The organism is Erythrobacter sp. JB2-19, from assembly GCF_057365005.1.
Window position 1 is genome coordinate 1930553 of sequence record NZ_CP200290.1, and the last position, 54297, is coordinate 1984849.

The following is a 54297-nucleotide window of genomic DNA, read 5'->3' on the forward strand; positions in this document are numbered from 1 at the left end:
CACACAAAAATTCCTGCCCACGTCTCAGGATGAATTGATCGCGATGTTTTCCGATCTACCGCTTGAATTCGAACCCGGCTCTCAGTGGAGTTACTCCAACTCCAATTTCGTAATGCTCACACGGATCGTCGAGGTGGTGAGCGAAACGAGCTATCAAGAGTTCGTCAAGGCAAACCTTTTTGTTCCACTCGGCATGGACTCGACAGGGATTGATCGCAGCGCCGAGATCCTCCCAAAGCGCGCGGCAGGGTACTCGCCTTCGGCAAACGGGGTTGTGAACGCTGAATATGTGAACATGGCGATCCCAACCGGTGCCGGAGCGCTCTATTCAACCACAGGCGATTTGCTCAAATGGCAGCGCGGCCTGTTTGGCGGCGCAGTGTTGTCCGAGGCCAGTCTTACTCAACTGACGACCCCCAGCGAGTTTGAAGCGGTCGCAGGCGCAAAATATGCGATGGGTCTTTTGATCACGGACACGCCGGAAGGCCGCTCAATCTGGCATGGTGGAGGGATTGAAGGCTTCAACGCATTCCTTGGCTATAACCCGGACACCAAAACGACTGTCGTAGTCCTTGCGAACTTGAACGGCGGGTCAGCGGCCAAGCTGGGAATGGGATTGCTTCAAAAAGCACGCGGCAACTGAGCATCCTGGCCAATCGCCGCGCTAGATTGCGCTCCCGCAAATACGACAATTGATCCTGTCCCCTCTCGCCCCTAGAACCGGCCGTGAGGGGATGATCTTTTGGCCTATCCAACACTGACCGACAAACCCGGCGCGCTCGAAACGGCTGCTGCCATCCGCGCAGGGGAAATGAGCCCAGCGGAGGCCGTCGACGCCGCGATCATCCGAATTGAGCACTTTGATGGTCATGTAAATGCGCTGGCCGTGCCGGATTTTGAGCGGGCTAGCGAAGCAGCCCGTGCGCTTGACGGGGTGACGCCGCGCGATGATCAGCCGCTGTTTGGCGTGCCGATGACGATCAAGGAAAGCTTCGACATTGCTGGCTTGCCCACATCCTGGGGGCACACGCAGTTTGCAGGCAATATTGCGACACGCGATGCAAAACTCGTCGCAAAGCTCAAGGCCGCTGGCGTCATCTTCATTGGCAAAAGCAATGTCCCACCCGATCTAACCGATTGGCAATCAAACAACCCCGTTTACGGCCGCACGAACAATCCGCACAATCATGATCGCTCACCCGGTGGATCCTCCGGCGGGTCTGCCGCTGCCGTGGCCAGCGGAATGGTGCCTTGCGAGTTTGGCACAGACATTGGCGGCTCTGTCCGCGTGCCAGCGCATTTTTGCGGGGTGTGGGGGCATAAGAGCAGTTGGGGCCTCGTCTCCAAACATGGCCACGATCACCCGGCGATGAAGGGCAAAGACGCGCACGATGGCGCACTGTCGATTGCCGGGCCTTTGGCGCGCAATGCCGATGACCTTGCAGCCCTGATGCGGATCGGTTCCTCCATGCCGCTGCGCGAAGGCGGCAAGCCGCTAAAGCAATGCCGCTTGCTCGCCGTGCTCGATTACCCGGATAGCCCGATCGATGACAGCGTACGTACGCCGACCGAGGCTGCGTTGAAAGCCTTGGAGGCCGCGGGTGTGACCATCGACCGGAGCAGTGATCTGCTGCCCGACCTGGCTCAGCAGCAGGCGGATTACCTGCGGATGCTGAACACCGCGATGGCGCGCGGGGCGCCTGCGCCCAATGGCAAACGCGCAAGCGCGACCGATTGGTTTGACCTGCTGGATGTGCAGACCCGCAACGAAATCGCATGGGAACGCGTGTTTGAGGCCTATGACTTTGTCCTCTCTCCCCCTGCGCCGGTGCTGGCCGTGCCGCATAGGGACGGATCCATCTTTGATGCGACTTTGCTCGTCAACGGCGCAGAAATGGCTGCTGGCGCTGGTCTCACATGGGCAGGCCTTGCGACCTTCCCTAACCTCCCTGCAACATGTCTGCCCATCGGGTCTGGCACCGACAGAGGCGTCAGCCTGCCCTGCGGAATGCAGGTCATGGGACCGCGCTGGTCCGATCTCGATTGCATCCATGCAGCCAAAGCCATAGGCGAAATTCTACACGGTTAGATCTCGCCCACAAAGGAAATGGCATGACCCGCAAGACCTGGATGCAGCGGTTTGCCAAATGGCATGTATGGCTAGGTTGGCTCGTCGGCGTGCCGATTGTGATGTGGACCGCGACGGGCCTGTTCATGGTCGCCAAGCCGATTGAGGAAGTGCGCGGCAATCACCTGCGCATTGAAACACCGGAACAACCGCTGATCCTGCCAGACAGCGAGCTTGCCACGAGCGAGGCAGCCCTAAAGGAAATGCGCGCCGTGATGCAGGATGGCCGTGCGGTCGCGATCTTGACCGCGCTCGATGGCGCTGTGACCCGGGTCGATATGACCAGCGGAGAACGCATTGCCTCGCTCGACAGCGCTCAGGCTCGCGCGATCGTGGCGAAGCGTATTGTCGGCGGAGATAAAGTGCGCAGCGTCACCTTCTTTGAGGCGAATGAAGTCCCGTTTGATTTCCGCCGTCCAATGCCTGTGTGGCAGGTGGCGCTAGAGGACGGCGCGAATATCTACATTGGGCGCGACACGGGCGAGATTGAGGCGGTGCGCACCAGCTGGTGGCGTTGGTTCGATTTCATGTGGGGCCTACACATCATGGATTTGTCAGAGCGGGAAGATAGCAGCCACCCGACACTGATCCTGTTCGCGGCCTTGGGTCTCATCGGCTCCCTGCTTGGCTCCATCCTGATGTTCCGGCGGCGCAAGACCCGCCGCGGGGCGGAAACAGCGATCCAGTCATGAACGAGGAGATTCTCACCCCAGTCCTAGACATTCTCGACGTCGCCGGGATCACAATCTTTGCGCTGTCTGGTGCGGTTATCGCCGCCAAGGAACGCCAGACGTTTGTCACCATGGCGTTCTTTGCACTGGTCACTGGCGTCGGCGGAGGCACTGTGCGCGACCTGCTGATCGATGCGCCGGTATTCTGGATCACGGACCCCTGGGTCGCGGCGATCTGCCTCACCACTGCCCTGTTCGCCTGGTTCACCCCGACGCGGTTCTGGGAAGGGAAGTTGTTCGATATCGCCGATGGCGCAGGGCTCGCCGCCTATGCGGTGCTAGGCGCGGCAAAGGCCACCGCTTACGGTATTCCGCCAGTGCCCGCCGCGCTGATGGGGATCATCACCGGCTGTGTGGGCGGCATCATCCGCGATGTGGTGGCAGGCCGTCCGTCGGTCATTATGAGGCCAGAACTATACGTAACCGCGGCAGCGCTCAGCGCATCTCTAACCGTGGCCGGGATGCTGGCCGCACCGCATTGGGGGCTGCTCAACATTGCCGTGTGGGGCATCGCCTTTGCGGCGGGTTATGCGCTGCGCGTGGCGGCGGTCGTGTGGCAGATATCGCTGCCATCTTACCGAGAGGGTCTCACGAAAAAAGGGACGGGATAACCCGCCCCTTCTATCGAATTTCAGACTTAGGCCGTCTGGCTAAGGTTTAGCCGCCGATGTCGCCATCAACGCGGTCGTCAAAGCTTTCGCCCGGCAATGGTCCGCCCGGATAGGCAGGCTGCGCTGAGTTCTCAGGCGTAGCCCGAACCACGGTCGCTTGATAGCGGCTGTCTGGCTCAGACATGCCGCGCGTGCGGCGTGCCTCGGTGTATCGGTCATCGCTCAACTGGCGGTCATCCACATCGCCCGCAGACGCTCCGGAGAAACTGCCGCCAAAATCAACATTGCTGACCCTGCCATCATTGCCGATCTGACAAGTGAAACGATCGCCATTGTAGAGCGAGCCAGTTACCCGCCAGCCCTCGCCCGTGCGGTCGACGCTATCCACGCCTTCCACCCGCACATCGCGCTCAATCTGGTTCACACAGCGCGAGACCGCATTGTCGATGCCAGAGCCGCTCTCACTGCGCCTATCGCCTCGGCGACGTTCGCGATTGTCGTAATCCCGCTCACGGCGATCATAGTCGCGGTCGCGATAGCGGCGTTCATTCTTGCGGGATGTCGAGTTGGCGATTGCTGCGATCCCGCCGATAATCACCGCTCCTGCGATGAGATCGCCCACGCCGACACGGCGATGGCGACGGTAGCCCCGGCGATAGCCACGATAACGGCGATAGCGGTGATGCTCGACCGTCTCTGCCTCTGGAGTAAAAAGATCGAACGCAGGAGCGCTGGAAAACGTCCCGCTTGTTAGACTGCTTGATACTGGGCTGGTCGGCAGGTCAGCGGCGCTCGCCGGCGCTGCTGCCAGAGCGCTTGCGGCGGCCAAACCGGCCAGCACGCCAAGTGATTTCAAATGGGCCATTGGGTTCCCTCCTGTTGCGGATGAGCGTGCCACCAATCGCTCTGATCTGGATACATGCATAGGCGGCCCAGGCTTACACTTGCCTGAACCGCCCATACATTGGGTGGGTTCGTGTTATTCAATCGTTCTACGATCAACGCAGTCCGCGAATTTTACGGAAGTTGACCTGCGGACGGTTGCCACGCTCTACAAAGCAGGTGAACCTGCCCCGATCTGAGTAGCCCCGGCCATAGCCGCGTCCGCCTTCGACCACGATGCGGCCTTTAACCCGGAAGCCATAGCGGGTGCGCTCAACGTCCCGAATGTCGGTCACATCAGCGTAGCGGAAGCCTCCGAAACGGCGTGCCTGACGCTCTGCGGTGCGGACACAGCGCTCTACGGCGCGGCGCGGATTGCCCTGATTATAGCTGGCGCGGTGGTTGTAGCCATTGTTGTAGCCACGGTTGCGGTCCCCGCGATAGCGGCGGTCGCGATAATCGCGTTGTTTGTAGCGGTCCTTCTTGTCAAAGGCGCCTGCCACTGCGGCGATCCCGCCGATGATCAATGCACCGGCGATCACATCACCTGCATCAATTTTTTTGTCATAGTCGCGCGCTTGCGCCGGAGCTGCTGTTGCCAGGGCCATCGCACCTGCGGCGACGGTCCCGAGCGTGCCCTTGGCCAACATCTTGGTCAATTTCGTCATAGGGTATCATCCTCGGGTTGCGCCGAAACGGGGGTGTCCCGGCTACAAACCCCTTATGGATGATTCGCTATTGTCTAAGCCTGACTGACCTTTGCAGCGATTGTTCAGGTTTATAGCTATTTATCTGAACAACGCATTTTCTACACTCGGTGGATCAATCCAATTGAGCCAACACATCGCGGGTAAAAGCGGCAATATCGAAGCGCGTGCCGACCATATCCTCGCCCCGGCGCACGATCACGACATTGCGGCTTGGCACGACGACGACATATTGCCCGCGATTGCCTCGCGCGGCGAAGGCGTCGTCAGGAATGCCCTCAAATGCATTGCCCTCTGGCCGGCGGAAGGTCCACCAACCTGCGCCATAGCCCCAGTCTGTGCCCTCCGGCTGCGGACCGGATGGGTCAGAGACGTATTCGCGCCAGTTTTCTGGCAACAGGCGTTCGCCGTTCCACACACCATCGTTCAGATAGAGCTGGCCCAGCTTGGCCAGATCGCGCGCTGTCGTCCACGCTTGGCTAGAAAGGACGTAGTTGCCTTGCCAGTCGGTCTCGGCAACGGAGTGGCTCATGCCGAGTTTAGCGAAGAGTTCTGCTGGTGGATGCGCTTTAAACGTTCCTTCAATCGCCTTCACAGCGGCCAAAGTATCGTTGTTGGCGTAGCGATAAACGGTATTTGGCTTGGCAAGCAGCGGCCAGTTTTGCGCGCGCTCATCAACAGTTGTCCCACCCCAATAAAGCGGATCGGTGCGGTTCCCGGCCGTGTCCGAATACCGACCCGAAGCCATGCGGAGGGCGTGATCAATGGTAATCCCTCGGCGTGGATCATTACTGTTCACACCAAGCCCCGCAGAAGCGCTCACATCCGCTTGCCCGCGTTGTACCGCGGCGCCAATCAGGGTGGAAGCAATGCTCTTGGCAACTGACCACGTACGTTGAGGGGTCAAAGCATCAAAGCCCGCAACATATTGCTCAGCAACGGCATTGCCGCGCTTTACCAAAACAGCAGTGGTTCGTGACCTTGCTCCATAAGTTTGCTCAAACGCAGCGCCAAACGGGGCGGAAAGGTTTGCCGCGAGTTCAGCACTTGAGTTCGGTTCCCCCACTTTGGCCGCCAATCTAGGCCCTACAAATTTCGCCTGATCCCGTGACGAACGATCTGCATGGTCTTGCTCAACAACGATCTGTGTCGGAGCCGCGCTACCCAGCGGAAGACCTACACATCCCCTACCTTCCGTGAATTGCGCGTGACGTTCTTCCACGCCCTGCCCCCATGTCACAGACACGAAGTTGAATTGACCATTTTCATGACGCACGATTTCATAGTCCAACTCTTGCACAATCGTATCTAGAGGTGCTTGGATCCCGGCTAACTCCAGCTCATGAACGCTATCAACTGTCCGTTTGCTTCCATTGGCCTCTGCGTTCGCAATCGCGCTGCATAGCATCAGCGCCTTGTACCCCGCCGCAAGCGCGCGATCATAGCGCGCATCCAAGCGCTCCTGCGCCGATTGTGCGGCTGCCGGAGCCGAGGTGATAGCCGTGAGTGCGAGAGCCGCGCCTGCGGCGGCAACGAGTGTAGTATTCATGGCACTGACTCTAGTCGCAGCGCCTCAAAAGAAAAGCCATGCAACCGCCGCGCGTAACAAAAAGGGCCGGTGGATCTCTCCACCAGCCCATTCGTTTGTTTGCGTACCGGAGCCACCCGGCCCCTAGATCAAAGCTCGGCTTACGCCATTGCTTCTTCTTCATCATATTCATCCGACATAACCGGACCGCTGTCTTGGCCCTTGGCCTCTGGATCGCGCTCAACCAGTTCGATGATCGCGAGCTGCGCGCTGTCGCTGGCGCGGTAGCCAGCCTTGATCACGCGGGTGTAGCCACCATCGCGGTCGCTGTAACGCTCAGCCAAAACGTCAAACAGCTTCTTCAGCTGGGTCTCGTCCAGCAAACGCGATTGAGCCAAACGGCGGTTTGACAGGCCGCCACGCTTCGCCAGCGTGATCAGCTTCTCAACATACGGACGCAGTTCTTTCGCCTTTGGCAGAGTTGTCTGGATCTGCTCGTGCTTGATCAGAGCCGCTGCCATGTTGCGGAACAGAGCCTTACGGTGGCCCGACTTACGGCTCAGCTTACGCTGTGAAATTCCGTGACGCATAATTCATATCCTTCGTTTGTAAGGGGCCCGTATTAGGTAGCCCGGTACTGGCGGCGCTTAAGGTGCGCCGCCGGAACCTGATTAGCCCAGCAGCTCTTGTTCGAGCTTCTTGGCCATTTCTTCGATGTTCTCTGGTGGCCAGCCTGGAATGTCCATGCCGAGGCGCAGACCCATGCTGGAGAGAACTTCTTTGATCTCATTGAGCGACTTGCGGCCAAAGTTTGGCGTGCGCAGCATCTCGGCTTCGGTTTTTTGAACCAGATCACCGATGTAGATGATGTTGTCGTTCTTGAGGCAGTTGGCAGAGCGAACCGACAGTTCCAGCTCGTCGACCTTCTTGAGAAGGTAACGGTTGAGCTGGTTCGCATCGTCTTCTTGCGGCTGAGCGGCTTGGCCGATCATTGCGCTTTGCGGCTGCGGAATGCCATCTTCGAAGTGGACGAACAGGGTCAGCTGATCCTGAAGAATGCGAGCGGCATAGGCCACGGCATCTTCTGGGGTCACAGTGCCATCGGTCTCAACCGTGAGGCTGAGCTTGTCATAGTCAAGCTCTTGACCAACGCGGGCGTTTTCAACCTTGTAGCTGACCTGACGGACTGGCGAATACAGCGAGTCAATCGGGATCAGGCCAATCGGCGCATCAACCGGACGGTTCTGAACAGCAGGCGTGTAGCCTTTGCCCACGTCAGCGGTCAGCTCCATATTGAGCGTCGCGCCTTCGTCCAAGTGACACAGGACCAGGTCCTTGTTCATCACTTCGATATCGCCAGACACAGCGATGTCACCGGCGGTGACTTCAGCTGGACCAGTCGCAGAAAGCTGCAGACGTTTCGCGCCTTCGCCTTCCATCTTCAAAGAGATTTGCTTTGCATTCAGCACGATGTCGGTCACATCTTCACGCACACCGGCGAGCGACGAGAATTCGTGCAGTACGTTTTCAATCTTGATCGAGGTGATCGCTGCGCCCTGCAATGAGGACAACAGCACCCGGCGCAACGCATTGCCGAGTGTCAGACCAAAGCCGCGCTCAAGCGGCTCAGCAACGAATGTCGTCTTGCGAGACTTATCGCCGCCTTCCTTGATTTCGAGAGCGTTGGGTTTCTTAAGTTCCTGCCAGTTCTTCGTATTGACGGACATGGATTTCCCCTAATTCGCTATGCAGCGGTTCAAATTATCGGCGGGCCTTGGCGCTTTCGCGAACTGCGCTTTGGCCGCCGGATCGTTGCGATGGCCACCGGGACCACCGAACTGGGACGGTTTAGACGCGGCGCCGCTTAGACGGACGAACGCCGTTATGCGGGATAGGCGTCACATCGCGGATAGATGTGATGTTAAAGCCAACGGCTGCAAGACCGCGCAATGCGCTCTCACGGCCAGAGCCAGGGCCCTTCACTTCGACTTCCAAAGTGCGCACACCATGCTCTGCGGCTTTTTTGCCAGCATCATCGGCGGCAACCTGGGCTGCATAAGGCGTCGATTTACGGCTGCCTTTGAAGCCCATCATGCCTGCACTGGACCAGCTGATCGCATTGCCTTGTGCATCGGTGATGGTGATCATCGTGTTGTTAAAGCTGGCGTTGATGTGGGCAACACCGCTGCTGATATTCTTTTTGTCGCGTTTCTTAACCCGACCAGGTTCGCGTGCCATGTGGCTAAATCCTTTAACTCGTCAGAAGGTAAAAGCTTGCTTGGGAAGCCCCAAACAAGGCTTACTTCTTCTTGCCGGCGATCGGCTTGGCCTTACCCTTGCGGGTGCGGGCATTGGTGTGAGTGCGCTGACCGCGCACAGGCAATCCATTACGATGACGCAGGCCGCGATAAGACCGAAGGTCCATCAGGCGCTTAATGTTCATCGCGGTGTTGCGACGCAGATCGCCTTCGACGGTGTGATCAGCGTCAATCGTCTCACGAATGCGCAGAACTTCTTCATCAGAAAGGTCTTGCACACGTGCAGCGTGATCAATGCCAAGCTTGTCAGCGATTTTCACGGCGGTCGTGCGACCAATCCCGTGAATATAGGTAAGCGCGATAATAACACGCTTATTTGTAGGGATGTTCACCCCAGCAATACGAGCCACTTAATTCTCCATGCTCCACAGGGACATGAGCGCGACATGCAACCCACCCCTATCTCAACGCTTCACCAGAGATTTACGCCACCGCTTAACCGATCTGACAAATGCCAAAACCGATTAAACGGCAAAAAGCCCGGTTGGCATCCAATCAACAAGGCTACCTGCCGGACTCGGTTCGAAAATCTCGAATGAAGGGCGCGCTTAAGACGATTCTGCGCAGCACGTCAACCGCTAGCAAATCATAGCGCGACAATCGGACAAAATAGTTCGTCCGATGGAACAGTTTAGCGGCAAAATTACGCGAGATTGCTCGCTTTGCCCACTTGTGATGCTTCGCAATTTAGCGCGACGCGCGAGCAAGGTCAAAACTGGGCCAGAAAACCTGCGGGAAAACTAGTCTTCCCGCCCACCTCAATTGCCGCCTTCACCTTCGCTGGTGCCTTCGACACCGTCGAGAAAGTCATCACCAATCGCGCTGCCGCCCTCGCCTGCTTCGCCTTCTGGGCTTTCTGCCGCGCCCTCTTCCTCGTCCGCCTCATCGGCATCATCGCTGACAGAGGCCGGGCCAGAAACCATGCCAAGGCTTTGTGCCAGGCCCGACAATTGCTGGGTCATAACCCCGCCAACCGCAGCCGAGATCTCACCGACCTTATAGCGCATGGAGCCGCCAACATTATATTCCCAGACGATCTTAGTGCCTTCATCGACCTCGCTGATCGCGACGGTCAGAATGCCGGTAACCGGCTCGCTTTGCAGCGGGCCCAGTGCCCCTTGCATTCTCAACGCACGTTCTGGGTAGGCCTGGATCACGCGCATGTGCTCAACGCTGCCCTCGAGCGTGATCTTTTCCGGATCGGGATCTTCGGGAATGCGCTCGCAAAAGCATCCGCCCGCTTGCGGCGTGATGGTAAGGTTCGCAGAATCGCCAGACCAAGTGTGCGAGGAATTCCACCAGCGCCCAGGCGAGATCAGCGCCAGCCATACCGCTTTGGGATTGGCTTCCACCACCGCCTCGTCGCGAGTTACAAAGCCATTCTCGCTGGTCGAAACCACTTCAGCGGCAACCGGCTGAGCCACCATAAAAGCTGCCAAACCAGCCAAAACTACGCGCATCACAATCGTCCTCTTCGCATCTCTGTGCGAAGCGGTTTAGGCGATGCCGATACTGCACGAAAGAGCAGAGTTAGTCCCCTGCCCCGGCAATTGCTCGCTTAAACGAGCACCGCGTCAATCGCATTGGCGACATCGGTGATACCCGCCATGCCATCAACCCGTGTCACGATGCCGCGCGCTTCATAGCCCGGCAGGATTGGTGCGGTCTCACCGCGATACACCGCCATCCGGGTGCGTACGGTTTCTTCATTGTCGTCGGGACGGCGTTTGAATTCTGTGTGGCCACAGGTGTCGCACACCCCTTCTTTCGTGGGCGGGTTAGCGGTGTCGTGGTAAAGAGCACCACAATTGGCACACGAGAAACGGCCTGTAATCCGGTCCACCAGAGCATCAACATCTACGCCCAGTTCAATCACATGGTCGAGCGTGCGATTGTGTTTGCTCAGAATAGCGTCAAGCGTTTCAGCCTGCGATGCCGTGCGTGGGTAGCCATCGAAGATAGCGCCAGTGCCCGCATCCATCGCCGCCAGTTCAGCATCGATCAGTTCGGCCACAATCTCATCAGACACGAGCTCCCCCGCGTCCATGACAGCTTTCGCCTTTAGGCCAACAGGCGTCCCCGCCTTCACCGCCGCCCGCAACATGTCGCCAGTTGAAAGCTGCACCATTCCGTGACGCTCAACCAGGCCAGCGCTCTGGGTGCCTTTACCGGCACCCGGAGGGCCAAGAAGAATGATGTTCATCGCAAAATCCCCCAGATGCTCGCGCGCCGATTAGCGCTTACGGCCCTTAAGCTTCGCCTTTTTGATCAGGTCGCCATATTGGTGCGCCAGCAAATGCGACTGCACTTGGCTGATCGTATCGACTGTGACGTTCACCACAATCAGCAGGCTGGTACCGCCAAGGAACAGCGGCAGGCCAGTCTGGCGAATGACATATTCCGGCAGCACGCAAACGACCGCAAGATAGAGCGCGCCGACCACGGTGATGCGGGTCAGGACATATTCGAGATAGTCCGCCGTCCGCTTACCTGGGCGAATGCCAGGAATGAAGCCGCCGTTTTTCTTCAGATTGTCCGCTGTCTCTTCCGGGTTGAACACAACCGCGGTGTAGAAGAAGCAGAAGAAGATGATGCCCAGCGCATAAAGCGTGAGGTAAATCCACTCGCCTGGCTGGAGATAGAACAACAGGCTCTGTGCAAAGCCGCCCGCGCCTTCCTCGCCGCTTGGCGCGCCAGCGAACTGAGTGATCGTCAGCGGCAACAGCAACAGCGAGCTTGCGAAAATTGGCGGGATAACACCAGCGGTATTGAGTTTAAGCGGCAAGTGCGAGCGATCCGCCTGCATCACACCATTTTGCGTGGCGCGCTTAGGATATTGGATCAGCAAACGCCGCTGAGCCCGCTCCACAAAGGAGATCACCAGGATCAACAGCACGACCATAATCGCGAAACCAACGATCAGACCAAGCGAGATTGAACCAGTCCGTCCACCCTCAAACATGTTGGACACGAAGGTCGGGAACTGCGCGACAATGCCCGCCATAATGATCAGCGAGACACCGTTACCGATCCCGCGCGAGGTAATTTGCTCACCCAGCCACAGCAGGAACATAGTGCCACCCACGAGGCTGATGACGGCGCCGACGCGGAACATATATCCCGGGTTGACGACCGCTGTGATACCATTTGCCGATGCGAAGCTCTCAAGTCCTGCTGCCAAGAAATAACCTTGGATTACGCAAAGGAACACCGTGCCATAGCGAGTGTATTGGTTGAGTTTCTGACGCCCAGTGGCGCCTTCTTTCTTAAGCGCCGCAAGCGTTGGATGCAAGGCCGAGGCCATCTGCACCACAATGGAGGCCGTGATGTACGGCATAACACCAAGCGCGATGAGGCTCATCCGCTCAAGCGCTCCGCCTGAGAACGCATTGAAGAGGTCAACAACGCCGCCCTGAGTTAGGTTGGCCAAGTCTTGCAAGGCGCTAGTGTTCACGCCCGGAAGCGGAACAAAGCTCAAAAAGCGAAAGACAATAAGCGCACCGATGGTGAACCAGATACGCTGGCGCAACTCCGTCGCTTTGGAGAAATTGGCGAGGCTCATATTGCTCGCGATTGAATCGGCGCGTGATGCCATGTCTAAATATCGATCCTAGCGTCTGGCTAATAGCCCGTCCTTGGGTATCCTTGCCGTCCAGCAAGCCCGAAAAACAAACCAACCGGCCCTCGCCGGTCTATGCACGAAGGATTAGATAGGGAGCGAGGAGCCGAATGTCGAACCCCTCGCTCACCAATACCCGCATTATTTGCTTTTTGCCGCCCCTTTTTCAGGGTTCGGCTTGCCCGAAGGCTTCTTCACTACAACAACTTCGACGCTGCCGCCGGCCTTTTCAACCGCTTCTACTGCGCCCTTAGACGCACCAGCAACGACGAATTTGACCTTGGCTTTGAGTTCGCCCTTGCCGAGCAAACGAACACCGTCTTTGCCGCCGCGAACCAAGCCTGCTTCACGCAGAGCCGCTTCGTCGATGGCTTTTTTGCCGTCGAGCTTTTTTGCATCGATGAACTTTTGGACCATGCCAATGTTGATCTCTGCAAAATCTTTGCCGAATGGATTGTTGAAGCCGCGCTTTGGCAGGCGCATGTGAAGCGGCATTTGGCCGCCTTCAAAGCCCTTGATCGCTACGCCGGAACGGCTCTTTTGGCCCTTCTGACCGCGCGCAGCGGTTTTGCCTTTGCCAGAACCGATACCACGGCCCTTGCGCATGCGTCCTTTACGGGCGCCTTCATTGTCACGGATGTCATTGAGTTTCATGTGTGCACTCGCTTTCGCTTTTGTTCGCGCTGAAAGAGTGAGGCCCCGCACCGAGCGAGGCCTCAAATATTTTAGTCAACCACTTCAACCAGATGCGGGATCTTTGCGACCGCGCCGCGAACTTCAGGAGTATCCTGACGCTCGACAACTTTATGCATCTTGTTAAGGCCCAGGCCGATCAGGATCTTACGCTGACCTTCGGGGCGACGGATCGGCGAACCGATCTGTTTGATCTTGATAGTTTTCTTAGCAGCCATTGGTCTTACTCCACAATCGCCGCGGCTTCAGCTTCTGCTTCCACCTCGCTTGAACCACCACGGCCCAAAAGGTCAGCGACCTTCTTGCCCCGGCGCTGAGCGACAGACTTCGGTGAAGTCTGGTTGGTCAGCGCGTCAAAGGTGGCGCGGATCATGTTATAGGGGTTGGACGAACCGACCGATTTGGTCACAACGTCTGCAACGCCCAGGCTTTCAAAGACGGCACGCATTGGACCACCAGCAATGATGCCGGTACCCGGAGGTGCCGTACGCACGGTAACTTTGCCAGCGCCGAAACGGCCCTTGGCGTCATGGTGCAGAGTGCGGCCTTCTTTGAGCGGAACGCGGACCATCTTCTTACGAGCGGCTGCGGTTGCTTTGGTGATCGCCTCTGGAACTTCGCGAGCCTTACCGTGGCCAAAGCCAACGCGGCCCGCGCCATCACCCACAACGACGAGCGCAGCAAAGCCAAAACGCTTACCACCCTTCACCGTTTTAGAGACGCGATTGATGTGCACCAGCTTCTCGATGATGCCGTCATCTTCCTCTTCACGCTTGCCGCGACGATTGTCACGGCCACCGCGACCACGGCCACCGCCGCGATTGTCGCCGCCACGGCCACGACCGCGGCCTTCGCGTTGTTGAGGAGCATCGGTTTTCGCCGGAGCTTCTGCAGGTGCTTCAGCTGGAGCCGCCTCTGCCGGAGCAGCAGCAGCTTCTTCAGTTTTCGCTTCTTCAGCAGCCGGAGCCGCTTCCGCTGCAGGTGCTGCAGTTTCTTCGGTCTTGGCCTCTTCAGCAGGCGCTTCAGTTTTCTTGTCGTCAGCCATCATCAGAACTCCAGCCCGCCTTCGCGAGCGGCATCGGCCAGCGCTTTCACGCGGCCATGAAACAGGAACCCGCCGCGATCAAACACGACAGTGGTCACGCCAGCCTTCTTGGCGGCAGCGGCGATATCCTTGCCCACTTGAGCAGCGGCATCGACATTTGCGCCAGACTTCTTGCCGCCCAGAGTAGATGCAGCAGCCACAGTGCGACCATCAGCATCATTGATGATCTGAGCATAGATATGACGACCAGTGCGGTGCACCGACAAGCGAGGACGATCGCCAGCACGCGTCCGCAGTGCGGTGCGCACCCGGCGGCGGCGGCGTTCAAACAGGGAAAGCTTAGCCATCTTACTTCTTCTTCCCTTCCTTGCGGAAGACATACTCGCCGCGATACTTGATACCCTTGCCCTTATACGGCTCAGGCTTACGCCAACGGCGGATTTCAGCGGCAAGCTGGCCAACGGCCTGCTTGTCGATGCCGGAAATCTCGACCGTGGTCTGATCAGGCGTCTTCACTTCGATACCTTCAGGCACATCGATGTTTACATCGTGGCTGAAACCGAGTTCCAACTTCAGGGACTTGCCCTGAGCCTTCGCACGATAACCAACACCTGAAATCTCAAGCGTCTTGGAGAAACCCTCGGTCACACCCTCAACCAAGTTTGAAACCAGCGTACGCTGCATGCCCCAGAAAGAGCGTGCTTGCTTGCTGTCATTGGCTGGGTTCACCTGGATCTCGTCGCCCTCAACCTTATAGGAAATGAGGTCGGAGAGGCCCAGAGTGAGAGTGCCTTTAGGGCCCTTCACGCTCAGCGTGCCATTCTCGATGCTGGCGGTCACCCCGCTAGGGATGGCGACAGCTTTTTTGCCAATACGGCTCATCAGAACACCTCCGCCAGCACTTCGCCGCCGACGTTGCTATCACGTGCTTCATTATCCGAAAGCACACCGCGCGGTGTCGAGACGATGGTGATGCCAAGGCCGTTACGTACAGTCGGAAGCTCTTTCGAACCCGAATAGACGCGGCGGCCAGGCTTAGAGACGCGGCTTACGTGCTTGATAGCAGGCTCGCCTTCGAAATATTTCAGCTCAATCCGCAACGCCGGGTGCTTGCCCGAGGCGTCTTCGCTATAGCCACGGATGTAGCCTTCACGGGTCAGCACTTCGAGAACGTTTGCACGCAGCTTAGACGCTGGCGAAAGGACAGAATCCTTCTTTGCCTGCTGTCCGTTGCGGATGCGGGTGAGCATATCACCCAATGGATCGGTCATAGCCATCTATCAGCTCCTCACCAGCTCGACTTGGTAAGGCCAGGGATCAGACCCTTGTTACCAAGATTGCGCAATTCAATGCGGTTGATGCCGAACTTGCGGTAGTAGCCGCGTGGGCGGCCGGTGGTCGCACAGCGATTGCGAACCCGCGTTGGGTTCCCGTTGCGCGGGAGTTCCGCCATCTTCAAGCGCGCTACCAGACGTTCACTCTCGTCGAGTGAAGTGTCCTTCGAAATCGCCTTCAGCTTAGCGTACTTGTCTGCGTACTTCTTAACGAGCTTCTTACGACGCTCATTCTTATTGATCGAACTCAGTTTCGCCATTGGACTTAAGCTCTCTTCTCTAGTCGTTGCGACACGCAGCTCACGCTGCGGCCTTTTCTTCAGACGGATTGGCTTCACCCTGGAAAGGGAAGCCGAGCAGACGCAGCAATTCGCGTGCCTCTTCGTCAGTCTTTGCGGTGGTGGTGACAATGATATCCATGCCGCGCACCTTATCGATCTTGTCGTAGCTGATCTCAGGGAACACGATCTGCTCCTTGAGGCCCATTGCGTAGTTGCCACGGCCGTCGAACGACTTGGCGTTCAACCCGCGAAAATCGCGGATGCGTGGCATTGCAACGGTGACCAGACGGTCGAGGAATTCAAACATACGGTCACGGCGCAGGGTAACCTTGCAACCGATTGGCATGCCTTCGCGCAGTTTAAACTGAGCGATTGATTTCTTCGCCTTGGTGATCACTGGCTTTTGGCCGGCAATCAGGGTCATCTCTTCAGCTGCGATTTGAACTTTCTTTTTGTCCTGGCTCGCCTCGCCCACACCCATGTTGAGTGTGATCTTTGCGATCTTAGGAACTTCAAGACGGTTCTTATAACCGAACTTCTCGGTCATCGCCTTGACGATCTGGTCGTCATACTTCGCCTTCAGGCGCGGAGTGTATGCATCAGCCATCGATGGTCTCTCCACTCTTCACAGCAACGCGAACCTTCTTGCCGTCCTTTTCTTCGAAACGGACGCGGGTTGGCTTGCCATCCTTAGGATCTGCCAGTGCAACCTTGGAGATGTTCATCGGCGCTTCGAAGCGATCGATCCCACCTTGCGGGTTTTGCTGGCTTGGTTTGCGGTGGCGGGCAGCCACGTTGATGCCTTCGACAACGATCTTGCCATCTTTCGGCATGACCTTTTGGACAGTGCCGGTGCGGCCCTTGTCCTTACCCGAAAGCACGACGACGCTGTCGCCCTTCTTGATCTTAGCAGCGGCCATTAGAGCACCTCCGGCGCAAGGCTGATGATCTTCATGAAGCCGCGGCCGCGAAGTTCGCGGACCACTGGGCCAAAGATACGAGTACCGATTGGCTCTTCGCTCTTGTTGACCAGCACAGCGGCGTTGCTGTCGAAGCGGATCACGCTGCCATCTGGGCGGCGAACGTCCTTCTTCGTGCGCACGATGACAGCGCGATGGACATCGCCCTTCTTCACCTTAGCGCGTGGCTGAGCTTCCTTCACGGAAACCACGATCACGTCGCCCACGGAGGCAAACCGGCGCTTAGACCCGCCCAGCACTTTAATGCACTGGACGCGTTTTGCGCCGCTGTTGTCCGCGACGTCGAGATTGGATTGCATCTGGATCATTGATCCGTTTCCTTCTCATTGGCTTGCCGAAACCAGTCCGGCAGTTCCTACGCGTGTCCCCGCCAAAGCGAGGATCAATTCAATCAGTTACCGGCTGCCTCGACATCGAGATCAGCTTCGACCGCTTGGGTTCCGCCTGCGGTAACCCGGTCTTTTACGATCCAGGTCTTGGTCTTGGAGATAGGTTTCGTCTCCTCGATCCGCACAACATCACCAACGGCAAATTCGTTCTTTTCGTCGTGAGCGTGATACTTCTTCGAACGGCGGATGATCTTCCCGTACAATGGGTGCTTCACCTTGCGTTCGACCTTCACGGTCACGGTCTTGTCGGTCTTGTCGGAGGTGACAGAGCCGATCAGAATACGTTTTGGCATTGTCTACTCCTTAAGCCTTCGCAGCGGCTGCTGCGCGCTCGTTCTGCAGCGTCTTGATCTGAGCAATCGTGCGGCGCACTTGCTTGATCCGAGCTGGAGCTTCGAGCTGGTTAGTCGCAGCCTGGAACCGCAGATTGTACTGCTCACGCTTCAACTCGGTGAGCTCAGCGGAGAGTTGATCGTCGGTCTTGGTGCGAAGATCTTCGACAGCGATACTACCTTTAGCCATCATTTGCCTCCCAGGTGAGAGGTGTCGCCCAGACGAGCAACGACCTTGGTCTTGATTGGCAGCTTCATGGCCGCACGCTCAAACGCTTCAGCAGCGATCTTGCCTGGGACACCGTCGAGTTCGAACAGGATACGGCCCGGCTTTACGCGAGCAGCCCAGAATTCAACGGAGCCCTTGCCCTTACCCTGACGAACTTCGGCAGGCTTCTTGGACACTGGCACATCAGGGAACACACGGATCCAGAGGCGACCTTGACGGCGCATGTGACGCGTGATCGCACGGCGAGCCGCTTCGATCTGACGCGCGGTGATCCGCTCAGGCTCAAGGGCCTTCAGACCATAGGAGCCAAAATTCAAAGTCGTACCGCCTTTGGCGTCGCCCTTGATCTTGCCCTTAAAGGCCTTGCGAAATTTGGTTTTCTTCGGTTGCAGCATTGTCTCTACCTACCTCAGCGAGCCGGCCGGACGCCGGAAGTCTGAGCTTCCATCATCAGGCGATCCTGCGCGGTTGGATCATGAGCGAGGATCTCGCCTTTGAAGATCCAGCACTTGATGCCGATGATCCCGTAAGCGGTCAGCGCTTCGGTTTCGGCATAATCGATGTTGGCACGCAGCGTGTGCAGCGGCACACGGCCTTCACGGTACCATTCAACGCGCGCAATCTCTGCTCCGCCCAAACGGCCACCACATGTGATCTTGATGCCTTCTGCGCCGAGACGCAGAGCGGACTGAACGGCACGCTTCATCGCGCGGCGGAAGGCCACACGGCGAATGAGCTGATCAGCTACGCCTTGAGCAACGAGCTTCGCATCGATTTCCGGTTTGCGGATCTCAACGATGTTCAGCTTCACTTCGCTCGAAGTCATCGTCGCCAGCTTGGCGCGCAGCTTCTCGATGTCCGCACCCTTCTTACCGATGATAACACCGGGACGGGCAGCATAGATCGAGATGCGGCAAAGCTTTGCTGGACGCTCGATCACCACCTTGGAAATCGCAGCTTGCGGCAGCGATTTGATGATGAACTTGCGGATCTCAATATCTTCCTTGAGCAGACCGGCATAGTCACGCCCTTCGGCGTACCAACGGCTGTCCCAAGTACGGTTGATCTGCAGACGCAGACCGATCGGATTACTCTTCTGACCCATCTTACGCCTCTTCCTCTTCGCGAACTACGATGCGCAGCTTGCTGAATGGCTTCAGGATGCGGGTCGATTTACCACGGCCACGTGTGTGGAACCGCTTCATGGTAATCGCTTTACCGACCGAAGCCTCAGCAACGACGAGCGCGTCGACGTCGAGATTGTGGTTGTTTTCCGCGTTAGCGATTGCCGATGCGAGAACTTTCGTCGCATCCTTGGCCATAGCCTTCTTCGAGAAGGTGAGGATGTTGAGAGCCTCTTCGACCTTCTTGCCGCGAATTTGCTGCGCCACGAGGTTCAGCTTTTGCGCGGAACCACGAATGGACGTGCCGACAGCCAGAGCCTCGTTATCGCCAACACGGCGCGGTGATTTAGCCTTGCCCATTAGCGTTTACCCTTCTTGTCGGCAGCGTGGCCAGGGAATGTCCGCGTAGGCGAAAATTCACCAAGCTTGTGCCCGACCATTTCCTCGGAAACCGAGACCGGGATGAACTTGTGGCCATTGTAGACGTTGAACGTCAGACCAACGAATTGTGGCAAAATCGTAGAACGACGCGACCAGGTTTTGATCGGCTTCGTATTGTTTGCCTCTTGTGCGTCCTCCGCCTTCTTCAGAAGGCTGAGCTCGACGAAAGGACCTTTCCAGACGGAACGTGCCATCGTGTCTTACCTCTTCTTCTTGGCGTGGCGCGAACGGATAATCATCTTATCCGTCTGCTTGTTTTTACGAGTGCGGGCACCCTTGGTCGGCTTACCCCATGGGGTAACCGGGTGACGGCCACCAGACGTCCGGCCTTCACCACCACCGTGGGGGTGATCGACTGGGTTCTTAGCGACACCGCGCGTCAGCGGCTTGATGCCCATCCAGCGGCGGCGACCAGCCTTGCCCAGGTTTTGGTTTTGGTTGTCGGGGTTCGACACCGCACCAACTGTACCCATGCAATCGGCCCGCAGGTAACGCTGCTCACCAGAGTTGAGGCGCGCAATGACCATGCCGCGGTCACGACCGACCAGTTGGACATAAGCACCAGCAGAGCGAGCGATTTGACCGCCCTTGCCCGGCTTCATCTCAACATTGTGGCAGATCGTACCAACCGGCATCTGACCCAGAAGCATGGCGTTGCCAGGCTTCGTATCGGTCTTCTCGCCAGCCACAACCGTTGCACCAACATCAAGACGCTGAGGGCAGAGAATGTAAGCTTGCTCGCCATCTTCATATTTCAGAAGCGCGATGAAAGCCGTACGGTTCGGGTCATATTCGATCCGCTCGACGGTCGCAGGAACATCCCACTTCCGACGTTTGAAATCGATGAAGCGGTACTTTTGCTTGTGACCGCCGCCGATGCCACGCGAAGTGACATGACCTTTGTTGTTCCGGCCACCGGACTTACGCTTGCCTTCCGTGAGCGACTTGACCGGCTTGCCCTTCCAGAGGCTGGTCTTGTCGACGAGGATGAGGCCGCGGCGTGCGGGGCTCGTCGGTTTATAATTCTTGAGTGCCATGATCCGCCTCAGATACCGCTAGTGATATCGATCATTTCACCCTCAACGAGGGTAACGATCGCTTTTTTCACGTCGATGCGCTTGTAAGGTTTACCCTTCCAGCGCTTGGTCTTGCCCTTGGTCACGATGGTATTAACCGAAGTGACCTTCTTGTCGTAGATCGCTTCAACCGCTTCTTTGATCTGCGGCTTGGTCGCATCAAGTGCCACCTTGAAAACCACCGCGTTGTTCTCCGAAAGAAGCGTAGACTTCTCGGTGATGTGCGGGGCCAAGATCACGTCATAGTGACGGGCATCAACTTCTTGCTTTTTAGCCATTGAAGCGCGCCTCCAACTTTTCGACCGCATCCTTGGTGAGGACCAGCGTGTCGTGGTTCAAAATGTCATAAACATTCGCGCCAGCTGCCGGCATCACGTTGATACCTGGCAGGTTGCCAGCGGCCTTCTTGAAGCCGTCGTCAATGCTGTCACCGTCAATGACCAGCACCTTGCCAGCCCAACCAGCCTTCTCGAGATGCCCTTTGAGCACCTTCGTCTTGGCCTCTTTCATCGCAAGGCTGTCGAGAACGACCAAGCCGTCCTTCGCCTTGCTGGAAAGAGCCATCTTAAGGCCGAGTGCGCGAATTTTCTTGTTCAGCGACTGGCTGAAGTCACGCTTGCGTGCACCGTGCGCTTTACCACCACCGATGAAGATCGGAGCAGAACGAGCACCGTGACGAGCGCCGCCTGAACCCTTTTGCGCACCAAACTTCTTACCAGTGCGAGCCACATCCGAGCGCTCACGCGTTGGACGAGCAGTCGCACGGCGATTTTCCAGCTGCCAGGTCACAACCCGGTGCAGAATGTCGGCCCGCGGAGTTACACCGAACACATCATCATTGAGAGTGATGTCGCCCGAAGCCTTCCCGTCGATTTTCTGGACTTTGACTTTCATGGTCTCAGCCCTCCTTGTTTTCATCAGCCGCAGGCGTTTCGGCCTCAGCAGCAGGGGTGTCAGCAGCAGCTTCAACCGGCGCAGCTGCTTCAGCAGCTGGTGCGGCGGTTTCAATAACAGCGCCTGGGAATGGAAGATCGTCAGGCATTGCAAGCTTCACAGCGTCGCGAACCAGCAACCAGCCATTCTTCGAACCAGGGACCGAACCCTTGATGAAGAGCAAACCATGCTCAGCGTCCGTACGGACAACTTCGAGGTTTTGCTGGGTACGCTGACGGTCACCCATGTGACCAGCCATCTTCTTACCCTTAAACACGCGGCCCGGATCCTGACGGTTACCCGTCGAACCGTGCGAACGGTGAGAGATCGAAACACCGTGGGTGGCGCGCAAACCGCCAAAACCCCAACGCTTCATGGCGCCAGCAAAGCCTTTACCCTGAGTGTGACCGGTGATGTCGACCCTTTGGCCAGCCAGGAAGTGATCAGCGCTGATAGTAGCACCAACAGGGACAAGGCCCTCTTCGTTTTCGACCCGGAATTCAGCAACCTGCTTCTTCAGCGCGACTTCCGCTTTCGCGAAATGCTCACGCTGTGGCTTGGCTACATTCTTTTGTTTCGCAGTACCTGCGCCGAGCTGGACAGCGAAATAGCCATCACGCTCTGCGGTGCGGTGCGAGACAACCTGACAATCTTCCAGTGCGAGAACAGTCACGGGAACGTGACGCCCATCGTCCTGGAACAGGCGGGTCATCCCGACTTTCTTTGCGATCACGCCAGTGCGCATCGTCAAAACTCCTAAACAGAGGCACTCAGGGCCCATCCCAAAGTGCTTGCGAACCCGCCCAAAACAGACAGATCCATTCAACCCAGATTTTATGCATCGCCCCGTCCGGGCTGAATGCTCGCGCAGCCACATGGCCGGTTGAGCGAGACGGGGGACGCAGACCCGGCGTAGTCCAAAGACAATACCGGCGGTATCCCTATGTCTTGCCGGCATTTTCCGTTTCGGGAGAATGCTAGCGGGGCCATAAGTGCCCCGAAACTCTCGGTCAGTTTATGATGGTCCGTACCGAAGACCTCGCCCCACTAACGCAGGGCGGTAGATTAAGCGAGCTTAATCTCAACATTCACACCAGCAGCCAGGTCAAGCTTCATCAAAGCGTCGACGGTCTGAGCGTTAGGCTGCACGATATCGAGCAACCGCTTGAAGGTGCGCACCTCGAACTGCTCGCGTGACTTTTTGTCGATGTGCGGGCCGCGGTTCACGGTGAACTTCTCGATGCGCGTTGGCATAGGAATGGGGCCACGAATAAGAGCACCCGTACGACGTGCTGTCTCTGCAATCTCACCAGTTGCCTGGTCAAGAACGCGGTGATCGAACGCCTTAAGGCGAATACGGATATTCTGAGCTTCCATTACCTGTACCAATGCGAAAGAGCCAAAGAGGTTTTTACGCCTCTCAAAAAAGAAAAGGCCCGCCCCGCTTATCTCCGGTTTCCCGGAACGGGCGGCCTTATAAAATTGCGTTGCCGCGAACGAGATCCTCGGCCTGTGGAGGCGCGTATAAGGAGAGACCCGCCCTGTGGCAACCCCTGAATTGCGGTCATAAAAAACCGCCTTCCAAAAGCATGCATTTGAGCGCGCCTAACGTGCAACTCACCTCACATAAAAAGGACCCGGCTCTCGCTGAGAGAACCGGGCCACTCTTTATCGCTGCACCTTATAAGAAGCGCGAAACGCTTACTTGGTGATCTTAGCAACCACGCCCGAACCAACGGTACGGCCGCCTTCGCGGATCGCGAAGCGGAGACCTTGGTCCATAGCAATTGGAGCGATCAGCTTAACGTTGATCGTCACGTCATCACCCGGCATTACCATCTCGGTGCCCTCTGGGAGGATCACTTCGCCGGTCACGTCGGTGGTGCGGAAGTAGAACTGTGGACGGTAGTTCGCGAAGAATGGCGTGTGACGGCCACCCTCGTCCTTCGAAAGAACGTAAACGTTCGCTTCGAATTCAGTGTGCGGGCTAACCGAGCCAGGCTTACAAAGAACCTGACCACGCTCAACTTCTTCACGGCCAACGCCGCGGATCAGTGCGCCGATGTTATCGCCGGCTTCACCCGAGTCGAGCAGCTTGCGGAACATTTCAACGCCGGTCACGGTTGTCTTGGAAGTGTCCTTGATACCGACGATTTCAACTTCGTCACCGACATTGACCTTACCGGTTTCAACACGGCCAGTCACAACAGTACCGCGACCAGAGATCGAGAACACGTCCTCGATTGGCATCAGGAAGTCCTGATCCACTGGACGGTCTGGCTGTGGGATGTGCTCGTCAACAGACGCCATCAGAGCCTTGATCGACTCAGAACCGATTGCATCGTCACGACCTTCGAGAGCAGCAAGAGCAGAACCCTTAGTGATCGCGATGTTGTCACCGTCAAAGCCATACTCGCTGAGCAGCTCACGAACTTCCATTTCAACGAGTTCGAGGATTTCCTCGTCGTCGACCTGGTCAACCTTGTTCATGTAAACAACCAGAGCCGGAACACCAACCTGGCGCGCAAGCAGGATGTGCTCGCGAGTTTGTGGCATTGGGCCGTCGGCTGCGTTCACAACCAGGATCGCGCCGTCCATTTGCGCCGCACCAGTGATCATGTTCTTAACATAGTCAGCGTGACCTGGGCAGTCGACGTGTGCGTAGTGACGCGCATCGGTTTCGTATTCAACGTGAGCGGTAGAGATCGTGATCCCGCGCTCGCGCTCTTCCGGAGCCTTATCGATGTTTGCAAAGTCAACAGCTTCGCCGCCCGAAGCTTCAGCCATCACTTTGGTGATCGCAGCAGTCAGGGTGGTTTTACCATGGTCAACGTGACCAATGGTGCCGATGTTGCAGTGCGGCTTGTTCCGCTCGAATTTTTCCTTCGCCATGTCTCGTCTTAACCTTCTATCTAAAATGAATTCCTACGGGGAAAAGGCGCGCCCGCTGAATCAGGCGCAGCCCCTAGACCCTGCGATCAGCTTAAGCAAGCTTCTCTTTGACTTCCTGTGCAACACTTGCCGGCACTTCGTCATAGTGACTGAACTGCATGGAGTATTGCGCGCGGCCCTGGCTGAATGAGCGAAGCTCGTTCACGTAACCGAACATGTTTGCGAGCGGAACCATTGCTTCGACAGCTTGGGCATTGCCCCGGCTATCTGTGCCTTGGATCTGACCGCGGCGGCTGTTGAGATCACCGATGACGTCACCCAGATAATCTTCCGGAGTCACCACTTCAACCTTCATAACTGGCTCAAGTAGTTTGATGCCACCACGCTCTGCTGCTTCGCGCATTGCGCCCTTGCCGCAGATTTCAAACGCCACGGTGGACGAGTCGACATCGTGGAACGCACCATCTGTGAGATGGATGGTGAAATCGATGATCGGGAAGCCAATGAGATAACCACTGTCGGCTTGCTCACGGATGCCCTTCTCAAGCGACGGGATGTATTCCTTAGGAATATTACCGCCCTTGATGCTGTCCTCGAACACGATGCCTTGACCGCGCTCACCCGGAGTGAAGGTCGCCTTGGCACGGGCAAACTGCCCGGTGCCACCCGATTGCTTCTTATGGGTGTAATCAACAGCGATTTCGCGGCCCAGCGATTCACGATAAGCCACCTGCGGCGCACCAACATTCGCTTCGACCTTGAACTCACGCTTCATACGATCAACGAGAATGTCGAGGTGAAGCTCGCCCATGCCCTTGATGATCGTCTGACCGCTTTCGTGGTCAGTCGTAACGCGGAAGCTAGGATCCTCGGCAGCCAAGCGATTGAGCGCAACACCCATCTTCTCTTGGTCAGCCTTGGTCTTCGGCTCCACAGACAATTCGATAACCGGATCCGGGAATTCCATCCGCTCAAGAATGATCGGGTGGGCTGGATCGCAAAGCGTATCACCAGTGGTGGTCGCCTTCATGCCGGCCAATGCGACAATATCGCCCGCGAATGCTTCTTCGATGTCCTTACGATCATTGGAGTGCATTTCGAGGATACGGCCGATCTTTTCCTTCTTGCCCTTCACAGAGTTCAAGACGGTGCCCTTCGCAAGTTCACCGGAATAGATGCGGGTAAAGGTGAGCGAGCCAACGAATGGATCGTTCATGACCTTAAATGCCAGCGCCGCGAACGGCACGGCATCGTCGGATGCGCGCAGAATCTTCTTCGTCACTATCAGGCTTAACACCCTTAATCGCTTCCACGTCGAGCGGGCTCGGCATGTAGTCGACGACAGCGTCGAGCAGAGGCTGAACGCCCTTGTTCTTAAACGCGGAGCCGCAAAGCACAGGAACGAAGCTCTGGTTGAGCGTCCCCTTACGGATCAGCTTCTTCAGCGTAACCGCATCAGGCTCGGTGCCTTCAAGGTACGCTTCCATCACGTCATCGTCTTGCTCAACGGCAAGCTCGATCAGCTTCTCACGGTATTCAGCCGCTTCGTCGGCCATGTCCGCGGGAATATCATCATAGACGTATTCCGCACCGAGATCTTCATTCTTCCAAGTGATCGAACGCTGGTTCACCAGGTCGACCAAACCCGTCAAATCGGCTTCAATACCGATTGGCAGATACAGCACAGCCGGTGTCGCACCGAGACGCTCAATGATCGAGTTCACGCAGTACTTAAAGTCGGCGCCGGTGCGGTCCAACTTATTAATGAAGCACATCCGGGGAACTTTGTACTTGTCGGCCTGGCGCCAAACGGTTTCCGACTGAGGCTCCACCCCAGCAACACCGTCAAAGCATGCAACCGCGCCATCAAGCACGCGCAGCGAACGTTCAACTTCAATCGTGAAGTCAACGTGGCCAGGCGTATCAATGATGTTGATCCGGTGCTCAGGCGTCTTACGCAGCTCTTTCGGATCGCTCTTGGGATCCATCGTCGGATCTTCCGGGTTCCAGAAACAGGTCGTCGCAGCGGACGTAATCGTGATGCCGCGCTCTTGTTCTTGCTCCATCCAGTCCATGGTCGCAGCGCCATCATGCACTTCGCCAATCTTGTAGGACTTTCCGGTGTAATACAGGATGCGTTCGGTCGTAGTCGTCTTACCAGCATCGATGTGAGCCATGATGCCGATATTGCGATAGCGCTCCAGCGGATACTCGCGGGCCATATCAAATTCCTCGGATAGGTTTGTGGGGGTGAACCAATGTCACCCCCATATAGTGACGTTTATGACAGCGGTAAGTCCTACCGCCACCCATGTTACCAGCGGTAGTGCGAGAACGCGCGGTTGGCATCAGCCATCCGGTGCGTATCTTCACGCTTCTTCACCGCATTGCCGCGGTTGTTGGCCGCATCCATCAGCTCGCCGGAAAGGCGCGCGCTCATGGTGGTTTCCGGACGACCGCGAGCAGCCGAGATCATCCAACGCAGCGCCAATGCCTGAGCGCGCTCTGGGCGCACTTCGACAGGAACCTGGTACGTCGCACCACCAACACGGCGGCTGCGCACTTCGACCTGCGGCTTGATGTTGTTGATCGCATCATGGAAAACCTGAAGCGGATCGGTCTTGGCCTTCGCCTCAACCGTATCAAGCGCTGAATAAACAATACCTTCTGCGGTGGACTTCTTACCGTCCAGCATCAGGTTGTTCATGAACTTCGACAGAACCTGATCACCAAACTTGGGATCCGGCAAGATAACCCGCTTTTCGGGCCTACGACGACGTGACATATTTAAAAACTCCTCTGGAGTTTGGGGCGGTTCCGGCCCGTCTCCGCGTTATTTCCCTTTGGCCAACCACCCGAAAATTCGGACATCAGGTGGTTTGGGCCAAGAGATAAAATGCGAGATGGGCTGGCACCGAGGTCAACATGGATATGTTGACCGCACCCAAGAAAACTCAAAACCTACCCGCAAGCCCTCAGCCCGCGGACAGGCGCACCAATCATTTAGGCCGCTTCGCGCCGTACTTCGAACGGCTCTGCTTGCGGTCCTTGACCCCTTGTGTGTCGAGCACGCCGCGCAGGACGTGGTAACGCACACCGGGAAGATCGCGCACACGGCCGCCACGGATCAGCACAACGCTGTGTTCCTGGAGGTTGTGGCCTTCGCCCGGAATGTAGGAGATGACTTCGCGCTGGTTCGTCAGGCGCACCTTGGCAACCTTACGCAGAGCGGAGTTCGGCTTCTTTGGCGTCGTTGTATAAACGCGTGTGCAAACGCCGCGCTTCTGCGGGTTTGCTTCCATCGCAGGGACCTTGGACTTGGCCTTCTGCGGAACGCGGCCCTTGCGGACCAGCTGGTTAATCGTAGGCATTGAATACCTTCACCTTTTATTCTGATCCGGCGGGATTACCGGATCAGGATGCCCCTTCGCAGGCGCGAAACCGGCTGCCACTTCCGCATGAAGGGGCTCGGTCCCTGCCGCTGAGGCAGGCGCTTGGCTGGTCAGGTGAAGTGAAGTTCGTTCAAGCGGCCCGTTCGTGCTGAGCCTGTCGAAGTATGACGGGCCGCCCACGCGGTGCGCAGAAACAAACTGAAACACTCCACCCGGTAACAAAGCACCGGGTTACTTTGACGGCCGCCCCAACCCTTCCATCATTCCGTCATCCTGAACTCGTTTCAGGATAACAAACGACAGAAGAGCAAATAGAAAAGGCCTAGCTCAAGCGAGCGAGGCCTCCGGGACTTAACCGGCAATGTTCAGCTCTATTTAGCCGGGGGTGTGCACGCAGCACGCCTCGGATGAGCGCGCCTTTAGCGGGGGTGGCGCGGGGGTCAAGGGTTGTGATCTCAGCCTGAGGTTTGCCAAGTAGCGGCATTCCTCTATTACCACGGCTAAATTAAAGGGGACGAATATCCTTGTTTGATCAATACAACGTTGTTGAAGTCTTAGACAAAATTGACTCTGGGATGACCACACCATTCAGATGTCGCCTAGAAGATGATTTACTTTATGCTGTGAAAGGCAAAGGTGCCTTGATCAAAGGTCTTGTCAGCGAGGCCGTATGCGCAAAATTGGGTCAAACGCTCGACCTCCCGATTCCTGCTTTTGCAATTTCATTTGTTGATCAAGAGTTAGTGAAAGCTGTTAGCGACCCCGAATTTGCAAGCGCAATTGGAGAGGGCCGCGCCTTTGCATCCTTCTGGCATGAACCTACAATTCCAATTACGACATCTAGCTTAGTCCATTTAGACCAGCATTTGCTCGCGAAGATATACGCTTTCGACCATTGGATTCAAAATGGGGACCGTTCACTTACAGAACTCGGAGGCAACCCAAACTTACTGATCGATTTGAAATGCGGCGATCTCTTGGTGATAGATCATAACCTAGCGTTCTCGGACAGCTACACTCCAGACGAAATCAAAGTCCATGCCTGCCGGAAAGCATGGCTGGACGAGCATGAGAACTTGGTGTTTAAGCAGGAACTCGAAGCAGAATTCGCAGCAGCTATCTTAGCGGTGCCTGATATTATCGCTTCTTTACCAATCGAATGGCAAGAAGCCGAACCAGATATTGAGGAACGAATCTTGGATGCACTGCGTCGTTCAGAGAAACAGGATTTTTGGGACGAAATGATATGAGCGGCATTTATCGCTATTCCATTATCCGCTTCCGCCCATACGCTGAAACGGGCGAGTTTGCCAATATTGGCATCGTCGTTTTTGACGTAGCGAGCGATGCAGCTAGGTTTCGGTTAGCAAGGAAACGCTTCGCCCGTATCGGTCACTTTTTTGACCCTCAAGCGCACAACGCATATTCTCACGCCATCGAAGGTTTGCGTGTCGAGTTACCTCGGATGATCGAATTCGTCCCAGAGACTTTCAATCGGTCCGCCATTGAGCAATTTTCAGATTTGCTCGGCACGCGCGAGTCAAGCATCCTCTTCAGCGCTCCTAGAGTAATCAAAAGTGACGCGGGCCTCGATCAGATCGCTGATGATCTGTTCGACCGATTTGTCCGCCGTGAATTTGAAAAGATTGAAGACCCTGAAGCAGCACTCACTAAGAACATCAGGCGTGGAATTAGAGATCTAGGGGTTCGGCACTTCAAGTCATTGACAATAGACGATGATATTGTCCCTCTCCGCTTTCCACTTGGTCATCGCGGTCTCAAAACTGCGGCAATCAAACCTCTTGCGTTCAAACATAAATCTCCGCTGCACGTGCTTGATTACGGGGCTCATTGGAGGAAACGCCTTTCCTATCACCTCGACAATCGTAATTTGGAGGAAGGATCTGTCTTCTTGGCGATTGAGGGGCCCCAAATCCAAAATGACGAGCAATTCGAAGACGCATTCCGGTTGGCATTAGATGAGTTAAACTCACTGCCATTTCAGATATCCTTGGTGCCGCACAACTTGGAAAAGGTACCGAAGGACCTCATCGATTTCATTGACCGCTTCCCTCCTCGTCAGAGGCCATTAATGCACTGAACTAAAGGACGCTACCTTGGTCGTGGAGCACGGTCGCGCCAGCGACCGCAAGGCCCTTGTGGCCGCCCGCAGCGACGCGGCCTTTAGGCCGTGTGAGCGAGGAGATCGCAGCACGGATGTGCTGCGGAACACAAAAACTCCGTCCCTCTTGGATCACCCCATCGAGATTGCGCCCAGCCCCTTGGCGCCTCCGACCAATCTCGCGCCTCGACGCCTGAGTTATTTGTTTTACGCCCTCAAGCGCCGGGCGGCGGACATCCGTCCGCCTTGGCTCTCCTCGCATAAGCTCGGGCGGCCGGTCGGCCTTGCGGTCCGCTGGTCGCGGACCGAGCCATTCCCAGCTAGCGGCCTGGCCCTTTGACGCTTGGTGCTTTGTCACTGGCTTGGTGGCGGAGCACGGTCGCGCTAGCGACCGCAAGGCCCTTGTGGCCGCCCGCAGCGATGCGCCTGAAAGGCGCGTGAGCGAGGATATCGCGCGCCGGATGGCGTGCGGAAAACAAAAACTCTTCCCCTCTTGGATCAACCCATCGAGATTGCGCCCAGCCTCTTGGTGCCACCCACCAATCTCGCGCCCCGACGCCTGAGTTATTTGTTTGGTCCCTCAAACGCCGGGCGGCGGACATCCGTCCGCCTTGGCTTTCGCGGCATAAGCCGCGGCGGCCGGTCGGCCTTGCGGTCCGCTGGTCGCGGACCGAGCCATTCCCGGCCACGTAGCGTTTTCCTACCTTGCTGGAATGTGCATAATCCCGTTGGGCTATGACTAACCCTCCCAAACTCACCAACAAACGCGCCATCCCCCGCCAGGGCACCTCTGCTGTTGCTTTCGAAGCCGCTCCGCCTGCCCCGGACGACCCCTTGCTGGACTTCACCCCAGTCCCGCACAGCCGCCCTCGCCGCAATTCCATCACTGCGGACTTGCAACGCGAATTCATCGCTCATCTTGCGGCGACCGGCATTGTCACAGCCGCTGCGCGGCACATCGGCAAATCGATGGAGGCGATCTACAAATTGCGCGCGCGGCCCGGCGCGGAAAGTTTCCGCGCGGCGTGGGATGCGGCGATTGACCGCGGGGTCTCTCGGTTGGAGGCGACCGCCCTCACCCGCGCTATCACCGGCGAGGAGCGTATGGTCGTCTCCTCCGGCAGGGTGCTGGGCACCGAGACACGCCATAACGAGGCGCTGGTGATGTTCTTCCTGCGGGGCCGTTTACCGCACCGCTATGGATCGGGGAGCTACGCCCCGGCCATCCGGCCTACGAGGCGCTCAAGGCTGAGCTGCGCGCCCAATTGCGGGAGGAGTGGGAGCAGGAGCGATACGAAGAGCGCCACAGCGAGGAGAACCGCGCAGCGAACCTGCAATTCTTCACCGACCTGCGCGAGAGGTGGAAGAAGGAATGGGAATTGGAGAATGGGATCGGGAACGAGAGCTAGTGGCATGAGTTATTTGTTTGGCGCTCAAGCGCCGGCGTTCGCATCCGCTCACTTGGCTATCCTCGCATAAGCTCGGGCGGGCATGCGCCCTTGCGGTCCGCTGGTCGCGGACCGGACCATTCCCGGCCAGTGGTCTGGCACTATGATGCTTGGTTCTTTGTAATTGGCTTGGTGGCGGAGCACGGTCGCGCCAGCGACCGCAAGGCCCTTGTGGCCGCCCGCAGGGCCGTCAGGCCCGAGGATATCGCAGCACGGATGTGCTGCGGAACACAAACAAACCAAATTTTCTGCAAAAATTTGGTGCCCCTGGCCCGACTCGAACGGGCACTCCGTTAGGAACTCGATTTTGAGTCGAGCGCGTCTACCAATTCCACCACAGGGGCACGCCTATCGTGAAGCGCGCCTGTTAGCCGCGCCCCGCTCTCACATCAAGAGGCTTACTTCAGTGAATTCGCCAGCAGCTTGTGCAGCTTCGAATGCAGGCCATTGTTCGCGGCCAGCACTTGCTGGGAATGGATCGGACCCGAGCGACCGCGAAAATCGCTTACGAAGCCGCCTGCTTCGCGGATCAGCAAGCATCCTGCCGCCGTGTCCCAATCGTTCAGCCCGCTTTCCCAGAAGCCGTCAAAGCGCCCCTGCGCTACGTAAGCCATGTCGAGCGACGCAGCGCCAAAGCGGCGGATGCCCGCGACCTCTGGGCCGATGGCGCCGAAAATCCGGCTCCATTCGGCAAAATCGCCGTGGCCCGCGAACGGAATGCCCGTCGCGATCAAGGCATCGCTCATCTGCGAGCGTCCCGAGACGCGCAGGCGCGCATCCTGCAGCCACGCCCCGCGGGTCTTCTCCGCCCAATAGGTGTGATCCTCAATCGGGTGATAGATCACCGCCGCCGTCACATCGCCCCAGGCATTGCCCTTCGCATCCGGGCCGCCAAGGCGCGGTTCCTGCACCGCAATCGAAATCGCGAAATGCGGAATGCCGTGGAGGAAATTGCTGGTCCCATCCAGAGGATCGATGATCCAACGCGGCATATCGGGATCGCCTTCGATAATGCCCGCCTCTTCCAGCACAAAGCCCCATCCGGGCCGTGCCTTTAACAGCTCGTCATAAAGCGTACGCTCAGCGCGCATATCGGCCTTGCTGACAAAGTCCGCCGGGCCCTTGCGGCTGACCTGAAGGTGCTCCACCTCGCCAAAATCACGGCGCAAACGCCCGCCCGCTTTGCGCGCGGCGCGCTCCATCACGCGGATCAGGCCTGAAAACATCGACATGAGAAGTTAGCCCGCTTTCCCGACATAGGTCTGTTCGTAAACATCCACGATGATGCGAGTGCCAGCGCCGATATGCGGCGGCACCATGATGCGCACGCCATTATCGAGCACGGCGGGCTTATAGCTAGAGGAGGCGGTTTGCCCCTTCACCACCGCATCGGCCTCAACAATCTCGGCCTCAATCTGGTTTGGCAACTGAACCGAGATCGGCTTTTCTTCCCACAGTTCCAGCTGGACCTGCATCCCATCCTGCAAGAATGGGCGCGCATCGCCCAGCAAGTCGCTTGGCAGCATGATCTGCTCGTAATTTTGCTGATCCATAAAGACCAGCATGTCGCCATCCTCGTAGAGGAACTGAAATTCCTTGGTGTCGAGCCGCACCTTTTCAACACTGTCCGCACTGCGGAAGCGAACGTTGGTTTTGCGCCCGTCCTGCAGGTTCTTCATTTCCACCTGCATATAGGCCCCGCCCTTGCCAGGCTGAGTGTGCTGGATCTTGGCAACTTTCCAGATGCCGTTTTCATATTCCAGGATATTGCCCGGACGGATATCGACGCCGCTGATCTTCATGGGGCTATTGTGCCTTCTTGTCGGAAAAAATGGGTAGGCGCCCGATGATTGGGCAACCTTGCGGCTGCGCGCATAGCCGAGGCTTCAGGCGAGGTAAAGCTGAGCATGATTAGCAATCACATGGTAAACGCGGTGGTGCGCCCATATGCCGCATGATAACGGGGCCAAATGAAAATGCGCTATGTCATAGGATTAACAGCTTTTGCAGCGGCAATCGCGGTAGTTACCCCGCATGCAAGTGGCCAAGGTTTGGGTCAAAACCCTAGCGCAGCCGTGGGCCAGGCCAGCGGTGACGGCGGCATGCTGTCGACCATGCCGCAGGGCAATTATCAATGCGCCCTGCCCGGCGATGCAACAGGCGCGGCCTATGATGTAATCGAAGATGCTGGCTTTCGGCTCGGCGCGGCCTCCAGTTATAGCAGCGAGCAAGGCGGCGGAGTTTACCTGCTGAAAGGCCGCCTGCTGACCTTCACCCGAGGCGTAAAAAAGGGCGAACGCTATCGCCGGATCGGCACGAACCAACTTCAAAAACTGGATGCAAATGGCGATTTAACAAAGGTTCTTTGTACCCGCACAGGCGCACAGCGCTTTAGCCAGGATTAGTTTGCGGCTCTGGCAGCAAATTGGATAGTGGCAGCGTGTTCTTCCCATAGTTTGGTTTGTGTCAGAACGATTTGGGATGCCAGTGTCCAGTTGTGAGGGTGATAGCGGACCTCAAGCGCATTTAGGGAACAACAAGATGCAATTCCCCCAATTACGCAAAAGGTATTGGGTCATCAAAGAAGTGCCTCACGAACCAATTTTGTACGCGTGCGCGCAATGGGTGCAGAAAGGCCAGATCGGAGCAGTACGGCCTGTTTGCCGTTATTTCTGACGATTTCAGCAACACCGCGGTTCGCAACCCACCATGAGCGATGAGTTTGTATTCCATCGACAGCAATGAGTTCGTTCACAGCATCGGACAAACGCATCAATATAAGTTCATTGCCGATATCTGTATGGACGCGAAGATAATGATCCTCCGACGATATGGCATAGAGTTCTGCATCCTGGAATCGTGGTGGTAACCGTTTCAGAAATTTTTGAATCGATGCGGCCTTCCCGTCTTCACTGGAAGGTTCGGCACCTCTCAACGCGCCGCTGCTCTTCAATACAGCGTATCCAGCAAACACTATAATTGCTGCGACAATGAAAGACATAAGGTACTGCTGAATCCAGTTGGAAATCGGCCAGTTGCTCTGATAGCCAGTATCAAAGCCTAAGAGAATGAATGGTACCGGAGTGCTGGCTAAGGCCGCCAAAACGATGAGTTGGACGGAAATCGCGCGCGTTCGCAATACGCGGCCAAAAATCAACGGTGCCACAAGGGCTGCCGCTGCCAAACCCGCACCAATGGTCGAAAACCAAAATACGAAACGTTGGCCAAACGGCATGCGATCAGAATCGTAAACGGCCAGTAGAGTGAATAAAATTGCTAGCGCGGCGGCGGTGAGCAAACCGACCAACCCCAATTTCCATCTCAGCCGCATCTGATCCCCACAATTCGCGCTTCGCGAATGGACTGTATCTGCATTTGGCGAAAGATTCCACGCGATTGGCGCATGGGTGTTGGAACTCTCAGCTCATTATCCTCAGGTGTTCCTGCGCAGCTTTGCGGATATCACAAGATAACCCGGGAATAGTTTGGATGATCTATCAAATACAATGGATGAAGGCCGTCATAGCAATTTTGCTGCTCTCATTCTCTCCGATCCAAGCCTCGGGACAAGTGACAAGGTTGGCTTCGCCTAGTGCGGAAGAAGTTGATGCGTTCATTCAAATGGGAATGGAACGGCTCAATGCTCCCGGCGGCGCGGTTGCGTTAGTTGAAAATGGAGTGACTACGCATTTGCGCGGCTTCGGCCAAACAGATGGATCAGGCGAGCGTATCACACCACAAACACCGTTCCAGATCGCATCAGTCACGAAGTCTTTTACGTCATTGGTCGTCTTGCAACTTGAGGGTGAAGGAAAACTCTCAATCGATGACCCGGTGATCCGGCATATTCCCGATTTCAGCACGGCTGATCCCAATTTATCCGATCCAATCACGATCCGAAACCTGATGAATCATCGCAGCGGTCTCTCGATGCTTGATGGCAATCGTTATCAAAGGTCCCAATATCGCGGCGCCGATGCAACCCGGCACGCTGTGCAGCAGCTTGAATCTGCACAATTGGAGGAACGCTCCAGGGGAAACTACCAATATTCCAACGCAAACTATGCAATCTTGGCGCATTTGATCGAAGCGATCGAAAAGTCGCCATTCGAACAAGTGTTGGAAGAGCGAATATTCTCCGTCCTAGATATGAAGAACAGCTATGTTCAAATAGCGGGCAAACCAACCGCTTCCGAAGCCAAAGGACATATCCAATGGTTTGGCATACCTTTCGAGGAGCACTTCATCGCAAGCCGAATGATGATGGCAGCAGGCGGGGTCACAACAAGCGCGGAAGATCTGGCCAGATATCTTATTGCGGTCTCTGAAAACGACCCACGGATTGTTCCAGTTTCTCTAACCGAATCTTGGGCAAAGGGTCACGAACGTGCGTACGAGTTTGGGTGGGAACATGACACTGTAAACGGACAAAAGATCATATTCCACGACGGGGCAAACCCGGGCTTTCGTTCCATTCTGATGTACAATCTCGAGACACGCAAAGGCGGGCTTTTTCTGATGAATATGTCGGGCACGCTCGATGGGAACTTACACTATGGAACCGTTCGCTATGCACTCGGATTACCTGGTACAGACATTTCCACCTCGCAGATTTTTGTATATCTATTGTGGGGATCCGCACTCATTCTAGTTCTGCTGGCTGCAGCCTGTGCCTTTTCACTCCGCAAATTGCGCAGAGCCAAATCAGAGCCTGCGAATAGGCCTTCGTTAGTGAAGTGGGCCTCTATCCTGTTACCATCGCTTTGTTTGATTGGTTATGCCTTTACATTGTGGTTTTACGTTCCCCGATCATTCGGTGTCGATTTCTCCGCAGCCAGCCTATTTTTCCCCGATCTGGGTCTATTAATGGCCCTTCAAATTTTCGTTGCCGTTGTCTGGGCAGTCGTGCGGAGCATTCTGTTGGTAAGACGGTATGGTTTAGAATGAATCCCTGAACGACCGGCTTCCGACATCAGTAATTGAGTCGAAAGAAGAAGGTCCGCTTTTGGGAAAGCGCTGAGATGAAAGTGCAGACTGTGTTGAGTAGTCGCAAGCTAGTTGAAACAAACCGACTAAGCCTTCGCGCTAGAACCCCGCAGCGCCTTCGCAAAGGCCTCAATCGCGGCCACTTCATCGCCGTTCCAGACCGCGCCTGATACGGCGAGGAAGTCTGCCCCCGTCTCCACCAATGGCGTGCAATTATCCGGCGTGATGCCGCCAATGGCGACGCAGGGGATTTCAAACAGACCGGCCCAGAACGCGATCAGTTCTGGCTCGGGGCGCTCGGCATCGCCCTTATCCTTGGTGGTCGAGGGGAAGAACGCGCCAAAGGCGACATAATCCGCGCCGGCCTCGCCCGCTTCCATCGCCAGGTGGCGAGAGGCGTGGCAGGTGACGCCGATCTGAGCCGTGCGTCCTAGTTCTGGGCCCAGCTCTTCGCGCGCTTCCTTAGGGTCCCCGTCGCCCTGCCCCAAATGCACGCCGTCGGCCTTCAGACGTTTTGCCAGTGACACGCTGTCATTGACGATAAAGGCGACGTCATGCTCGGCGCAGATCACCTGCAAAGGCTCCGCAAGCACCGCTGCCTCATGGCTATCCAGCCCTTTCACACGAAATTGAAAGGCAGTGACCAGCCCCTTGCCCGCCGCCAGCACGCGTTCGAGCCGCTGAGGAAAATCGCCCCCCACTTCGAGAGGGGAGATAAGATATAGCTGCGTATCGAGGTTATCATTGGCCATGCAGCGCGCCTTAGTCCGCTGCGGCGCCCGCGCCAATCCCCCGCGTCACAATAGCAGGGGTCGGATCAGCCCGCGACGCTGGCGGTGTGGATCTTGTCGATCGCCTTGCCGAGCGTGTCGTCAAACTCCGCATCGCTTTGGGCCGCACGCAAATCCTGCAGCAGGCCGCGGCTAAAGCTCGCGATCATGCCAGGGTTATGGGCGAGCTTCTCGCACGCCTCATCGGTGGAGAAACCGCCCGATAGCGCAACCACGCGCAGCACATTGGGATGCGCAATGGCCGGGGCGTAGAGACCGCCCTCGACCGGAATGGACAGTTTTAGCATGACTTTGCGGCCCGTCGGCAAGCTATCTAGGCCCTTCATGATCTCAGACAGCAAAATTTGCTCGCCCTCCGCTCGGTCAGCGGCGGTGATGTCAAATTCCGGCTCCAGCATGGGCACGAGGCCTGCGTCGGCGATTTGATTGCCAACCGCGAATTGCTGCTCCACCACCTTGGCGATGCCCACAGCGTTCGCGGACTTAATTACAGAGCGCATCTTAGTGCCGAACATGCCGTGGCCAACCGATTTTTCGAGCAGCGCGGGAAGCTTGTCGAGCGGCTTCATCATCTGCACGCCGTCCGCTTCATCGGCGAGGCCCTGGTCCACCTTGATAAACGGTACAATGCCGCGCTCTTTCAAGGCATCGGCGGTTGAGGCGCCCTCAACCTCGCTGTCCATCGTCCGTTCAAACAGGATTGCGCCGATGATTTTGCCATTGGCAAAGCTGGGCGAGGTGATGACCCGGCTGCGCATGTCGTGAATACGGGCGAACATTTCATCATCGCCTGACCATGCTTCGTCAGAAATGCCGTAGCCGCGCAGAGCCTTTGGCGTAGAACCACCCGACTGATCCAGCGCCGCGATAAAGCCCTGGCCGCCAGCGATCTTGGCCGTCATTTCATCGAAATTCATCGGAAGTCCCCATTCACTTTGGATGCCCTTAAATATGCCAATGCATACCTATGCGCGATCTGTTTGAGCGCGCTTTAGCCAGCCCTTTGACCGCCCGCAACCGGCCATTGCTGCTTTACGCCGGCTTCTTGCCCAAGCGTCTGATAATCCCGGTGAAGCTGAGCGCGGGATTGCCATCAGCGGTCACCATGCCGCGAATAAAGATCGTCTTGCCCCCGCCGCGCGTCACCTCGCCGCGCGCCTCAACCAGCGAGCCATTGGGCACCGCGCCCAGAAAATCGCCCGCCAGATTGAGCGTTACCGCGCTCCCGCCGTTCAGTTCATCCGTGGCGATCCCGAACAGCGCAAAATCGGCAAAGGTCAGCAGGCATCCGCCATGCATAAAGCCCGCGCCGTTCATATGGCGATCCTCCGCACGAAACGCGCTGAGATAGCTACCATCGTCCTGACGCAGCATATAGAACGGGCCGGACTGCGTCTCAAACGCATCGTGGTTCCAATGGTACCAGCCTTCAAATTCGCCCTGTTCACAGCGGACCGCGCCGCCATAACCATATTCGGTTTCAGTCATTCGACAAAACTCTCTAGGAAGCGCCGGGCAATCGGGCTTTCAATAACTTCGGCTTTCACCACTGAATTGCCCCACCAAATCGCCTCTGTGTTCGCAAAGACGATGAGCGAGAGGCGGCTCTCTGGAACTTTGAGGTAGAGCGCCGAGTATTGCTTCTCATTCCAGCCAGAATGCCACATCAATCGCTTGCCGTTCCAGTCTTCTAAGAACCAGCCTTGCTGGTAATCGCCGAGCTCAGGTATCGGCATGTTGATCAGCTTTGCCCGAGCATCAGCCGGCAGCAAAATCCGCCCCTCATCATAGAAAATGTCAAAATTAGCGATCGCCCGCGGGCTTGCGATAATGCCGGCTGCGGCGCGGAAATCATCGTCAGGCAGGGGTTGCTTCACCGCCCGCCCATCAATCACGTGGAATGGCTCGGCCAAAAATCTTAGCGCCGAGCCACCATGTGGATCTCGCCATCCAAGAGCCACATCGTAATCGAGGCCCAAAGAGTAATCGATCACCCGTTCGCGCACGATGTCTCTCAAAGGCCGCCCGCCCGCCCCGGTAATTGCGCGATCTATTCGTGCAAAGGCGATTGGGTTGTAGACAAACGCATCGCCATTGGCGCGCATATTGAGCATGTCGGACAATGTCGTCGGCTTGTCGCATTGCATCGCCGCAATTGGGTTGCCGTGCCGATCTGTCCCGCCCGACATGAAAGGGATCGCAGTGGTGACGAAGTATTCACACAATTCCGTCCAGGCAGCATCTTTCGCCATTGGTGTATTCAGTGAAAGACGCCCCATTGCCTGCTCTGAAATCAGCGCAGTCGCGACGATTGGCTTTGTAACAGAGGCAATTTTGTAGGTGGTTTCGGCGCGGGTCGGCAAATCACCCTCATCATCATAGGTGCCGAAATACCCTTCCCAAGCGATCTTGTGATCTTTGACAATCACGGCGCTCATCGCCGGGGTGCCGCTTTTCTTGCGAAACTCTTCAAGGAACGCGCCGAACGCCTCGTAATCCGGTTCCTCTGCGGCAACCGGCGCAGCCAGCAGCAACGCCGCGAACGCAAAGAGTGCGCGCATCAATTCCATAGCTGCAGGTTCTGGATCGCAGCGGCCAGAGATTCTTCCGGGTCCGTGCGCGAAAGGCTGCGCTCCGCCAGTTTCCAGCCACTGCCCACTGCGCCCTTGCGCCACAGATCCGTGAGCCAGAACTGGCCAGACCAATCGCGCGCGCCGATCCGCATTTCCAGATCGACTCCGGCGGCGAACCATGCACATTTGCCATGCTTGTTGATGATGACTTCGCGGAAGCGATAGGCAGAACAACCAAATCGACCCTCTGCGGCCTCCAGAAAGCTAGGCCGGTCAAGCAATTGCGATCGGTCCGCGCCGATAATCATCATGAAGTCGCGCCGCACAAGCTTGCGCAGCTCGCGGTTGTCGCGTCGCATCCAGGCCCGCATAAAGCGGTGCTCCAGCGTCTCAATCGTGGCGGAAATATCGGCCATAGTCTAAGCTCTCAATGCTGCAACACCGGGCAGCACCTTGCCTTCCATCCATTCCAGGAAAGCGCCACCAGCGGTTGAAATATAGGTCACATCGCCCGTCACACCTGCTTGCGCCAAGGCAGCGACGGTGTCACCCCCGCCCGCGACCGAGATCAGCGAACCTTCCTGCGTTAGCGCCGCAGCATGGCGAGCCAGCGCCATGGTCGCGGTGTCGAACGGTTCGGTCTCAAACGCGCCGAGTGGGCCGTTCCATACCAGAGTGCGACAAGTCTTGAGCACATCGGCCAAAGCCTCCGTCGCGAGTGGACCGATATCGAGTATCATTTCGTCACCAGCGACCTCGTGCACATTGCAGGTTCGAAGGCTCGCCGGATTGGCGGCAAACTCTTTGGCCACCACGACGTCATAGGGTAGATGCACCGTGCAGCCGGAATGATCGGCCTCATCCATGATTTTCGAGGCAGTTTCGATAAGGTCATGTTCTGCCAGACTTTTGCCGACATCTACGCCGCGCGCAGCAAGGAAGGTATTGGCCATCCCGCCGCCGATGATGAGATGCTGAACCTTGCCGACGAGGTTTTGCAGAACGTCGAGCTTAGTGGAGACTTTCGCCCCGCCAACCACGGCCGCAACCGGAGTTTCCGGATTGCCCAGCGCGCTGTCGAGCGCGGTGAGTTCGCGCTCCATCGCGCGGCCAGCATAGGCGGGGAGAAGATGCGCGAGACCTTCCGTGGTCGCATGAGCGCGATGCGCGGCGCTAAACGCGTCATTGACGTAAAAATCGCCATGCGCCGCGATGCTTTGCGCGAAATTCGGATCATTCGCCTCTTCGCCAGGCCAAAAGCGAACATTGTCGAGCAGGCCAATATCGCCTGGGCGCAGAATGCCAATTGATTGGTCCACCACCGGGCCAGCGACCTCTGGAATGAACATCAGCTCCTTGCCCAGCACACCTTCAACATCGCCCACGACCATGCTGGTCGATAGCGCGGAGTGGCGCGCGCCGCCCGGACGTCCGAAATGCGCGAGCAGCAGGACCTTCGCACTCTTCCCGCTCAGCTCCAGAACGGTCGGCTTAATCGCCTCAACCCGCGTCAGATCGCTGGCCGATCCACCCTGCATCGGCAGGTTCAGATCGACGCGAACCAGCGCAACCTTGCCAGTCAGGTCAGCAGGCAAATCATCGAGAGTTTTGAAGTTGGGCATTAAAACACTTTCTCTAGCGTTGCTCAGGCAAGATCAGCCAAAAGCGGCAATGCGGCAAGCACCGCAACCGCTGTTGTGACATACCCCAGCGTCTTTGACCGCGACCAACCGCTCACTCCAATCGCGCCAAGCAACGCAAAGGTGCCGATGGCGAAGCTAAGGCTCATCCCCACTTGCACAATAGTACGAGGCCCAGCCGCGACCATGTCTGGCGCGTTTGGATGACTTTGCGCAATAACACCAACGCTCATGTAAGCTGTCACAATAAAGGCAGCTGCCGCTACAGCGGCCAGACCAATGGCCCAGCGAACGACCTTGGACGGTTTTGCCAAGGTCAGGAGCGTGACGAACAATGTCGCCGATACACCGCCTAGGAACGCACCCAGAAATCCGAATTGCCGCGCCAAGGCAGCCAGATATTCAGGGTGCAGTTCCAGCATATTCATCGATCAGGCTTCTCCTTACAGGAATTTCGCCATCACGCCGGCGGTGTCGATCATCCGGTTGGAGAAGCCCCATTCGTTGTCATACCACGATACGACGCGGGCTAGCTTGCCCTCCATCACGCTGGTCTCCAGGCTGTCGACGGTCGAGCTGGCTGGGTGATGGTTGAAATCGCTGCTCACCAGCGGTTGATCAGTGTAATCGAGAACGGCTGCCATCGGGCCGCTTTCCGATGCAGCCTTCAATGCCGCGTTCAGCTCCTCCGCGCTGGTGTCGCGGCCCGGTGTGAACACCAGATCGACCAGTGAGACGTTTGGCGTTGGCACGCGGACGGAAGACCCGTCGAGCTTGCCAGCGAGTTCTGGCAACACCAGACCAACCGCACGCGCAGCGCCGGTGGTGGTTGGGATCATGTTTTGGGCGCCGCCGCGAGCCCGGCGCATATCGCCGTGCATCTGGTCCAGCATGCGTTGATCATTGGTGTAGGAGTGGATGGTGGTCATGAAACCGCGCTCAATCCCGACCAGATCGTTCAGCACCTTCGCCACCGGTGAGAGGCAATTGGTGGTGCAGCTGGCGTTGGAGACGATCACATCATCCGCCGTCAGCACATCGTGGTTCACCCCGTAAACGACGGTGGCGGAGACGTTCTTCGCTGGCGCGGAGATAAGCACGCGCTTTGCGCCCGCTGTCAGATGCGGCTCAGCCGCTTCGTGGCTTTGGAAGAAGCCGGTGCATTCCAGGACAATGTCGATACCCTGTGCGGCGTGCGGCAGATTGCCTGGATCACGCTCGCTGGTCACGGCAATGCTCTTGCCGTTGACGACAATCGCGCCGTCGCCGACCTCTACCGTGCCGGGAAAGCGGCCATGCGTGCTGTCATATTGGAACAGCAGAGCGTTTGACTTTGTGTCCGCCAGATCATTGATCGAGACCAGCTCCAGATCGTGACCGCTGCGCTCCAGAATGGCGCGCGCCACAAGCCGTCCGATGCGACCAAAACCGTTGATTGCAACCTTCGTCGCCATGATGAGAACTCCTGCTTAACCGTTTAATTTGTTGTGAATTTTTGAAAGGATCGCTTCGGCAGTAAGGCCGAAATGCGCAAACAGATCCTTCGCCGGGGCAGAGCCCCCGAATGTGTCGATACCGATGTTCAGCGCGCCTGCACCAATGCCGGTATATTTCTGCCAGCCAAAGGTCGTGCCCGCCTCAATTGAAACGCGCAGCACATCGTCGCCCGTCGCCAGAATATCGTCGCGATAGGCCGCGTCCTGCTCGTCAAACAGTTCGGTGCAGACCATGGAGACGACGTCCGTGCCGATGCCCTGAGCTTCAAGCTCGGCGGCGCATTCAGCGGCCAGGCTGACTTCGGAGCCAGTGGCGTAGATCACAACCTTGCGCTCCGCCGCGCCTGCGGCCTTGGTCCGGTATCCGCCCTTGACGCAGCCATTGCCTTCATAAGGCTGTAGGCGCTGCTGAGGCAGGCCTTGGCGGGTGAGCGCCAGAATGGATGGACGATCCCGCTGCTCCAGCGCGATTTGCCAACATTCCGCCGTTTCCACCGCATCGCATGGGCGCATCACCAGCACATTCGGCATCGCGCGCAGCGAGGCGACATGCTCGATCGGTTGGTGCGTTGGCCCATCTTCGCCCAGCCCGATGCTGTCATGCGTCATCACATAGATAACGCGCGCCTGTTGCAGAGCGGACAGGCGGATCGCGCCGCGCGCATAATCGGTGAACACCAGGAACGTGCCGCCGTATGGGATGACCCCGCCGTGCAGCGCCATGCCGTTCATCGCTGCGGCCATGCCGAACTCGCGAATGCCGTAATAGACATAGCGGCCCGAATAATCGTCAGCCGAGAACGCTTCGATCCCGCCAGCCTTGGTGTTGTTCGATCCGGTCAGATCGGCGCTGCCGCCGATGGTGTCTGGCAAAATCGGATTGATTTCCGCCAGCGCCATTTCGCTTGCCTTGCGGGTCGCGACACTGACGGGATCTTTGATCAGACCCTGGATATAACCATCCAGATCGAAGGTGCTCGGCAGATCGCCCGCCATGCGGCGCTCAAACTCTTCCCTTTGCGCAGAACCGTTGAGGCGCGTTTGCCATGCGCCATGTGCCTCGCGGCCCATATCGGCGGTCGCTCGCCAGTCTGCCAGAATTTCAGCAGGAACCGTGAATGGCTCATGCGGCCAGCCCAGCGCCTCGCGGGCACCGGCAATCTCGTCCGTCCCTAGCGGCGCACCGTGCGTTGCCGAGGTGCCTTGCTTGGTCGGGGCACCCTTACCAATCACAGTTTTGCACGCGACCAGCGATGGGCGACCATCGGCCTTCGCCTCTGAGATTGCGCGCTCAATATCAGCGAAGTCATGGCCGTCACAGCTGACCACGTGCCAGCCTGTCGCCTCATAGCGGGCCTTGATGTCTTCACTGGTCGACAGATCCGCCGAACCATCAATGGTGATGTTGTTGTCATCCCACAGCACGATCAATCGGCCCAAGTGAAGGTGCCCAGCAAGGCCGATCGCCTCGTGGTTGATCCCTTCCATCAGACAGCCATCGCCCGCAATTACCCAGGTCCGGTGGTCCACCAGATCATCGCCAAAGCTCGCGTTCAAATGCCGCTCTGCCATCGCCATGCCAACGGCCATCGCCAGGCCCTGGCCCAGCGGCCCGGTGGTGCATTCCACGCCTTCCAGCAGGAAATTCTCCGGGTGACCGGCGCACGGGCTACCCAGCTGCCGGAAATTGCGGATGTCATCCATGGTCGGCGCGGCATATCCGGTGAGATGCAGCAGCGAATAGATCATCATGGAACCGTGGCCAGCGCTCAAAACGAACCGGTCGCGGTCCGCCCAATCAGGACGCGCTGGATCAAATTTGACGTGACCCGAATAAAGGACGCTGGCGACATCCGCCATGCCCATTGGCATGCCCGGGTGGCCTGAATTGGCGGCCTGAACCGCATCCATGGATAAGGCGCGAATGGCGTTCGCCATCTGCTGCAAGCGGGCGGGTTCAGTCGTCATGCTCGGGTGGGCTCCTGGTGCCAGCTGAATATGCATCCGAAGCGGCGCGATTGTGCAGCGATTCGGCTTTTCGAAAGCCTTTGCCGAGGCGCATAGGGAGGTCAAGCGCGGGGCCAGCTCTACCCCCGCACAATCCACTGGGCCCGGTTCCTGCACGCTCCGCTACCAGCACTTATCAACAGCAATCACCAAGGCTTTGCAGCGTCTCACCTTTCTTGGTAAACGCGTACCTCATGAGTGAAGCACGAATTGATGAGGCAATTGGACGGATCGAAAATGCGCTTCGCCGCATGGATGCCGCGCGTACGGCCAATCCGCCAGATCCCGCCCCAGACGATACGCCCAGCGAGGCAGCGGCCGCAGATGAGGCCGCGAACTCTGCCCGCGTGATGACACTGGTCAACAACCACGAAAAACTGCGTGAGGAAGTGGCCGATACCCTACGCGAGCTGGACGGCGTGATTGCGGAGCTGGAAGAATGAGTACCGTTACATTGCAAATCGGTGGCCGCTCTTATCAGGTGGCCTGCGCCGATGGCGAAGAGGCCCACATCGAAATGCTGGGTGGCATGATCGATGCCAAATTCACCGCCATGGGCAGCGCTAAGACCCCGCAAGAGGCGCAGAATTTCCTGTTCGCCTCGCTGATGCTGGCGGATGAAGTGCATGAGGCAAGTGGCAAAAGCGGTGCGCCAGCCGCACCTGTTCCAAGCAGCGGCGATACCGCGAACGCTCAGAGTGCGGCGGAATTGGAAGAGCTGCGCTCGGCACAATCGAGCCTAAACGATGAACTCGAAAGCCTGAGCAAAGAGCTCCAATCCGCGCGCGAGGAGGCAAAATCGCTTTCCGAACAACTGAAAGAGGCGAAAGAAGCCGCAGAGCAGCGCGATATGTTTGGCGAAGATGTGATCGCAGGTCGTCTGGAAGAACTGGCCGCCAAGGCAGAAAGCTTTGCCGAGGCGCTGGAAGGCTCTGCTGCCTAAGCGTCTCACCCGCGCGCAGCTTTACGGACATTTCGCTTGAGGATGGGCCCTGCGCACCCTAGTTAGGAGGCGGCGGGGCTGCCCGGCGCGAGCCGATTGAATATCCCTGAGGCTATAAGCAATCCATCGGGAGCTGTCCCTGCCTGAGTCCACCGGTTCGGCCGTGGGATTTGGGCATACGGCGCCCACCTGACGTTTTCGCGTCAGAGGATTTCTCCTGGTCCGGCCCATGGTGGTCCCGCTACTTATTTTTCGCAGCGCATCCGCGCCGCGACTTCCTCGCTCATCGCGATCAATGATCGCATCGCTGCGGGCGCCCGGTCGGGCTTGCGGTCCTGCGGGCCGATTGGACGGATTGAGGTAGTGTGACTTTGCCGAGCAAACCAGAACTGCGCAAAGCGCTGCGCAAGGCGCGCCGCGATCACGTCCTCACCCAGCCAGAGGCGATCAAGGCGCTGTTGTTTAGCCGCCCGCCGGGGGCGCTACTATCGCGGATCAGCGAGACTGCCAGCATTGGTCTCTACGCCGCCAGCACGGATGAAGCTCCAGCGGCAGGCTATGCGAAGTTTTTTCACGAGCAAGGCCGCACCATAGCCCTGCCCCGCTTCGATGCGCGAGACAGCGCGATGGCCTTCGCGAGGTATGCCGATCCCTATATCGATGACCTGCTGGAGGACGGACCGTTCGGCGTGGCTCAGCCGAGCGCGGATGCTACGCCAATCATCCCGGACATCGTGTTTGTGCCGCTGATCGGTTTCACCGAGAATGGGGAGCGTCTGGGCCAAGGCGGTGGACATTATGATCGCTGGTTGTCGGAACATCCGGGCCGCTTGGCCATTGGGCTGGCATGGGATGTGCAACTCTGCGAAGAGTTGCCAATCGAGCCGCATGACATGAACCTGGACGCGATCATCACCCCCACTCGAGCCTACGGATTGTAAGAAGATGCGCGAAGAACCAACCTGGCGAATTCCAGTGGGTGTTATCGGTCTGTTTATCGCACTGATCGCTTATGGCATCTTGATTGCCCATTTCGCGCCGACCACGATCAGCACATGGCCCGGCTGGGTCCAGACGATTATCTACATCTTCCTGGGCGTGGTGTGGCTTTTACCACTCAAACGATTCCTGATCTGGATGGAGACCGGCAGCTGGAACCCGCCGCCGCCACAGGACTAAGTCTACTTGACCAGCTTTGGCGCCACTCCTTGCCGCGCGGGGCTGTGCTGATACAAGTGTGCGCATGAAGTGGTTTATCGCTCCCCTCGCTCTCACGCTCGCCGCCTGCGCACCCTCCACTGCTCAGACTGATCAGGCTGCTGCGCCCTATGACAGCGCTCCGCCCGAAATCACCGAATATATGCCGCAGCCTGCCGTGCTGGTCTTCTCGAAGACGCGCGGCTGGCGGCACAATGAAGGAATTGCGGGCGCTGATCGGTTCTTTGCGGAGATGACGGCAGAGCAAGGCATGGGCCTGTTCACCACAGTCAATGGTGCGGTCTTCAACGCCGATCAGTTGGCACGCTTCGATCTGGTGGTGTTTAACAATATGACCGGTGACACGCTTTCACCGGAGCAAGAACGCGCATTCCAGCAGTGGCTGGAGAATGGTGGGGCTTTGGTCGCCCTGCACGCCTCGGGCGATGACAGTCACAGCGATTGGAGCTGGTATGATGAGAGCGTGATCGGGCCACAATTCATCGGTCATCCGGCTGATCCACAATTTCAGGATGCGCGTGTGGTGAACCTGGCGGCCAAGCATCCGGTTATGCAGGGCCTACCAGCGGACTGGGTCCACAATGATGAATGGTACAGCTTTGACAGTGCGGAATTGGGCGATGCTGTACCGCTGATGGGCCTGGATGAGGACAGCTACAGCCCTGAGAACCTACTCTACGGCCCGGTTCAGGACTTGCGCATGGGCGGCGGGCCAGAAGGCCATCCGATTGCCTGGGTGCGTTGCCTTGGCAAAGGGCGCGCGTTCTATTCCGCCATCGGCCACAATCACACCAGCTATGATGATCCGATCTATCGGCAGATGCTCAGCAACGCCCTGCTATGGGTGCGCGCGGGTGGAGAGGATCGCGAAGGCTGCGAAGTGAACTAACCAGTGATCATCTGATCATACTGCGCCTCAAGCGCCTGATCGATGACCCAGAAGTCAGATTGACGCGAACCAACCAATACCTCGGCAAGTAGGTCGAAATGGCCATGCCAACCAGCGAGCACCCCAACCAGCATGTCGCGCCCGGCAACGCCTTTGTGAACAAGGTGGAGTTCGGTCGTGCCGCCGCCCAGCGACTTTAACGTGATCTCGACCGTGCCCTTACCTCCATCTTCAGCTTCGAACCAAGTGAACGTGAAGCGATGGGGCGGCTCGTATTCAAGGATTTCACCACGATGCGTCGTCACCTCTTCCGATGCATACTTATCTGGTGGAGCGCTTTCTGAAAGACGGCGATGGTCAAATTCAAAGACGATCTGTCCGCCGGACTGACCATCCGTTGATCCACCGCAAAACCACAGTTTGCGTTTTTCAGGGTCGACCAGGAACTGCCAGACCTTCTCAATTCCAGCGTCAAATCGCCTGGTAAACTCGATTTGCTGAGGCCCCGTCTGCTTGCCAAAGTCAGTCATCACCATCCTCCTTCAATACTTGATCGAGTGCGTCGAGGCGCTGGGACCAGAACGCGCTGTAGCGCTCAACCCAATCGCGCGCGGCGAAGAGTGCTTCCTCGTTCAGCGCACAAATGCGCTCTCGCCCACGCTTCTCACGTGTCAGCAAACCCGCCTGTTCCAACACACCGACATGTTTCGAGGCCCCGGCAAGGGTCATATCCAATGGCGCAGCCAGATCGCTAACCGTGCGCTCACCTTGGGCGAGCTGCTCTATCATGCGCAGCCGGGTTGGATCACCCAGTGCGCGGAATACAGAATCAAGCTGCCGTCCATTATCAACCATATGGTTGAGTATATCGAAAACAGATAAAACTCAACCCATCGGTTTAGTGATTGGATCAGGCGACGCAAAAGGCCTGCGTATTTTACATCGATTTGGAAAGTCCCAAGTGGCGCGAGTGACGAGACTTGAACTCGCGACCTCCGGCGTGACAGGCCGGCGCTCTAACCAACTGAGCTACACCCGCATAATGTGGGTTTGCACCGCTTGGGAGCAGGGCCATTAGGCCCCGCTGATCTGACTGTCAACGGCTCTGACAGTCATTTTTTGCCATTTTGAAAACTTTATTCCGTCAGCAGCAAAACGGGCGTCTCAACCAGCTTTTTTACGTCCTGAATAAAGCTTGCTGCATCATAACCATCAACCACCCTGTGATCACAGGAAATCGAGATATTCATCAGCTTACGCTTCTCGATCTCGCTCTGCGCCGTCCGGGCCGGTGACATACATGGGCCGCTCGATAATACGGTTGGGGCCAATGATCGCGACCTCTGGTCGGTTGATGACCGGCGTGGTTGCCACCCCGCCCAATGGGCCGAGCGATGTCACCGTCAGTGTTGAACCGGAAAGTTCCTCTGACGTGGCCGAGCCATCACGAGCAGCCTCAGCCAGACGGCCGATTTCGCGGGCTAGCTGCCAGATGTTTTTCGACTGCGCATCTTTGATCACCGGCACCATCAGGCCGCCATCGGTCTGCGCGGCCATGCCGAGGTGCACCGCGCCGTGGCGCGTGACGACATTCGCCTCGTCATCATAGCGCGCATTAATCATCGGATAATCCGGGATCAGCTTGCAGAATGCGCTGATGAGCAGCGGCAGCATAGTCAGCTTTGGCTTGTTACCGCGATTGGCGTTGAGGTCAGCACGCATCCGCTCAAGCTCGGTCACATCGACTTCTTCGACATATGAGAAATGCGGGATAGAGCGCTTGGAGGCGGCCATATTTTGCGCAATCCGCTTACGCAGGCCGATGACCTTGATTGGCTCGTCGGCGCGCGCGGTGCCAGCAGGTGCAAATCCGCCGCCTGCATTATAGGACAGGAAGGCGTCGAGATCAGCGTGGCGAATGCGGCCATCTGCGGCGGGCTTCACCTCGCCCAGATCAATGCCGAGATCGCGGGCGCGTTTGCGCACGGCTGGGGTGGCGAGAACTTTAGTTTCCGCCTGCCCTGAGCTGGTGGCGCTAGGCGCCGTCTTCGACTCCGAAGGACTGCCCTTCTTCTGCTCAGCCTCAGTTGAGGGGGAAGACAGTGCTTCGACAGGCTCAGCACGAGCGGGAGAAGAGGAAGACTCTTCAACTGTTGGCGTCGGCTCTGGTTCGGCAGGAGGCTTAGGTTCCTCCGCTTCACTGGCGCTTTCCTCTGAGGTCTCTGGCGCATCTTCGCCTTCCACCTCAACCACCAACAACATCGCGCCAACCGCGACGACATCACCCGCCTCGCCAGCGACTTCAGTGACGGTGCCAGTCACCGGGCTTTCGATATCAATCGTAGCCTTGTCGGTCATCACATCGACGATATGCTGATCTTCCTCGATCTGATCACCGACCTTGACCTGCCATTCGACGATCTCGGCCTCTGCCACGCCTTCGCCCACGTCAGGCATGTTGAATGTAAATTTACTCATGTCAGATCAATCCTTGAGGATCTTGTCGATCGCTTCGCCAATACGAACCGGACCAGGGAAATAGGCCCATTCGAGGCTGTGCGGATAGGGTGTGTCAAATCCGGTGACGCGCTCAACCGGCGCCTCCAGATGATAGAAGCAGCGCTCAGTCACTAGCGCAGACAGCTCTGCGCCAAAGCCGGACGTGCGGGTCGCCTCATGTACGATCAAGCAGCGGCCCGTGCGTTTCACGGAAGCCTCGATGGCTTCAATATCGAGCGGCATCAGCGTGCGCAGATCGAGAATGTCGGCCTCAATGCCTTTATCAGCGCAAACCGCCTCAGCCACATGCACCATCGTGCCGTAAGCCAGCACGGTGAGCTGTTCGCCCTCGGTTACCTGACGCGCTTTGCCGAGCGGGATCTTGTAATAGCCTTCTGGAACCACGCTATCCTTGTGCCGCTTCCACGGCTCAACTGGCTTGTCGTAAAAGCCAGTGAACGGGCCATTGTAAATCCGCTTGGGTTCGAAAAAGATCACCGGATCATTGTCTTCAATGGAAGCGATCAGCAAACCCTTGGCATCATAGGGCGTCGCCGGGATTACTGTCTTCAGACCCGCGACATGGGTGAACAAAGCCTCGGGAGATTGGCTGTGTGTTTGCCCGCCAAAAATCCCGCCGCCAAAGGGAGAGCGGACAGTCATCGGCGCAATGTAATCGGTCGCCGAGCGATAGCGCAGCCGCGCCGCCTCACTCACCAGCTGATCAAGGCCGGGATAGATATAGTCAGCAAACTGAATTTCCGGGATCGGACGCAGGCCATATGCCCCCATCCCCACAGCGACACCAATGATGCCGCATTCAGAGATTGGCGTATCGAACACACGGGTTTTGCCGTGCTTTTCCTGAAGCCCAGCCGTCGCGCGGAACACGCCGCCAAAATAGCCCACATCCTCGCCCATTATGATGGTGTCGGGGTCACGCTTCAGCATAATGTCCAGCGCTTCGTTAATCGCCTCGATCATATTGATCCGGCGTTCATCCTGGCTTTGCCCCTGCCCTTGTGATTGTTCAGGGTTGGCGCTTTTCACGTCACTCGCGCTCATTTGCCAGCTCCATCTTTGGGGTGCTGATCCGGCCATTTGATCTCGCGTTCACGCGTGGCCTGCTCAGCCTGTTCCTTGAGATGCCAGGGCAGCTCTTCGAAAACGTCTTCGAACATCGTCTTGAACGGATGGTGCATACCATGGCCCAGAATGCCGTTCTTCTCGGCCTCCTTCGTAGCGGCCTTCACTTCTTCCGCGCATTTGAGGTCCATCGCTTGTTGGCGCTCTTCATCCCATTCACCAATTGCGATCATGTGCTTCTTCAGCCGCATGACAGGATCGCCCAACGGCCATTCCTCACGTTCTTGAGCGCTCCGGTAGCCGGACGGATCATCTGAGGTGGAATGCCCCTCTGCACGGTAGGTGAAATATTCGATCAGAGTCGGTCCCTGATTGGCGCGGGCCCGGTTTGCGGCCCATAGCTGTGCAGCGTAGCAAGCCAGCGCATCATTGCCGTCAACCCGCAGGCCAGCGAGGCCATATCCCAGCGCGCGCGCGGCAAAGGTCGTCCGCTCTGATCCGGCGAAACCAGAGAAGCTGCTAATCGCCCACTGGTTGTTGATAACATTCAGGATAACCGGTGCATTATAAACGGTCGCAAAGGTGCAGGCGCTGTGGAAATCGCCCTCAGCCGTAGAGCCTTCACCCACCCAGGTCGCCGCGATCCGGCTGTCGCCTTTGATCGCGCTCGCCATGGCCCAACCGACCGCTTGCGGGGTCTGGGTCGCAAGGTTGCCAGAGATGCTGAAAAAGCTGTGCTCGCGGCTGGAATACATGATCGGCAACTGGCGACCTTTCAACTTATCGCCCTTGTTCGAGTAAATCTGGTTGATCATCTCGATCAGAGGATAGCCGCGCGCAATCAGAATGCCTTGCTGACGATAGCTTGGGAAAATCATATCGTCGCCAGCCAGCGCCATCGACGCAGACACGCTGGTTGCCTCTTCGCCTGTGCACTTCACGTAAAAGCTGGTCTTGCCCTGACGCTGGCCGCGGAACATCCGCTCATCAAAAGCGCGAACCATCGCCATATGGCCCAGCATTGTGCGCAGGGTATCGGGCGAGAGTTTCGGATCCCACGGACCGTGCGCCTGATTGTCATCGCCCAGCACGCGAACCAAACCATAGGCTAAGTCCTTCATATCGCCGGGTGCGCAGCCTTCATCCGGGCGCCGCATATCGCCAGGCGCACCGACGTCCACATCTGCGAAATTGACCGGATCGCCCGGGCGCGACCGCGGTTCGGGCACGTGCAGTGCCAAGGCCGGTCGATTGTCGCCGGTGTGCGGACTGTCGCCGCTATTGCCTGAGGCCTTGTCGGCCATATCAGCGCTCTCCCAATTTGGATAACCCACTCGGACGATGGGCTTGCAATAATTGCGTTATCACGAATTTTTATTTCAACGCGTGAGAGCGGTCAAGCGAATGCCGCTACACCGCAACAGGTGCCTTGATCGGGGGCAATGGCGCGTAATCATCGACCCTGAAATCCTCAATTTTGTAATCGAAAATTGTTTCGGGCTTGCGCGTGATCATAAACATTGGCTGCGATTGTGGTTCGCGACTCAGTTGCTCGGTGATCAATTCCTCGTGATTGAGATAGAGGTGCACGTCCCCGCCCATCCAAACGAGTTCACCCGGTTGCATATCAACCTGCTGTGCGATCATCCGTTGCAAAAGCGCAGCGGACCAAAGGTTAAACGGCAGGCCCAGCGCGACATCACAACTGCGCTGATACAAAACACAATTGAGCCGCGCCTCTGGCCCGCTGCCATCGACATGGAACTGATAGGTTTTGTGACACGGGGGCAGCGCCATCTGATCAAGCTCCGCCACATTCCAACCTTCTATTATATGGCGCCGGCTCCCCGGGGATATGCGCAGGCTCTCAATCACTTGCGCGACCTGATTAATGCCCTCCCCCTTCTCGTAGAGCCCATCCTTGCGATAGCGATAGGTCGGCCAATCGACCCATTGCTTGCCGTATACCGGACCCAAATCGCCCCAGCGCTTTGCAAACTTCTCGTCATCCGCAATCCGCGACACGAAATCATCGAGGGGAATGTCCTCGCCCGTGGCCTTAACGTAGTTGGCGTGTGGCCATTCGTTCCAGATCTTCACGCCTTGTAGCACCAGCGGGCGAATATTGGTCTCGCCAGTCAGGAACCACAGCATTTCCCGCGTTGCCGTCTTCCAATAAACCCTTTTGGTCGTCAGCAGCGGCATGGCTCCATCCGCCAGATCGAACCGCAATTGCGCGCCCATTATAGAACGCGTGCCTATCCCGGTGCGATCGGTCCGCTCGCTTCCTTCATTCCATATGCGGCGCATCAGGTCGAGATATTGCCATTCAGGATGGTCTGGGTGGGACCGCGCGGTGGGAATCGCATCGTGTGTTTGGGGTCTGGCCATGGCCCGGTTCTAGCTCGCGGACCGCTCATTTGTCACCCACCGCCCAGCCCTCTCCTCCACCGCTTTCTGTGGCGCTTGCCAAACCCGCTTGCCATCCCGATAAACCGCTCCTAATAGGCGCGCCTCACATCGCCTTGTCGGCGCTCCTTTGACGGGGCCTAAGCCGAACAAGCGCTGATGACCGGTCGGGGAGTGGCGCAGCCAGGTAGCGCACCTGTTTTGGGTACAGGGGGTCGGAGGTTCGAATCCTCTCTCCCCGACCATTTTCACATTACCGCTGGAGCGAACGACTTCTTTTATGGAGGCCGCTTTATCGCAATCGCCCCACATTTCACTCGCAGACCCACTTCAATTGCCAAGTAATGATCCGCCTTGACCGCTCAATTCGGCCAAGCTCATTAACCAAAAGGCAAAAACGCCAATCAGAGCGAAAATAACGGTAAGGTGCCGATGTTGCATTGTTTCGAATTGAAACAGAAGTGACTTAACCGCGTCACGTTACATCAATTTACCCTTTAAAATCAGACTCCCCTGTCGATAGAT

Annotated in this window: 66 protein-coding genes, 3 tRNA genes and 2 pseudogenes (1 of these 71 running past the window's edge); 15 read left to right on the forward strand and 56 right to left on the reverse strand. The window is 57.4% G+C overall.

What is annotated here, in order from left to right; all coding sequences use genetic code 11:
* The 4 genes from AC0V6O_RS09150 to AC0V6O_RS09165 all read left to right on the forward strand — a co-directional run.
* A protein-coding gene (locus AC0V6O_RS09150; protein ID WP_486143428.1) for a serine hydrolase domain-containing protein crosses the window boundary here: on the forward strand, positions 1-643 show its 3' portion. 443 nt of this gene lie to the left of the window's left edge; only the last 643 of its 1086 coding nucleotides appear in the window; its start codon lies off the left edge, out of view; the stop codon is at positions 641-643.
* Between the two features lie 99 nt (positions 644-742).
* On the forward strand, positions 743-2089 hold the full coding sequence (locus tag AC0V6O_RS09155) for an amidase family protein (protein WP_486143430.1): 1347 nt from the start codon (positions 743-745) through the stop codon (positions 2087-2089).
* Positions 2090-2112: 23 nt separating this feature from the next.
* Entirely contained in the window at positions 2113-2820 is a 708-nt protein-coding gene (locus AC0V6O_RS09160; RefSeq protein WP_486143432.1) for a PepSY domain-containing protein, read from the forward strand.
* Positions 2817-3470 carry a trimeric intracellular cation channel family protein gene (locus tag AC0V6O_RS09165; RefSeq protein WP_472638973.1) on the forward strand — a complete coding sequence of 218 codons (654 nt, stop codon included), beginning with the start codon at positions 2817-2819 and terminating at the stop codon, positions 3468-3470. The genes AC0V6O_RS09160 and AC0V6O_RS09165 overlap by 4 nt, the downstream gene beginning before the upstream one ends.
* Positions 3471-3516: 46 nt before the next feature.
* On the opposite strand, the gene AC0V6O_RS09170 is transcribed toward AC0V6O_RS09165, so the two are convergent.
* From AC0V6O_RS09170 to rpsL, 35 genes and pseudogenes are all read right to left on the reverse strand, one after another.
* On the reverse strand, positions 3517-4335 hold the full coding sequence (locus AC0V6O_RS09170; RefSeq protein WP_486143434.1) for a hypothetical protein: 819 nt from the start codon (positions 4333-4335) through the stop codon (positions 3517-3519).
* Between the two features lie 133 nt (positions 4336-4468).
* Positions 4469-5020 carry a hypothetical protein gene (locus tag AC0V6O_RS09175; protein ID WP_486143436.1) on the reverse strand — a complete coding sequence of 184 codons (552 nt, stop codon included), beginning with the start codon at positions 5018-5020 and terminating at the stop codon, positions 4469-4471.
* 154 nt (positions 5021-5174) lie between these two features.
* Entirely contained in the window at positions 5175-6608 is a 1434-nt protein-coding gene (locus AC0V6O_RS09180; protein WP_486143438.1) for a serine hydrolase domain-containing protein, read from the reverse strand.
* A gap of 140 nt (positions 6609-6748) precedes the next feature.
* Positions 6749-7177: a 50S ribosomal protein L17 gene (gene rplQ / locus AC0V6O_RS09185; RefSeq protein ID WP_472638978.1), complete on the reverse strand. Its 429-nt coding sequence runs from the start codon at positions 7175-7177 to the stop codon at positions 6749-6751.
* Positions 7178-7258: 81 nt separating this feature from the next.
* Positions 7259-8314: a DNA-directed RNA polymerase subunit alpha gene (locus AC0V6O_RS09190; protein ID WP_472638979.1), complete on the reverse strand. Its 1056-nt coding sequence runs from the start codon at positions 8312-8314 to the stop codon at positions 7259-7261.
* 121 nt (positions 8315-8435) lie between these two features.
* Complete coding sequence (rpsK, locus tag AC0V6O_RS09195) at positions 8436-8825, reverse strand: 30S ribosomal protein S11 (RefSeq protein ID WP_472638980.1); 390 nt, start codon at positions 8823-8825, stop codon at positions 8436-8438.
* Between the two features lie 61 nt (positions 8826-8886).
* A complete protein-coding gene (gene rpsM / locus AC0V6O_RS09200; RefSeq protein WP_486143441.1) occupies positions 8887-9255 on the reverse strand; it encodes a 30S ribosomal protein S13 in 369 nt (122 codons plus the stop codon).
* A 408-nt stretch (positions 9256-9663) separates the two neighbouring features.
* Positions 9664-10365 (reverse strand): SRPBCC family protein, encoded by a 702-nt coding sequence (locus tag AC0V6O_RS09205; RefSeq protein WP_486143443.1) that lies wholly within the window; start codon positions 10363-10365, stop codon positions 9664-9666.
* A 98-nt stretch (positions 10366-10463) separates the two neighbouring features.
* Positions 10464-11108 (reverse strand): adenylate kinase, encoded by a 645-nt coding sequence (locus AC0V6O_RS09210; protein WP_472638981.1) that lies wholly within the window; start codon positions 11106-11108, stop codon positions 10464-10466.
* A 30-nt stretch (positions 11109-11138) separates the two neighbouring features.
* Positions 11139-12500, reverse strand: a complete 1362-nt coding sequence (gene secY, locus AC0V6O_RS09215) for a preprotein translocase subunit SecY (RefSeq protein ID WP_486143445.1) — start codon at positions 12498-12500, stop codon at positions 11139-11141.
* Positions 12501-12665: 165 nt separating this feature from the next.
* Complete coding sequence (gene rplO, locus AC0V6O_RS09220) at positions 12666-13178, reverse strand: 50S ribosomal protein L15 (protein ID WP_486143447.1); 513 nt, start codon at positions 13176-13178, stop codon at positions 12666-12668.
* Positions 13179-13249: 71 nt separating this feature from the next.
* Positions 13250-13435 carry a 50S ribosomal protein L30 gene (gene rpmD / locus AC0V6O_RS09225; RefSeq protein WP_472638984.1) on the reverse strand — a complete coding sequence of 62 codons (186 nt, stop codon included), beginning with the start codon at positions 13433-13435 and terminating at the stop codon, positions 13250-13252.
* Positions 13436-13440: 5 nt separating this feature from the next.
* Positions 13441-14265 carry a 30S ribosomal protein S5 gene (gene rpsE, locus AC0V6O_RS09230; protein ID WP_486143449.1) on the reverse strand — a complete coding sequence of 275 codons (825 nt, stop codon included), beginning with the start codon at positions 14263-14265 and terminating at the stop codon, positions 13441-13443.
* Entirely contained in the window at positions 14265-14609 is a 345-nt protein-coding gene (gene rplR / locus AC0V6O_RS09235; protein WP_472638986.1) for a 50S ribosomal protein L18, read from the reverse strand. The genes rpsE and rplR overlap by 1 nt, the downstream gene beginning before the upstream one ends.
* A 1-nt stretch (position 14610) precedes the next feature.
* Entirely contained in the window at positions 14611-15144 is a 534-nt protein-coding gene (gene rplF / locus AC0V6O_RS09240; protein WP_472638987.1) for a 50S ribosomal protein L6, read from the reverse strand.
* Entirely contained in the window at positions 15144-15539 is a 396-nt protein-coding gene (gene rpsH, locus AC0V6O_RS09245) for a 30S ribosomal protein S8 (RefSeq protein WP_247158869.1), read from the reverse strand. Before rpsH ends, rplF begins: the two co-directional genes overlap by 1 nt.
* 11 nt (positions 15540-15550) lie before the next feature.
* Entirely contained in the window at positions 15551-15856 is a 306-nt protein-coding gene (gene rpsN / locus AC0V6O_RS09250) for a 30S ribosomal protein S14 (RefSeq protein ID WP_472638988.1), read from the reverse strand.
* A gap of 40 nt (positions 15857-15896) precedes the next feature.
* Positions 15897-16484 carry a 50S ribosomal protein L5 gene (rplE, locus tag AC0V6O_RS09255; RefSeq protein ID WP_472638989.1) on the reverse strand — a complete coding sequence of 196 codons (588 nt, stop codon included), beginning with the start codon at positions 16482-16484 and terminating at the stop codon, positions 15897-15899.
* The gene (rplX, locus tag AC0V6O_RS09260; RefSeq protein ID WP_472638990.1) at positions 16477-16797 is read right to left on the reverse strand and encodes a 50S ribosomal protein L24; all 321 of its coding nucleotides are present in this window, start codon (positions 16795-16797) and stop codon (positions 16477-16479) included. Before rplX ends, rplE begins: the two co-directional genes overlap by 8 nt.
* The gene (gene rplN, locus AC0V6O_RS09265) at positions 16797-17165 is read right to left on the reverse strand and encodes a 50S ribosomal protein L14 (protein WP_010411138.1); all 369 of its coding nucleotides are present in this window, start codon (positions 17163-17165) and stop codon (positions 16797-16799) included. Before rplN ends, rplX begins: the two co-directional genes overlap by 1 nt.
* Before the next feature lie 83 nt (positions 17166-17248).
* On the reverse strand, positions 17249-17539 hold the full coding sequence (gene rpsQ / locus AC0V6O_RS09270; protein WP_472638991.1) for a 30S ribosomal protein S17: 291 nt from the start codon (positions 17537-17539) through the stop codon (positions 17249-17251).
* A 10-nt stretch (positions 17540-17549) separates the two neighbouring features.
* Positions 17550-17771: a 50S ribosomal protein L29 gene (gene rpmC / locus AC0V6O_RS09275; protein ID WP_472638992.1), complete on the reverse strand. Its 222-nt coding sequence runs from the start codon at positions 17769-17771 to the stop codon at positions 17550-17552.
* Positions 17768-18202 carry a 50S ribosomal protein L16 gene (gene rplP, locus AC0V6O_RS09280; protein ID WP_472638993.1) on the reverse strand — a complete coding sequence of 145 codons (435 nt, stop codon included), beginning with the start codon at positions 18200-18202 and terminating at the stop codon, positions 17768-17770. The genes rpmC and rplP overlap by 4 nt, the downstream gene beginning before the upstream one ends.
* A gap of 14 nt (positions 18203-18216) precedes the next feature.
* Entirely contained in the window at positions 18217-18912 is a 696-nt protein-coding gene (rpsC, locus tag AC0V6O_RS09285) for a 30S ribosomal protein S3 (protein ID WP_472638994.1), read from the reverse strand.
* A gap of 1 nt (position 18913) precedes the next feature.
* Complete coding sequence (rplV, locus tag AC0V6O_RS09290; RefSeq protein WP_472638995.1) at positions 18914-19291, reverse strand: 50S ribosomal protein L22; 378 nt, start codon at positions 19289-19291, stop codon at positions 18914-18916.
* Positions 19291-19566, reverse strand: a complete 276-nt coding sequence (gene rpsS / locus AC0V6O_RS09295) for a 30S ribosomal protein S19 (RefSeq protein ID WP_472638996.1) — start codon at positions 19564-19566, stop codon at positions 19291-19293. The genes rplV and rpsS overlap by 1 nt, the downstream gene beginning before the upstream one ends.
* A gap of 6 nt (positions 19567-19572) precedes the next feature.
* Positions 19573-20409, reverse strand: coding sequence for a 50S ribosomal protein L2 (gene rplB / locus AC0V6O_RS09300; RefSeq protein WP_486139398.1), 837 nt, complete (start codon positions 20407-20409; stop codon positions 19573-19575).
* Positions 20410-20417: 8 nt separating this feature from the next.
* Positions 20418-20726, reverse strand: coding sequence for a 50S ribosomal protein L23 (locus AC0V6O_RS09305; protein ID WP_472638998.1), 309 nt, complete (start codon positions 20724-20726; stop codon positions 20418-20420).
* Complete coding sequence (rplD, locus tag AC0V6O_RS09310; RefSeq protein WP_486143455.1) at positions 20719-21342, reverse strand: 50S ribosomal protein L4; 624 nt, start codon at positions 21340-21342, stop codon at positions 20719-20721. The genes AC0V6O_RS09305 and rplD overlap by 8 nt, the downstream gene beginning before the upstream one ends.
* Positions 21343-21346: 4 nt before the next feature.
* The gene (rplC, locus tag AC0V6O_RS09315) at positions 21347-22126 is read right to left on the reverse strand and encodes a 50S ribosomal protein L3 (protein WP_486143457.1); all 780 of its coding nucleotides are present in this window, start codon (positions 22124-22126) and stop codon (positions 21347-21349) included.
* A 320-nt stretch (positions 22127-22446) separates the two neighbouring features.
* Positions 22447-22758, reverse strand: coding sequence for a 30S ribosomal protein S10 (gene rpsJ / locus AC0V6O_RS09320; RefSeq protein ID WP_086436159.1), 312 nt, complete (start codon positions 22756-22758; stop codon positions 22447-22449).
* 324 nt (positions 22759-23082) lie between these two features.
* Positions 23083-24273 (reverse strand): elongation factor Tu, encoded by a 1191-nt coding sequence (gene tuf / locus AC0V6O_RS09325; RefSeq protein WP_472639001.1) that lies wholly within the window; start codon positions 24271-24273, stop codon positions 23083-23085.
* Positions 24274-24364: 91 nt separating this feature from the next.
* Positions 24365-26495, reverse strand: a pseudogene (fusA, locus tag AC0V6O_RS09330) (elongation factor G).
* 92 nt (positions 26496-26587) lie between these two features.
* The gene (gene rpsG / locus AC0V6O_RS09335) at positions 26588-27058 is read right to left on the reverse strand and encodes a 30S ribosomal protein S7 (RefSeq protein ID WP_472639005.1); all 471 of its coding nucleotides are present in this window, start codon (positions 27056-27058) and stop codon (positions 26588-26590) included.
* A gap of 214 nt (positions 27059-27272) precedes the next feature.
* Positions 27273-27644, reverse strand: a complete 372-nt coding sequence (gene rpsL / locus AC0V6O_RS09340; RefSeq protein ID WP_115366484.1) for a 30S ribosomal protein S12 — start codon at positions 27642-27644, stop codon at positions 27273-27275.
* A gap of 545 nt (positions 27645-28189) precedes the next feature.
* Between rpsL and AC0V6O_RS09345 the strand changes: the two genes are divergently transcribed.
* On the forward strand, positions 28190-28915 hold the full coding sequence (locus AC0V6O_RS09345) for a HipA family kinase (RefSeq protein ID WP_486143460.1): 726 nt from the start codon (positions 28190-28192) through the stop codon (positions 28913-28915).
* Positions 28912-29766 carry a DUF3037 domain-containing protein gene (locus tag AC0V6O_RS09350; RefSeq protein WP_486143462.1) on the forward strand — a complete coding sequence of 285 codons (855 nt, stop codon included), beginning with the start codon at positions 28912-28914 and terminating at the stop codon, positions 29764-29766. The genes AC0V6O_RS09345 and AC0V6O_RS09350 overlap by 4 nt, the downstream gene beginning before the upstream one ends.
* Before the next feature lies 1 nt (position 29767).
* On the opposite strand, the gene AC0V6O_RS09355 is transcribed toward AC0V6O_RS09350, so the two are convergent.
* Positions 29768-30145: a hypothetical protein gene (locus tag AC0V6O_RS09355; protein WP_486143464.1), complete on the reverse strand. Its 378-nt coding sequence runs from the start codon at positions 30143-30145 to the stop codon at positions 29768-29770.
* Between the two features lie 377 nt (positions 30146-30522).
* Between AC0V6O_RS09355 and AC0V6O_RS09360 the strand changes: the two genes are divergently transcribed.
* Positions 30523-31266: a hypothetical protein gene (locus AC0V6O_RS09360; RefSeq protein WP_486143466.1), complete on the forward strand. Its 744-nt coding sequence runs from the start codon at positions 30523-30525 to the stop codon at positions 31264-31266.
* A 228-nt stretch (positions 31267-31494) separates the two neighbouring features.
* On the opposite strand, the gene AC0V6O_RS09365 is transcribed toward AC0V6O_RS09360, so the two are convergent.
* From AC0V6O_RS09365 to efp, 3 genes are all read right to left on the reverse strand, one after another.
* A tRNA-Leu gene (locus AC0V6O_RS09365) sits at positions 31495-31579 on the reverse strand.
* Between the two features lie 54 nt (positions 31580-31633).
* Positions 31634-32467, reverse strand: a complete 834-nt coding sequence (locus AC0V6O_RS09370) for an inositol monophosphatase family protein (RefSeq protein ID WP_486143468.1) — start codon at positions 32465-32467, stop codon at positions 31634-31636.
* 6 nt (positions 32468-32473) lie between these two features.
* A complete protein-coding gene (efp, locus tag AC0V6O_RS09375; RefSeq protein ID WP_472639010.1) occupies positions 32474-33037 on the reverse strand; it encodes an elongation factor P in 564 nt (187 codons plus the stop codon).
* A 174-nt stretch (positions 33038-33211) separates the two neighbouring features.
* Here efp and AC0V6O_RS09380 point away from each other — a divergent pair, with 174 nt between their 5' ends.
* Positions 33212-33640, forward strand: coding sequence for an elongation factor P (locus tag AC0V6O_RS09380; protein ID WP_486143470.1), 429 nt, complete (start codon positions 33212-33214; stop codon positions 33638-33640).
* A gap of 173 nt (positions 33641-33813) precedes the next feature.
* On the opposite strand, the gene AC0V6O_RS09385 is transcribed toward AC0V6O_RS09380, so the two are convergent.
* On the reverse strand, positions 33814-34542 hold the full coding sequence (locus AC0V6O_RS09385) for a LytTR family DNA-binding domain-containing protein (RefSeq protein WP_486143472.1): 729 nt from the start codon (positions 34540-34542) through the stop codon (positions 33814-33816).
* Between the two features lie 182 nt (positions 34543-34724).
* Between AC0V6O_RS09385 and AC0V6O_RS09390 the strand changes: the two genes are divergently transcribed.
* Entirely contained in the window at positions 34725-36182 is a 1458-nt protein-coding gene (locus tag AC0V6O_RS09390) for a serine hydrolase domain-containing protein (protein WP_486143474.1), read from the forward strand.
* A gap of 125 nt (positions 36183-36307) precedes the next feature.
* Here AC0V6O_RS09390 and thiE read toward each other — a convergent pair whose 3' ends face one another.
* From thiE to tkt, 9 genes are all read right to left on the reverse strand, one after another.
* Entirely contained in the window at positions 36308-36973 is a 666-nt protein-coding gene (gene thiE / locus AC0V6O_RS09395) for a thiamine phosphate synthase (RefSeq protein ID WP_486143476.1), read from the reverse strand.
* Between the two features lie 65 nt (positions 36974-37038).
* Positions 37039-37929, reverse strand: a complete 891-nt coding sequence (locus AC0V6O_RS09400) for a fructose bisphosphate aldolase (protein ID WP_486143478.1) — start codon at positions 37927-37929, stop codon at positions 37039-37041.
* A gap of 115 nt (positions 37930-38044) precedes the next feature.
* Entirely contained in the window at positions 38045-38500 is a 456-nt protein-coding gene (locus tag AC0V6O_RS09405; protein WP_486143480.1) for a PaaI family thioesterase, read from the reverse strand.
* Entirely contained in the window at positions 38497-39573 is a 1077-nt protein-coding gene (locus AC0V6O_RS09410; protein WP_486143482.1) for a serine hydrolase domain-containing protein, read from the reverse strand. Before AC0V6O_RS09410 ends, AC0V6O_RS09405 begins: the two co-directional genes overlap by 4 nt.
* On the reverse strand, positions 39573-40001 hold the full coding sequence (locus AC0V6O_RS09415; RefSeq protein ID WP_472639018.1) for a nuclear transport factor 2 family protein: 429 nt from the start codon (positions 39999-40001) through the stop codon (positions 39573-39575). The genes AC0V6O_RS09410 and AC0V6O_RS09415 overlap by 1 nt, the downstream gene beginning before the upstream one ends.
* Positions 40002-40004: 3 nt before the next feature.
* Entirely contained in the window at positions 40005-41207 is a 1203-nt protein-coding gene (locus AC0V6O_RS09420; RefSeq protein ID WP_486143485.1) for a phosphoglycerate kinase, read from the reverse strand.
* A gap of 23 nt (positions 41208-41230) precedes the next feature.
* Positions 41231-41653, reverse strand: a complete 423-nt coding sequence (locus AC0V6O_RS09425) for a hypothetical protein (protein ID WP_472639020.1) — start codon at positions 41651-41653, stop codon at positions 41231-41233.
* Positions 41654-41668: 15 nt separating this feature from the next.
* Entirely contained in the window at positions 41669-42679 is a 1011-nt protein-coding gene (gene gap / locus AC0V6O_RS09430; protein WP_486143488.1) for a type I glyceraldehyde-3-phosphate dehydrogenase, read from the reverse strand.
* A gap of 15 nt (positions 42680-42694) precedes the next feature.
* Complete coding sequence (gene tkt / locus AC0V6O_RS09435; protein WP_486143490.1) at positions 42695-44689, reverse strand: transketolase; 1995 nt, start codon at positions 44687-44689, stop codon at positions 42695-42697.
* 233 nt (positions 44690-44922) lie between these two features.
* Here tkt and AC0V6O_RS09440 point away from each other — a divergent pair, with 233 nt between their 5' ends.
* The 5 genes from AC0V6O_RS09440 (at position 44923) to AC0V6O_RS09460 (ending at position 47778) form a co-directional block, all read left to right on the forward strand.
* Positions 44923-45171, forward strand: a complete 249-nt coding sequence (locus AC0V6O_RS09440) for a hypothetical protein (RefSeq protein WP_486143492.1) — start codon at positions 44923-44925, stop codon at positions 45169-45171.
* Positions 45168-45671, forward strand: a complete 504-nt coding sequence (locus tag AC0V6O_RS09445; protein WP_486143494.1) for a cell division protein ZapA — start codon at positions 45168-45170, stop codon at positions 45669-45671. The genes AC0V6O_RS09440 and AC0V6O_RS09445 overlap by 4 nt, the downstream gene beginning before the upstream one ends.
* A 365-nt stretch (positions 45672-46036) precedes the next feature.
* A complete protein-coding gene (locus tag AC0V6O_RS09450; RefSeq protein ID WP_486143496.1) occupies positions 46037-46612 on the forward strand; it encodes a 5-formyltetrahydrofolate cyclo-ligase in 576 nt (191 codons plus the stop codon).
* A 4-nt stretch (positions 46613-46616) separates the two neighbouring features.
* Complete coding sequence (locus tag AC0V6O_RS09455; protein WP_486143498.1) at positions 46617-46850, forward strand: DUF2842 domain-containing protein; 234 nt, start codon at positions 46617-46619, stop codon at positions 46848-46850.
* A gap of 64 nt (positions 46851-46914) precedes the next feature.
* Complete coding sequence (locus AC0V6O_RS09460) at positions 46915-47778, forward strand: ThuA domain-containing protein (RefSeq protein WP_486143500.1); 864 nt, start codon at positions 46915-46917, stop codon at positions 47776-47778.
* Here AC0V6O_RS09460 and AC0V6O_RS09465 read toward each other — a convergent pair.
* From AC0V6O_RS09465 to thyA, 7 genes and pseudogenes are all read right to left on the reverse strand, one after another.
* Positions 47775-48308, reverse strand: a complete 534-nt coding sequence (locus AC0V6O_RS09465) for an SRPBCC family protein (protein WP_486143502.1) — start codon at positions 48306-48308, stop codon at positions 47775-47777. The two genes, AC0V6O_RS09460 and AC0V6O_RS09465, sit on opposite strands and share 4 nt — an antisense overlap.
* A complete protein-coding gene (locus AC0V6O_RS09470; RefSeq protein ID WP_486143504.1) occupies positions 48301-48633 on the reverse strand; it encodes an ArsR/SmtB family transcription factor in 333 nt (110 codons plus the stop codon). The genes AC0V6O_RS09465 and AC0V6O_RS09470 overlap by 8 nt, the downstream gene beginning before the upstream one ends.
* A gap of 107 nt (positions 48634-48740) precedes the next feature.
* A tRNA-Asp gene (locus AC0V6O_RS09475) sits at positions 48741-48817 on the reverse strand.
* 97 nt (positions 48818-48914) lie between these two features.
* Positions 48915-50256 (reverse strand): annotated as a pseudogene (locus AC0V6O_RS09480) (dihydrolipoamide acetyltransferase family protein).
* Between the two features lie 6 nt (positions 50257-50262).
* Positions 50263-51261, reverse strand: a complete 999-nt coding sequence (locus AC0V6O_RS09485; RefSeq protein ID WP_472640922.1) for an alpha-ketoacid dehydrogenase subunit beta — start codon at positions 51259-51261, stop codon at positions 50263-50265.
* 77 nt (positions 51262-51338) lie between these two features.
* Entirely contained in the window at positions 51339-52667 is a 1329-nt protein-coding gene (locus AC0V6O_RS09490; protein ID WP_486143506.1) for a thiamine pyrophosphate-dependent enzyme, read from the reverse strand.
* Between the two features lie 106 nt (positions 52668-52773).
* Positions 52774-53754 (reverse strand): thymidylate synthase, encoded by a 981-nt coding sequence (gene thyA / locus AC0V6O_RS09495; RefSeq protein ID WP_486143508.1) that lies wholly within the window; start codon positions 53752-53754, stop codon positions 52774-52776.
* A 186-nt stretch (positions 53755-53940) separates the two neighbouring features.
* Here thyA and AC0V6O_RS09500 point away from each other — a divergent pair.
* Positions 53941-54017: transfer RNA gene (locus AC0V6O_RS09500), tRNA-Pro, on the forward strand.
* The last annotated feature ends 280 nt before the right edge of the window (positions 54018-54297 follow it).

Bases quoted from the DNA above. Each gene is read 5' to 3' on its own strand.
- rplD (WP_486143455.1), bottom strand. From the start codon at position 21,342: ATGAAAGTCAAAGTCCAGAAAATCGACGGGAAGGCTTCGGGCGACATC.
- rplQ (WP_472638978.1), bottom strand. From the start codon at position 7,177: ATGCGTCACGGAATTTCACAGCGTAAGCTGAGCCGTAAGTCGGGCCAC.
- AC0V6O_RS09425 (WP_472639020.1), bottom strand. From the start codon at position 41,653: ATGAATATGCTGGAACTGCACCCTGAATATCTGGCTGCCTTGGCGCGG.
- AC0V6O_RS09460 (WP_486143500.1), top strand. From the start codon at position 46,915: ATGAAGTGGTTTATCGCTCCCCTCGCTCTCACGCTCGCCGCCTGCGCA.
- AC0V6O_RS09465 (WP_486143502.1), bottom strand. From the start codon at position 48,308: ATGACTGACTTTGGCAAGCAGACGGGGCCTCAGCAAATCGAGTTTACC.
- AC0V6O_RS09360 (WP_486143466.1), top strand. From the start codon at position 30,523: ATGACTAACCCTCCCAAACTCACCAACAAACGCGCCATCCCCCGCCAG.
- rplP (WP_472638993.1), bottom strand. From the start codon at position 18,202: ATGCTGCAACCGAAGAAAACCAAATTTCGCAAGGCCTTTAAGGGCAAG.
- AC0V6O_RS09350 (WP_486143462.1), top strand. From the start codon at position 28,912: ATGAGCGGCATTTATCGCTATTCCATTATCCGCTTCCGCCCATACGCT.
- AC0V6O_RS09165 (WP_472638973.1), top strand. From the start codon at position 2,817: ATGAACGAGGAGATTCTCACCCCAGTCCTAGACATTCTCGACGTCGCC.
- AC0V6O_RS09370 (WP_486143468.1), bottom strand. From the start codon at position 32,467: ATGTCGATGTTTTCAGGCCTGATCCGCGTGATGGAGCGCGCCGCGCGC.
- AC0V6O_RS09210 (WP_472638981.1), bottom strand. From the start codon at position 11,108: ATGAACATCATTCTTCTTGGCCCTCCGGGTGCCGGTAAAGGCACCCAG.
- AC0V6O_RS09160 (WP_486143432.1), top strand. From the start codon at position 2,113: ATGACCCGCAAGACCTGGATGCAGCGGTTTGCCAAATGGCATGTATGG.
- secY (WP_486143445.1), bottom strand. From the start codon at position 12,500: ATGGCATCACGCGCCGATTCAATCGCGAGCAATATGAGCCTCGCCAAT.
- AC0V6O_RS09390 (WP_486143474.1), top strand. From the start codon at position 34,725: ATGATCTATCAAATACAATGGATGAAGGCCGTCATAGCAATTTTGCTG.
- rpsG (WP_472639005.1), bottom strand. From the start codon at position 27,058: ATGTCACGTCGTCGTAGGCCCGAAAAGCGGGTTATCTTGCCGGATCCC.
- AC0V6O_RS09440 (WP_486143492.1), top strand. From the start codon at position 44,923: ATGAGTGAAGCACGAATTGATGAGGCAATTGGACGGATCGAAAATGCG.
- AC0V6O_RS09490 (WP_486143506.1), bottom strand. From the start codon at position 52,667: ATGGCCGACAAGGCCTCAGGCAATAGCGGCGACAGTCCGCACACCGGC.
- rpsK (WP_472638980.1), bottom strand. From the start codon at position 8,825: ATGGCACGCGAACCTGGTCGGGTTAAGAAACGCGACAAAAAGAATATC.
- thiE (WP_486143476.1), bottom strand. From the start codon at position 36,973: ATGGCCAATGATAACCTCGATACGCAGCTATATCTTATCTCCCCTCTC.
- gap (WP_486143488.1), bottom strand. From the start codon at position 42,679: ATGGCGACGAAGGTTGCAATCAACGGTTTTGGTCGCATCGGACGGCTT.
- tuf (WP_472639001.1), bottom strand. From the start codon at position 24,273: ATGGCGAAGGAAAAATTCGAGCGGAACAAGCCGCACTGCAACATCGGC.
- AC0V6O_RS09380 (WP_486143470.1), top strand. From the start codon at position 33,212: ATGCGCTATGTCATAGGATTAACAGCTTTTGCAGCGGCAATCGCGGTA.
- rpsJ (WP_086436159.1), bottom strand. From the start codon at position 22,758: ATGGAAGCTCAGAATATCCGTATTCGCCTTAAGGCGTTCGATCACCGC.
- rplB (WP_486139398.1), bottom strand. From the start codon at position 20,409: ATGGCACTCAAGAATTATAAACCGACGAGCCCCGCACGCCGCGGCCTC.
- rpsE (WP_486143449.1), bottom strand. From the start codon at position 14,265: ATGATGGCTGACGACAAGAAAACTGAAGCGCCTGCTGAAGAGGCCAAG.
- AC0V6O_RS09420 (WP_486143485.1), bottom strand. From the start codon at position 41,207: ATGCCCAACTTCAAAACTCTCGATGATTTGCCTGCTGACCTGACTGGC.
- rplR (WP_472638986.1), bottom strand. From the start codon at position 14,609: ATGGCTAAGCTTTCCCTGTTTGAACGCCGCCGCCGCCGGGTGCGCACC.
- AC0V6O_RS09415 (WP_472639018.1), bottom strand. From the start codon at position 40,001: ATGGCCGATATTTCCGCCACGATTGAGACGCTGGAGCACCGCTTTATG.
- AC0V6O_RS09400 (WP_486143478.1), bottom strand. From the start codon at position 37,929: ATGAATTTCGATGAAATGACGGCCAAGATCGCTGGCGGCCAGGGCTTT.
- AC0V6O_RS09175 (WP_486143436.1), bottom strand. From the start codon at position 5,020: ATGACGAAATTGACCAAGATGTTGGCCAAGGGCACGCTCGGGACCGTC.
- rplN (WP_010411138.1), bottom strand. From the start codon at position 17,165: ATGATCCAGATGCAATCCAATCTCGACGTCGCGGACAACAGCGGCGCA.
- rplC (WP_486143457.1), bottom strand. From the start codon at position 22,126: ATGCGCACTGGCGTGATCGCAAAGAAAGTCGGGATGACCCGCCTGTTC.
- rpsQ (WP_472638991.1), bottom strand. From the start codon at position 17,539: ATGCCAAAACGTATTCTGATCGGCTCTGTCACCTCCGACAAGACCGAC.
- rplE (WP_472638989.1), bottom strand. From the start codon at position 16,484: ATGGCTGATGCATACACTCCGCGCCTGAAGGCGAAGTATGACGACCAG.
- rplF (WP_472638987.1), bottom strand. From the start codon at position 15,144: ATGAGCCGTATTGGCAAAAAAGCTGTCGCCATCCCTAGCGGGGTGACC.
- rpsS (WP_472638996.1), bottom strand. From the start codon at position 19,566: ATGGCACGTTCCGTCTGGAAAGGTCCTTTCGTCGAGCTCAGCCTTCTG.
- AC0V6O_RS09180 (WP_486143438.1), bottom strand. From the start codon at position 6,608: ATGAATACTACACTCGTTGCCGCCGCAGGCGCGGCTCTCGCACTCACG.
- efp (WP_472639010.1), bottom strand. From the start codon at position 33,037: ATGAAGATCAGCGGCGTCGATATCCGTCCGGGCAATATCCTGGAATAT.
- rpmD (WP_472638984.1), bottom strand. From the start codon at position 13,435: ATGGCTGCTAAGAAAACTATCAAGATCAAACAGATCGGTTCGCCGATC.
- rpsH (WP_247158869.1), bottom strand. From the start codon at position 15,539: ATGGCTATGACCGATCCATTGGGTGATATGCTCACCCGCATCCGCAAC.
- AC0V6O_RS09455 (WP_486143498.1), top strand. From the start codon at position 46,617: ATGCGCGAAGAACCAACCTGGCGAATTCCAGTGGGTGTTATCGGTCTG.
- rpsC (WP_472638994.1), bottom strand. From the start codon at position 18,912: ATGGGTCAGAAGAGTAATCCGATCGGTCTGCGTCTGCAGATCAACCGT.
- rplX (WP_472638990.1), bottom strand. From the start codon at position 16,797: ATGGCCGCTGCTAAGATCAAGAAGGGCGACAGCGTCGTCGTGCTTTCG.
- AC0V6O_RS09405 (WP_486143480.1), bottom strand. From the start codon at position 38,500: ATGACTGAAACCGAATATGGTTATGGCGGCGCGGTCCGCTGTGAACAG.
- AC0V6O_RS09410 (WP_486143482.1), bottom strand. From the start codon at position 39,573: ATGCGCGCACTCTTTGCGTTCGCGGCGTTGCTGCTGGCTGCGCCGGTT.
- AC0V6O_RS09305 (WP_472638998.1), bottom strand. From the start codon at position 20,726: ATGGCTAAAAAGCAAGAAGTTGATGCCCGTCACTATGACGTGATCTTG.
- AC0V6O_RS09470 (WP_486143504.1), bottom strand. From the start codon at position 48,633: ATGGTTGATAATGGACGGCAGCTTGATTCTGTATTCCGCGCACTGGGT.
- rpsL (WP_115366484.1), bottom strand. From the start codon at position 27,644: ATGCCTACGATTAACCAGCTGGTCCGCAAGGGCCGCGTTCCGCAGAAG.
- thyA (WP_486143508.1), bottom strand. From the start codon at position 53,754: ATGGCCAGACCCCAAACACACGATGCGATTCCCACCGCGCGGTCCCAC.
- AC0V6O_RS09445 (WP_486143494.1), top strand. From the start codon at position 45,168: ATGAGTACCGTTACATTGCAAATCGGTGGCCGCTCTTATCAGGTGGCC.
- AC0V6O_RS09190 (WP_472638979.1), bottom strand. From the start codon at position 8,314: ATGTCCGTCAATACGAAGAACTGGCAGGAACTTAAGAAACCCAACGCT.
- rplO (WP_486143447.1), bottom strand. From the start codon at position 13,178: ATGAAACTCAATGACATCCGTGACAATGAAGGCGCCCGTAAAGGACGC.
- AC0V6O_RS09485 (WP_472640922.1), bottom strand. From the start codon at position 51,261: ATGATCGAGGCGATTAACGAAGCGCTGGACATTATGCTGAAGCGTGAC.
- AC0V6O_RS09205 (WP_486143443.1), bottom strand. From the start codon at position 10,365: ATGCGCGTAGTTTTGGCTGGTTTGGCAGCTTTTATGGTGGCTCAGCCG.
- tkt (WP_486143490.1), bottom strand. From the start codon at position 44,689: ATGACGACTGAACCCGCCCGCTTGCAGCAGATGGCGAACGCCATTCGC.
- rpsN (WP_472638988.1), bottom strand. From the start codon at position 15,856: ATGGCGAAACTGAGTTCGATCAATAAGAATGAGCGTCGTAAGAAGCTC.
- AC0V6O_RS09170 (WP_486143434.1), bottom strand. From the start codon at position 4,335: ATGGCCCATTTGAAATCACTTGGCGTGCTGGCCGGTTTGGCCGCCGCA.
- rplV (WP_472638995.1), bottom strand. From the start codon at position 19,291: ATGGGCAAGGCTAAATCACCGCGCCGTGTTGGCGATAACGAGGCTCTG.
- rpmC (WP_472638992.1), bottom strand. From the start codon at position 17,771: ATGATGGCTAAAGGTAGTATCGCTGTCGAAGATCTTCGCACCAAGACC.